This is a genomic window from Streptomyces sp. NPDC055815 (assembly GCF_053616475.1).
In genome coordinates, this window is record NZ_JBSHDU010000019.1 from 56,150 (window position 1) to 111,542 (window position 55,393).

The window sequence follows — 55,393 nt, forward strand, 5'->3', positions numbered from 1 at the left end:
CACCCCCTACGTGAACAAGACCGTTCGCGAGAAGCTCATCCCGCGCTCGCGCCGCCAGGCCGACCGCAACGCCGCCAGCCCCGTCTACGCGCAGATCCAGAAGATCGTCGCCGAGGACGTCCCCGTCCTGCCGCTGTGGCAGGGCAAGCAGTACGTCGCCGCCCGCGACGACCTCAACGGAGTCGAGTACGCGCTCAACACCTCCTCCGACCTGCTCCTGTGGGAACTGGGCCGCGGCACCGCCTGACCCCTTCGTTGTCCCGGCCGCGCGCCCCGCGCGGCCGGCCTGACAAGAGATCAAGAGGCAAGTTCTGTGAAGGCAACCAACAAGTGGCTGACGGCCCCGCTCGCCGCCGGCCTGTCCGCCGCCCTCCTCAGCGGCTGCGGCACCGAGCAGGGAAGCGGCGCCGGAGGCCCCGGAGGCGGAGTGCGCGTCGGCATGTCCGACGAGATCCTCGCCACCGACCCCGCGGCCGGCTACGACCCCGGCTCCTGGCTGCTGTTCAACAACGTCTTCCAGTCCCTCCTCGCCTTCCCCAAGGGCGGCTCCGAGCCCGAGCCCGAGGCCGCCGACAAGTGCGACTTCTCCGCCGGCAGCAAGGTCTACACCTGCACCCTGCGCGACGGCCTCACCTTCTCCAACGGCAACAAGCTGACCTCGGAGGACGTCAAGTTCTCCTTCGAGCGGGCCCTCAAGATCGCGGACCCCTCCGGCCCGGCGCCGCTGCTCTCCACCATCGACACCATCGAGACCCCCGACGAGCGGACCGTCGTCTTCCGCCTCAAGGTCCCGGACGCCACCTTCCCCAGCAAGATCGCCTCCGGCGCCGGCTCGATCGTCGACCACCGCGACTACCCCGCCGACGCCCTGCGCACCGACGGCAAGGCCACCGGCTCCGGCCCGTACAAGCTGGACTCCTTCAGCGACAGCGAGGCCACCTTCTCCGCCAACCCCGGCTACAAGGGCAACGCCAAGGCGAAGAACAGCGCGGTCACCCTCAAGCTCTACCGCGGCGACCGCGCCGCGCTCTCCAAGGCCTTCGCCGACGGCGACATAGACGTCGCCTACCGAGGCCTCTCCGCCGACGACATCGCCACCCTCGAGAACTCCGCCACCACGTCGGACAAGGGCGTCGAGGTCGTCCAGGGCAGCAGCGCCGAGGTCCAGCACCTCGTCTTCAACGTGAAGGACCCGGTCGTCGGCAAGCTCGGCGTCCGCAAGGCCATCGCCCACCTCGTCGACCGCGAAGCCCTCGTCGAGAACGTCTACAAGTCGACGGCCACCCCGCTCTACTCGATCGTCCCGGCCGGCATCGCCGGACACAACACCGCCTTCTTCGACACCTACGGCACCCCCGACAAGGCCAAGGCGAAGAAGGCCCTCCGCGCCGCCGGCATCACCGGCAAGGTGAAGCTCACCCTCTGGTCCACGCCCAGCCGCTACGGCCCGGCCACCGACCAGGAGCTCAAGGCGATCGCCGAACAGCTCAACGCGAGCGGCCTCTTCGACGCCGACGTCAAGTCCGTCGCCTTCGAGCAGTACGAGAAGGACATCGCCGCCGGCAAGTACGGCGTCTACGTCAAGGGCTGGGTCCCCGACTACCCCGACGCCGACAACTTCACCAGCCCCTTCTTCGGCGAGGGCAACGTCCTCGGCAACCACTACGAGAACAGCGCCATCACCGGCACCCTCATCCCGAAGACCGCCGGCATCGCCGACCGCGCCGCCACCGCCGACGAGTACGGGAAGCTCCAGGACCTCGTCGCCGAGGAACTCCCGGTGCTCCCGCTCTGGCAGGGCAAGCAGTACGCCGTCGCCCGCGACGACGTCACCGGCCTCGAATGGACCCTCGACGCCTCGACCGTCTTCCGCTTCTGGGAGATCCGCAAGGGCTGACCCCCCGCTCCACACACGAGGGCCCGGTGCGCACCCCGCGCACCGGGCCCTCGTCCGTCCACGCCGCGCCTACTGGCCGCCGGCCCCCGGCCGCACCAGACCGCTCTCGTACGCGTACACCGCGGCCTGCACCCGGTCCCGCAGGCCCAGCTTCGTCAGCACGTGCCCCACGTGCGTCTTCACCGTCGTCTCGCTGACGAACAGGTCCGCCGCGATCTCCGCGTTCGACAGACCACGCGCCACCAGCTTCAGGACCTCCACCTCACGGTCGGTCAAGGTGTTCAGCGTGTCCGGCACCTGCTCCTCGCCCGTCGGCAGATGCGCCGAGTACTTGTCGAGCAGCCGCCGCGTGATCGACGGAGCCAGCATCGCCTCGCCCGCCGCCACCACCCGGATCGCCTGCACCAGCTCGTTCGCCGGAGCGTCCTTCAGGAGGAAGCCGCTCGCCCCCGCCCGCAGCGCCTCCACCACGTACTCGTCGAGATCGAAGGTCGTCAGGACCAGCACCTTCGCCGGACCGTCCCGCCCCGGACCCGTGATCTGCCGGGTCGCCTCCACCCCGTCCATCCGCGGCATCCGGATGTCCATGAGCACCACGTCCGGCTGCAGCGCCCGCACCTGCTCCTGCGCCTGCAGACCGTCCCCGGCCTCACCCACCACCGCGATGTCCTGCTCCGCCTCCAGAATCATCCGGAAGCCGGTCCGCAGCAGCGGCTGATCGTCGACCAACAGGACGCGGATCGTCACAAGGGCTCCTTCACGGGGCTGGGCTCAGCCCTTCCACGGGGGCTGGGCTCAGGAAGACGGCTGGGCCGGGTCCATTCTGCCCTGCCCCGATTCACCCGACTCCGGCGGGCGCGCGGAAACGATCTTCAACGGATACACCGGGGGAGTCCCGCCGAACTCGGGACAGACCGCCTGATGGTCGCACCAGCCGCACAGCTTCGTCGGCCTCGGCCGCCAGTCACCCGACTCCGTCGCCAGCCGGATCGCGTCCCACAGCGCGTGCAGCTTCCGCTCCGCCCGCAGCAGATCCGCCTCCACCGGGTCGTACGTCAGCACCTCCCCGCTGCCCAGGTACACCAGCTGCAGCCGCCGCGGGATCACCCGCTTCAGCCGCCACACCACCAGCGCGTAGAACGTCATCTGGAACAGCGCGCCGTCCCGGTACTCCGGCCGAGGCGCCTTCCCCGTCTTGTAGTCGACGATCCGCACCTCGCCCGAGGGCGCCACATCGACCCGGTCGATCACCCCGCGCAGCCGCAGCCCCGACTCCAGCTCCGTCTCCACGAACAGCTCACGCTCGGCCGGCTCCAGACGCGTCGGATCCTCCAGCGTGAACCACCGCTCGACCAGCTGCTCCGCCTCGGCCAGCCAGCCCGCCAGCCGCTCCCCGTCCGCGTCCTCCGCGAACAGCTCACCCAGCTCCGGCTTCGACTCCAGAAGACGGTCCCACTGGCCCGGCACCATCGACTTCGCCCGCGGCGCCGTCCGCTCCGCCGCCGGATCGTCGAAGAGCCGCTCCAGGACCGCGTGCACCAGCGTGCCCCGCGTCGCCGCCGCACTCGGCTTCTCCGGCAGCCGGTCGATCACCCGGAACCGGTACAGCAGCGGACACTGCATGAAATCGCTCGCCCGCGAGGGCGACAACGACATGGGCGCCCGCGGCTCCGCCGGCACCTGCTCGCTCGTACTCATGACGAAGACCCTACGACCCGCCACCGACAACCTGGTGCCGTCCGGCGCATCACGGCGGGCCCGCCCCTGATCCACCGGACAGGACCCGGCGGCATACCATCGACCTGGGACCCCGTCGCACTGCATGATCGAACCGTGACGCACCGACGCGGGGTCACACCACGCGACGAAAGGAACCCGTGAACCAGGACGAGCCCAAGCCGCAGCGGACCGAGGAGCCCGGCGGCGGGATCCTCATGGGACGGCCCTTCGGCGTGCCCGTCTACGTCGCCCCCAGCTGGTTCGTCGTCGCCGCCCTCATCACCTGGGTCTTCGGCGACCAGATCGACCGCGTCCTGCCCGAGCTCGGCGCCGCCCGCTACCTCGTCTCCCTCTTCTTCGCCGTCGCCTTCTACGCCTCCGTACTCGTCCACGAACTGGCCCACACCATCGCCGCGCTCCGCTTCAAACTCCCGGTGCGCCGCATCCAGCTCCAGTTCTTCGGCGGCGTCTCCGAGATCGAGAAGGAGACCGAGACCCCCGGCCGCGAATTCGTCCTCGCCTTCGTCGGCCCGCTCCTCTCCCTCGTCCTCGCCGGCGTGTTCTACCTCTCCCTGTACGCCGTCGAGCCCGGCACCGTCCCCGGCGTCCTCCTCGCCGGCCTGATGATCTCCAACCTGATCGTCGCGATCTTCAACCTGCTCCCCGGCCTGCCCCTCGACGGCGGCCGGATGCTCCGCGCCGTCGTCTGGAAGATCACCGGCAAGCCCATGAGCGGCACCATCGCCGCCGCCTGGGTCGGCCGCGCCCTCGCCGTCCTCGTCCTCGTCGGCCTGCCCCTGCTCACCCGCACCGGCCTCCTCGGCAACTCCACCGACGACATCAGCGGCTTCGAGACCGTCACCGACGCCCTCCTCGCCGCGATCCTCGCCGCCATCATCTGGACCGGCGCCGGCAACAGCCTCCGCATGGCCCGACTCCGCGAGCACCTCCCCGAGCTCCGCGCCCGCGCCCTCACCCGCCGCGCCATCCCCGTCGAACCCACCACCCCGCTCTCCGAGGCCCTCCGCCGCGCCAACGAGGCCGGCGCCCGCGCCCTCGTCGTCGTCGACGGCGCCGGCGAACCCACCGGCATCGTCCGGGAGGCCGCCATCGCCGCCGTACCCCAGCACCGCCGCCCCTGGGTCGCCGTCAGCACCCTCGCCCAGGACCTCACCGACGGCATGCGGGTCCCCGCCGAACTCACCGGCCAGCCCCTCCTCGACCACCTCCGCGCCAGCCCCGCCACCGAGTACCTCGTCATCGAGGAGACCGGCGAGATCTACGGCGTCCTCGCCACCACCGACGTCGAGCGCGCCTTCGTCAAGGCCATGGCACGACCGTCCGCGTGAGGCCGGTATGGTTGTTCACATGTCCGAACCGACCGGTGCCGCCCGCCGACGCGGGCCCTTCAAGGTCGGGGACCAGGTTCAGCTGACCGACCCCAAGGGCCGTCACTACACGTTCACGCTCGAAGAGGGAAAGAACTTCCACACCCACAAGGGTTCTTTCCCGCACGACGAACTGATCGGCGCCCCCGAGGGCAGCGTTGTCCGTACCACCGGAAACGTCGCCTACCTCGCGCTGCGCCCCCTGCTCCCCGACTACGTCCTGTCCATGCCCCGCGGCGCCGCCGTGGTCTACCCCAAGGACGCGGGGCAGATCCTGGCCTTCGCCGACATCTTCCCCGGCGCGCGCGTCGTGGAAGCCGGAGTGGGCTCGGGATCGCTGAGCAGCTTCCTCCTGCGCGCCATCGGAGACAGCGGCATGCTGCACTCCTACGAGCGCCGCGAGGACTTCGCCGAGATCGCGAAGGGCAACGTCGAGCGCTACTTCGGCGGCCCCCACCCGGCCTGGCAGCTGACCGTCGGCGACCTCCAGGACAACCTGTCCGACACCGACGTCGACCGCGTCATCCTGGACATGCTCGCCCCCTGGGAGTGCCTGGAGGCCGTCTCCAAGGCCCTGGTCCCCGGCGGCATCCTCTGCTGCTACGTGGCCACCACCACCCAGCTCGCCCGCACCGTGGAGTCCATCCGCGAGTTCGGCTGCTACGCCGAGCCGCAGCCCTGGGAGTCCATGATCCGCAACTGGCACGTCGAGGGCCTCGCCGTCCGCCCCGATCACCGCATGATCGGCCACACCGGCTTCCTCGTCACCGCCCGTCGCCTCGCGGACGGGGTCGAGCCCCCGATGCGTCGCCGCCGCCCCGCCAAGGGCGCCTACGGCGAGGACTACGAGGGCCCCAACAAGGGCTAGTCCCGAAACGCGGCCCGGTCCCCGTACCGACGGCTGACGTTCCGACATTCACAGCACGCCGCTGTCGAGTTCCCCGCCCGCGGGAGGGAACTCGGCGGCGGCGTCCCCATGTTCACCGAGCTCCACCCCAGCTGTTCCGTCCCCCTGTGACGTGTGGCACGATGCCGGGAACCCCGTCGCACCACCCCACAGGAGACGTCTCGCGTGCAGCACTCCGCCGCCCCGGACCTCGCGGACCTCGCCCACACCGACGCCCGGCCGGCCCACTGGCTGGCCACCGCCACCGCGACCGCCGCGGTCGTCGCCCTCGCCGGACTGCTCCAGCCCGGCCCCGCCGGAGCCGCCGGCACCACGGCCGCCGCCCCGCGCCCGGCACCCGCCCCCGAGGCCGCCGGAGCCGACTACCCCCTGGAATGCGGCGGAGGCCCCCGTACGGTCGCGAAGCGGGCCACCGGAGACCTCGACGGCGACGGGAACCCCGAGACGATCGCGGTCGTGCACTGCGAAGCCGGCTCCGGCACCCCGCCGAGCGGCGTCTACGTCCTCACCCGCGGCAAGGAGAACGGCAGCCCCGCGCGCGTGGTCGCCACGCTCGTCGCACCCGACCAGCACCGGAGCGTCACCGAGCTCGCCGTACGCGACGGGGCCGTGCGCGCCACCCTGCTCGGCTACTCGTCCCCCGAGGTGCCCAGCTGCTGCCCCGACGAGAAGGAGCAGGTCAGCTGGCGCTGGCAGGGCGGCGCCTTCGTCCGCGGCGACCAGACGGACGCCCGCAGCGTCTAGGGGGCGTCCTCGGGCCCCAGGGCCCGCCCGGGGCCCCGGGACCCGGCCGTCACTCGGCGTCGGGGCCGTACACCTCGACCTTGTCCGCGACCCGGCGCACATGGATGCAGTCGCCCGGGCACTCCTTCGCGGAGTCCACCACGTCCTGGAGCAGCGGCAGCGGCACCGGCGTCGTGGCACCCGCGTCCTGCAGCAGCTCGTCGTCCGCGCTCTTCACATACGCGAGCCCGTCGATGTCGAGCTCGAAGACCTCGGGAGCGTACTGCGCGCAGATCCCGTCCCCGGTGCACAGGTCCTGATCGATCCAGACCTCCAGCGCCTCCTCGGCGCCCGTCGCCGGGGCCTCGTGCTGCACGGTCATATCTCCTGCCGTTTCTGCTTCGCGCGATAAGTCGGGCCACCCCTGACGGGTGTTGACCAATGACGACCATACAACCGCCCGCTTTCAAGCGGTGAAGGGTGGGTATTCCCCTGGCGAGAGGGGAAGCGCAAGGGTGAAGATCGGACACACCCCGGAGTCTTTTTGATCTAGGGGTTTCAATCACCACCCACGCAGGTAGGGTCAGGAAGCGTCCAGCTCCCCTTGGAGGAGGTGAGGACCGTGGCAGCCCACGACGACGACATCAACCGCGGCATCCGGCCGGGGCGGGGGTCTGAAGACCCCGCCGGTCAGGTTGCCTATCTCGAGCAGGAAATCGCCGTCCTGCGCCGCAAGCTCGCCGACTCTCCGCGCCACACGAGGATTCTCGAAGAGCGGATCGTCGAGCTGCAGACCAACCTGGCCGGCGTGTCCGCGCAGAACGAACGTCTGGCGAACACGCTCCGTGAGGCCCGCGACCAGATCGTGGCCCTCAAGGAGGAGGTCGACCGGCTCGCGCAGCCGCCGGCCGGCTTCGGTGTCTTCCTGCAGGCGAACGAGGACGGCACGTGCGACATCTTCACCGGGGGCCGCAAGCTCCGGGTGAACGTCAGCCCGAGCATCGAGCTCGAAGAGCTCAAGCGCGGCCAGGAAGTCATGCTCAACGAAGCGCTCAACGTGGTCGAGGCCATGGAGTTCGAGCGCGCCGGGGACATCGTCACCCTCAAGGAGATCCTCGAGGACGGCGAGCGCGCCCTGGTGGTGGGGCACACCGACGAGGAGCGGGTGGTGAGGCTCGCCGAGCCTCTGCTGGACGTCACCATCCGCGCCGGCGACGCCCTGCTGCTCGACTCCAGGTCCGGCTACGTCTACGAGGTGGTCCCCAAGAGCGAGGTCGAAGAGCTCGTTCTGGAAGAGGTCCCGGACGTCGACTACGACAAGATCGGCGGTCTGGGCAACCAGATCGAGCTGATCCGCGACGCGGTCGAGCTCCCCTACCTCTACCCGGACCTCTTCAAGGAGCACGAACTGCGGCCGCCCAAGGGCATCCTGCTCTACGGCCCGCCCGGCTGCGGCAAGACGCTGATCGCGAAGGCCGTGGCCAACTCCCTGGCCAAGAAGGTCGCCGAGGTGACCGGCCAGCCCGCGGGGAAGTCCTACTTCCTCAACATCAAGGGCCCCGAGCTCCTCAACAAGTACGTCGGCGAGACCGAGCGGCACATCCGCCTCGTCTTCCAGCGTGCCCGGGAGAAGGCGAGCGAGGGCACCCCCGTCATCGTCTTCTTCGACGAGATGGAATCCCTCTTCCGCACCCGCGGCTCCGGTGTCAGCTCGGACGTGGAGAACACCATCGTCCCGCAGCTGCTCGCCGAGATCGACGGCGTGGAAGGCCTGGAGAACGTCATCGTCATCGGCGCCTCCAACCGCGAGGACATGATCGACCCCGCGATCCTGCGGCCCGGCCGGCTCGACGTCAAGATCAAGATCGAGCGTCCGGACGCGGAGGCCGCGAAGGACATCTTCGCGAAGTACCTCACGGCCAACCTGCCGCTGCACGCGGACGACATCTCCGAGCACAGCGGCTCGAAGGCCGCCGCCGCCCACGGAATGATCCAGTCAGTCGTCGAGCAGATGTACGCCGAATCCGAGGAGAACCGCTTCCTCGAAGTCACGTACGCCAACGGCGACAAGGAAGTCCTGTACTTCAAGGACTTCAACTCCGGCGCGATGATCCAGAACATCGTCGACCGGGCCAAGAAGATGGCCATCAAGGCCTTCCTCGACCACAACCAGAAGGGCATCCGGGTCTCCCACCTCCTCCAGGCGTGCGTGGACGAGTTCAAGGAGAACGAGGACCTGCCCAACACCACCAACCCCGACGACTGGGCCCGGATCTCCGGAAAGAAGGGCGAGCGGATCGTGTTCATCCGCACACTCGTCACCGGAAAGCAGGGCGCGGACACCGGACGCTCCATCGACACGGTGGCCAATACCGGTCAGTACCTGTAAAACGCCCACCGGCTGCGGATGTCCGGAAACCGGGCATCCGCAGCCGACGCATTCCATCCAGCATTTCCCCCGGCATCACAGGGAAACAGGAAATACTGCAACTGATCTCCCCACCAGCGCGGAGCCGCTCTAGGCTCATCGGTACCGCCGAGTCGCGCACAGTGAGCGCCGCCGGGCAAGGAGGGCCGCATGACCGTACGGCGAGTAATGGGCATCGAGACGGAGTACGGGATCTCCGTCCCGGGACACCCGAACGCCAATGCCATGCTCACCTCGTCCCAGATCGTCAACGCCTACGCGGCGGCGATGCACCGGGCGCGCCGCGCCCGCTGGGACTTCGAGGAGGAGAACCCGCTGCGGGACGCCCGCGGCTTCGACCTCGCCCGCGAGGCCGCCGACTCCAGCCAGCTCACCGACGAGGACATCGGCCTCGCCAACGTGATCCTCACCAACGGAGCCCGGCTCTACGTGGACCACGCCCACCCCGAGTACAGCGCGCCCGAGGTCACCAACCCGCGCGACGCCGTCCTCTGGGACAAGGCCGGCGAACGGATCATGGCGGAGGCGGCCGAGCGCGCCGCCCAGCTCCCCGGGGCCCAGCCCATCCACCTCTACAAGAACAACACCGACAACAAGGGCGCCTCCTACGGCACGCACGAGAACTACCTGATGAAGCGGGAGACCCCCTTCTCGGACATCGTGCGCCACCTGACCCCCTTCTTCGTCTCCCGCCAGGTCGTGACCGGCGCGGGACGGGTCGGCATCGGCCAGGACGGTCGGGAGAACGGCTTCCAGCTCAGCCAGCGCGCCGACTACTTCGAGGTCGAGGTCGGCCTGGAGACGACGCTCAAGCGGCCCATCATCAACACCCGGGACGAGCCGCACGCCGACGCCGAGAAGTACCGCCGCCTGCACGTGATCATCGGCGACGCGAACCTCTCGGAGATCTCCACCTACCTCAAGCTCGGCACCACCGCCCTCGTGCTCTCGATGATCGAGGACGGCTTCATCACCGTCGACCTCGCCGTCGACCAGCCGGTCCGCACCCTGCACCAGGTCTCCCACGACCCGACGCTCCAGTACCTGATCACGCTCCGCAGCGGCCGGACGCTCACCGCGGTCCAGCTTCAGATGGAGTACTTCGAGCTGGCCAGGAAGTACGTGGAGGAGCGGTACGGCGACGACGCGGACGAGCAGACCAAGGACGTCCTGTCCCGCTGGGAGGACACCCTGGGCCGCCTGGAGACCGACCCCATGAGCCTCGCCGGCGAGCTGGACTGGGTCGCCAAGCGGGAGCTCATGGAGGGCTACCGGCGCCGCGACGGCCTGGACTGGGACGCGGCACGGCTGCACCTGGTGGACCTCCAGTACGCGGACGTACGCCCCGACAAGGGCCTCTACAACCGCCTGGTGGCGCGTGGGCGCATGAAGCGGCTCCTGGACGAGACCGAGGTCGAACGGGCCGAGACGGCGCCTCCGGAGGACACCAGGGCCTACTTCCGGGGCCGCTGCCTGGAGCAGTACGCCGACGACGTCGCCGCGGCCTCCTGGGACTCGGTGATCTTCGACCTGCCCGGCCGGGACTCCCTCCAGCGCGTCCCGACCCTGGAGCCGCTGCGCGGCACCAAGGCGCACGTGAAATCGCTCCTGGACCGCTGCCGGACGGCGGAGGAACTGGTGCGGGTGCTTTCCGGCGGCTGAACCGGGGGCTGAACCAGGGGCCGAAACGGGGCCTCGGCGGGGGCCTGAAATACCCCGGCACTGGGAATCATGGAATCAGTGCCCGGGCGTTGTGGAAACTGCGGGGCCGAAGTCAGACCCGACCTATAGGGTCTGATCTTGTACGGACTCAACCGAGCGGGCCGATTCGAGCGGGGTGAGGGATATGGCGACCAAGGACACCGGCGGCGGACAGCAGAAGGCGACGCGATCCACGGAGGAGGTCGAGGAGACCACCACGGAGGCGAGCTCCGACCTCAAGGAACGCCAGGAGAAGCTGAGCGACGACGTGGACTCCGTCCTGGACGAGATCGACGACGTACTCGAGGAGAACGCTGAGGATTTCGTCAGGTCATTCGTGCAAAAAGGTGGCGAGTGACCGCCCCTGGGGTCGCCTGACCTTCGAATCGAAGGTGGCGGTAAGGGGGGAGTGTGGCCGAAGCGGTCAAGCATTGTCGGGGTTGCGGTCGGGATCTGCCGGTCGGCGGTTTCGCGAACGACCGCAACCGTGGCGATGGTTTACAGCCGCGCTGCCGGGAGTGCGTCGCTGCGTACAGCGCGGAGCACTACCGGCGGAAGCGGGCGGTCTTGGGCAAGACCGTTCGGAAGCGAGGTGACGTGCCGCGCGGCCACAAGCGGTGTCCCCCATGCGAGGAGACGAAGCCGCACTCCGAGTGGGAGCGGAACAAGACCAGCTCGGACGGATGGGCGAGCTAATGCCGGGAGCGCCGGGCGCAGCGCAATCGCGCCTCGTACTTCAAACGCAAGTACGGCATCACCGAAGCCGAACGCGACCAGATGATCGCCGACCAGGGCGGTGTCTGCGTGATCTGCCAGGAAGGTCCGGCGGAGCATGTGGATCACGATCATCAGACGGGTAAGGTCCGAGGCGTGCTGTGCTTCAGCTGCAACGCGGCGCTGGGGCAGTTCAAGGATCGGCCGGATGTCATGAGGCGTGCGGCCGCATACGTGGAAGGAAACCTGTGGAACCCAACACTCGTAGCACAGGGCGTCTACCGGCAGCCTTCCTGACGCCGGGGTCCTCGTCCTTCATGGACTTCCTGGCCGATCACTCGCCGGAGATGCTCCCGGGCAACCGGAAGCTCCCCGAGGGGATCGTCGAGGCGCCGCACGGCACGACCATTGTGGCCGCCACGTTCCCCGGCGGGGTCGTGCTCGCCGGTGACCGGCGGGCGACCATGGGGAACATGATCGCGCAGCGGGACATCGAGAAGGTGTTCCCCGCCGACGAGTACTCCGCCGTCGGCATCGCCGGCACCGCCGGCCTCGCCGTGGAGATGGTCAAGCTGTTCCAGCTGGAGCTGGAGCACTTCGAGAAGGTGGAGGGCGCGACGCTCTCCCTGGAGGGCAAGGCGAACCGTCTCTCCACCATGATCCGGGGCAACCTGGGCATGGCCATGCAGGGGCTCGCCGTCGTGCCGCTCTTCGCGGGCTGGGACGAGGGCAAGGAGAAGGGCCGGATCTTCTCGTACGACGTGACCGGCGGCCGCTCCGAGGAGCACGGCTTCGCCGCCACCGGCTCCGGCTCGATCTTCGCGCGCGGTTCGATGAAGAAGCTGTACCGCGCCGACCTGACCGAGGAGCAGGCCACCACTCTGGTGGTGCAGGCGCTGTACGACGCGGCGGACGACGACTCGGCGACCGGCGGTCCCGACATGGCCCGCCGGATCTTCCCGATCGTCACCGTCATCACCGACGAGGGCTTCCGCAGGCTCAGCGAGGCGGAGTCCTCCGAGCTCGCCCGGTCGGTCACCGAGCGGCGTCTCGAGCAGCCCGACGGGCCGCGCGCCGCCCTGCTCTGACCGTCCCTCGCCCGTAGAAGCCCTTCAGACCGGAAGAAAGGGACGGTAGCCGGTGTCCACGCCGTTCTATGTCTCACCCCAGCAGGCCATGGCCGACCGGGCCGAGTACGCCCGCAAGGGCATCGCCCGCGGCCGCAGCCTCGTCGTCCTCCAGTACACCGACGGCATCGTCTTCGTCGGCGAGAACCCGTCCCGTGCCCTGCACAAGTTCAGCGAGATCTACGACCGGATCGGCTTCGCGGCCGCCGGCAAGTACAACGAGTACGAGAACCTCCGCATCGGCGGCGTCCGCTACGCCGACCTGCGGGGCTACACCTACGACCGGGACGACGTCACCGCGCGCGGCCTGGCCAACGTCTACGCCCAGACGCTCGGCACGATCTTCTCCAGCGCGGGGGAGAAGCCGTACGAGGTGGAGCTGGTCGTCGCCGAGGTCGGCTCCGAGCCCGAGGGCGACCAGATCTACCGGCTGCCGCACGACGGCTCGATCGTGGACGAGCACGGCTCGGTCGCGGTCGGCGGGAACGCGGAGCAGATCAGCTCGTTCCTCGACCAGCGGCACCGGGACGGCATGACGCTCGCCGAGGCCCTCAAGCTGGCCGTGCAGGCGCTGTCGCGGGACACCAACGGCACCGAGCGGGAGATCCCCGCGGAGCGCCTGGAGGTGGCGGTCCTGGACCGGACGCGTCCGCAGCAGCGCAAGTTCAAGCGGATCGTCGGCCGTCAGCTGTCCCGTCTCCTGGAGGCGGACAACGCGGCGGCGGCGAAGACGGACGAGCCCTCGGACGAGGCTCCCGAGGAGTAGCCGAGCATCGCCCCGAGGGGCCCGGTCCATCTGGACCGGGCCCCTCGGGCGTTTTCCGGGCTCAGGAGGCCGGTGCCGGGCCCGAGGAGCCGCGGGCGACGAGGGAGACGGGCAGGGCGACCGGTTCGGGCCGTTCGCCCGCGAGAACGGCGAGGAGCGCCTCCATGCCCCGCCGGCCGAACTCCTCGGCGGGGAGCCGGACCGTGGTGAGCTCGGGTTCGACGGCGGTGGCCAGGGTCATGTCGTCGAAGCCGGTGACCGAGAGGTCCTCGGGGACGCGCAGTCCGAGCCGGCGGGCGACCTTGAGGACGCCGACCGCGAGGATGTCGTCGTCGCAGATCACCGCCGTGGGCCGGGGGCCGGGGCTGCCGAGCGCGAGGTTGGCGGCCGACCACGCGTCGGCGGCGTTGAGGGGCGACCGTACGGTGCGGAGCTCCGTCCCCCGTAGGGCGTCGGCGAGGACGGCGGCGCGGACGTCGAAGGTCCAGGACGGGACGGCGGACGCCAGGTGCAGGAAGCTGCGGTGGCCGAGGGCGAGCAGGTGGTCGGTGACCCGCCGCATGCCGTCGGCGACGTCGAGGTTCACATGGGCGGCGGCCGCGGGGTCGGTGGGGTCGCTGTCGAGCATGACGAGGGGCAGGTCGGTGCCGCGCAGGGCCTTGAGGGTGTCGGCGGCCATGGAGGAGGCGATGACGCCGTCCAGGGCGGCCTGGGCCGACGCGAAGGGGTCGCGGGCGGGGCCGACGCCGTCGGGGGAGGGGTAGAGGACGACGCCGAAGCCGTGCCGTGCCGCGGCGAGGGCCGCGCCCGTGTAGACGTGGGCGAAGAACTCGTTGGTGAGGGCCGGGACGACGAGCATGGCCGTGCGGGTGCGGCCGAGGCGCAGGTTCCGGGCGGCGACGTTGGGCCGGTAGCCCAGCTCGTGGGCGGCGGCGCGGACCGACTCGGCGGTGCGCTCGGAGACCCGGCCGCGCCACTTCTCGCCGAGGACGAGGGAGACGGTGGCCTGCGAGACGCCCGCCACCCGGGCCACGTCCCTGCTGGTCGGGCGGGTGCCGCCGAGGGGGTCGGGGGACTGCACGAGGGGCCTCCGCATGGGACGGTGGTCGGGGGGAGTGGGCGCGGGGTGGACCCGGTTCACGCCGACATGGTACGTATGACCCTGGACGTTATACGTAAAACCCCGGCTGGGTTCCGGGGTGACGGGAGGGTGACATGGCCACCGAGGCCCCCGCGCACGGCGGCTATCTCGACATACTCCGGGCGCCGCACGCCGCCCGGCTGCTCGCCGGAACGCTCGTCGGGCGCCTGCCCAACGGCACCGGCCCCATCGCGATGACCCTGTTCGTCCGGGACCTGGGCGGCAGCTACACCCTGGCCGGCGGCCTGATCGCGGCCTACGGCCTCTCCAACGCCATCGGGCAGCCGCTCCTCGGCCGCGCCGTCGACCTCAAGGGCCAGCCCCGCGTCCAGCTGCCCGCCGCCGTCCTCTCCGCGCTCGGCATGGCCCTGTTCGCCCTCACCGGCATCGGCCACCTCGCGCTCGCGTACGCGGCCGTCATCGTCGCCGGGCTCTTCACCCCGCCCCTGGAGGGCGGCCTGCGCGCCCTGTGGCCGAGCGTCCTCGGCCGCGAGGACCGGGTCCACCGGGCGTACGCGCTGGACGCCGTCGCCCAGGAGGTCATGTTCACCGTCGGCCCGCTCCTGGTGACCCTCCTGGTCGCCCTGCGCTCGCCCGCCGCCGCCCTCCTCGTCATCAACGTCCTGGGGGTGCTCGGCGCCCTCGCCGTCGTGCTCTCCGAGCCGTCCCGCGCCTGGCGCTCCGCCGCCCGCGAGGCACACTGGCTGGGGGCGCTGCGTTCGCCCGGCCTCCTCGCCCTCCTCGGCTCGTTCTTCTTCGTCGGCCTCGCCCTCGGCTCCATCACGGTCGCCGCCGTCGCCTACGCCGACGACCGGGGCACGCCCTCGGTGTACGGCTGGCTGATGGCCGCCCTGGGCCTCGGCGCGCTCGCCGGCGGTGTCCTGTACGGCGCCCGGCAGTGGTCCGGGGCGCCCGAGCGGCGGCTGCGGGTCCTCGTGGGCCTCCTGGCGGTCTGCTACCTGCCGCTCATGCTCACCCCCGGCCCCGTCGCCATGACCGGCCTCTCGGTGCTCTCCGGGGTCTTCCTCGCCCCCGCCCTCGCCTGCGCCTTCATCGTGGTCGACCGGCACGCCCCGAGCGGCACCGTCACCGAGGCCTTCTCCTGGCTCGTCACCACCTTCGGCGTCGGCGCGGCCCTGGGCTCCGCCGTCGCGGGACCCGCGATCGAACTGGCCGGAACGGTGGCCGGGTTCGCCGTGGCCGGCGCGGGCGGCCTGGTCGCGCTGCTCGTCCTGCTGGCCACCGGGCGTGTCCTCACGGTCCCCGCGGTGACCGGCACCGCCGCGCGACACGCCGACGGAGAGACGGTCCCCAGCGCCGTACACGCCGAAAAGAACACGCACTGATCGGAAAATGATCGAAACGGGAACGTCCAACCCGGTTTCAGCGCACGCCGTCAGGCGTAATGTTCAGACATGGACCGCCGCATTTTCGGGCTGGAGAACGAGTACGGCGTCACGTGCACGTTCAGGGGACAGCGCCGACTGTCTCCTGACGAAGTGGCGCGCTACCTCTTCCGCCGTGTCGTGTCATGGGGCCGCAGCAGCAATGTCTTCCTGCGGAACGGCGCCCGCCTGTACCTCGACGTGGGTTCGCATCCGGAATACGCCACACCGGAATGCGACAACGTGACCGAACTGGTCACCCACGACAAGGCCGGCGAGCGCATTCTCGAGGGCCTGCTCGTCGACGCCGAACGCCGCCTGCACGAGGAGGGAATCGCGGGCGACGTCTACCTCTTCAAGAACAACACCGACTCGGCCGGAAACTCGTACGGCTGCCACGAGAACTATCTCGTCGCCCGCCACGGGGAGTTCTCCCGGCTCGCGGACATCCTCATTCCGTTCCTCGTGACGCGGCAGCTCATCTGCGGCGCGGGAAAGGTCCTCCAGACCCCGCGTGGCGCGGTCTACTGCGTCTCCCAGCGTGCCGAGCACATCTGGGAGGGCGTCAGCTCGGCCACCACCCGCTCGCGGCCCATCATCAACACCCGGGACGAGCCGCACGCGGACGCCGAGCGCTACCGCCGGCTGCACGTCATCGTCGGCGACTCGAACATGTCCGAGACGACCATGCTGCTCAAGGTCGGCGCCACCGACCTCGTGCTCCGCATGATCGAGGCGGGCACGGTGATGCGCGACCTGACGCTGGAGAACCCGATCCGGGCGATCCGCGAGGTCAGTCACGACATCACGGGCCAGCGCAAGGTCCGGCTCGCCAGCGGCCGCGAGGCCTCCGCCCTCGAGGTCCAGCGCGAGTACTACGAGAAGGCCGTGGACTTCGTCGACCGCAGGGGCATCCGCTCCGGCACCGTCGCCCAGGTCCTCGAACTGTGGGGCCGCACGCTCGACGCGATCGAGAGCGAGCAGCTCGACCGGATCGAGACCGAGATCGACTGGGTCATGAAGCACCGGCTCATCGAGCGGTACCGGGCCAAGCACAACATGACCATGTCGAACCCGAGGGTCGCGCAGATAGACCTCGCCTACCACGACATCCACCGTCGTCGCGGGCTGTACTACCTGCTCCAGAAGAACGGGCAGGCGGCCCGGATCTGCAACGACCTGAAGATCTTCGAGGGCAAGTCGGTGCCCCCGCAGACCACTCGGGCCCGGCTGCGCGGCGACTTCATCCGCCGTGCCCAGGAGCAGCGGCGGGACTTCACCGTCGACTGGGTCCACCTCAAGCTCAACGACCAGGCGCAGCGCACGGTGTTGTGCAAGGACCCGTTCCGGTCCGTCGACGACCGGGTCGAAAAGCTGATCGCCGGAATGTAGGCAGGTCGGATCGACCGGCAGGGCCCCGCACGTTCGGCGTGCGGGGCCCTCGACGTGACAGGAGGAACGCCTAGAGTGTCGGCACCACTACTGTGCCGTCTGAGATCTGAGGAACACGTGCGCCGACTTGCCGGCCTTCTCGTCGTCCCGCTGCTGCTGCTCACCACAGCGGCGTGCGGCAGCGACGACAAGGGCTCCGATTCCGCCTCGATGACGAACGGGCTGCCCACCATCACCGCGGGGCAGAAGTTCGGGGAGAAGCCGACCCTCGCCAAGGGCGAGGGCGACCCGCCCAAGGAACTCAAGGTCAACGTCATCAGCGAGGGCAAGGGCCCGGTGACGAAGAAGGGCGACGCGCTCCAGGTGAACTACCTGGGCCAGGCCTGGGACTCCACCACCCCCTTCGACAACAGCTTCGACCGCGGTCAGCCCTTCGACCTCACGCTGGGCGCCGGTCAGGTCATCAAGGGCTGGGACCAGGGTCTTGAGGGCCAGAAGGTCGGCAGCCGCATCGAGATCGGCATCCCGCCGGAGCTCGGTTACGGCGCGCAGGGCCAGGGCGACATCAAGCCCAACGCCACGCTGGTCTTCGTCGTGGACATCCTGAAGTCCGTGACGATCCCGAAGTCCGCCACGGGCACCCCGGTCGCCCAGGACAACAAGGACCTCCCGAAGGTCGGGACGAACACCGACGGCAAGCAGCCCTCGCTGACGGTCCCGAAGACGGACCCGCCGACCAAGCTCGTCTCGAACTACGTGCTCGAGGCCAACGGCGAGGCCGTCAAGGCCACCGACACGGTCGTCGTGAACTACGTCGCCGCCCTGTGGAAGGACGGCAAGGTCTTCGACTCGACCTACACGACCGGCAAGCCCGCGAACTTCCCGCTCCCGCAGCTGACGCTGAAGGGCCTCAAGGACGGTCTCGTCGGCAAGAAGATCGGCAGCCGTGTCCTGATCGTCGCCCCGCCGTCGGAGGCGTTCGGCAACGAGGAGAAGCAGGGGATTCCCAAGAACTCGACCCTGGTCTTCGCCGTGGACATCCTGACGAAGATGTAAGACTGTCCCGATCGCGCAGTTCATCATCGCGACGTTCATCAGTTTGAGGAGCAGTTCAGTGAGCATCGAGAAGCCCGAGGTCGACTTCCCGGGCGGCGAGCCGCCGAAGGACCTGGAGATCAAGGACATCTGGGAGGGCGACGGCGAGGTCGCCCAGGCCGGTGACTTCGTGAAGGTCCACTACGTGGGCGTGTCCTTCGACTCCGGCGAGGAGTTCGACGCCTCCTGGAACCGCGGCACCCCGCTCGACTTCCACCTCGGTGCCGGTCAGGTCATCCAGGGCTGGGACCAGGGCGTGCAGGGCATGAAGGTCGGCGGCCGCCGCCAGCTGGTCATCCCCGCGCACCTCGCCTACGGCGACCGCGGCGCGGGCGGCAAGATCGCCCCGGGCGAGACGCTGATCTTCGTCTGCGACCTCGTGGGCGTGACGAAGCGCTGACCTCGTTCAGGTCGTTCCGAGGGCCCCCGCCGTCCATGGCGGGGGCCCTCGGCTTTTGTCCCGACACCCCGGGGCGGTACGGTCGGACGTCCGAGAAGTGAATCCGGCGGAAGGGTCCAGGGCGTCGATGGCGATTGCCAAGTCCGAGCGGCTGATGAATCTCGCGCTGTGCCTGCTCGGGACGCGCCGGCCGCTGAGCAAGCGGGAGCTCCGCGGCTCCATCGAGGCGTATCTCGAAGCGAGCGGCGACGACGCCTTCAACCGCATGTTCGAGCGGGACAAGGACGATCTCCGGGAGCTCGGTCTGGTCATCGAGACCGTCGAGAACCTGGACGGTGAGACCGGCTACCTGGCCCGCCGCGACTCCAACCGGCTGCCGCCGATCACCCTCGACGCCGAGGAGGCCGCCGCGCTCGGCCTCGCCGCCAAGGTGTGGCAGCAGGCCCGCCTCGCCGGGGCCGCCAGCGGCGCCCTCCAGAAGCTCCGCGCCGCCGGCATGCCCGAGGCGGGGGACTCGTACGACACCCAGCCCAGCGCCCTCGAACCGCGCATCCCGGTCCACGAGGCCGCCTTCGAGCCGCTCATGCTGGCCTGCCGGGACCGCCGGCCCGTCGTCTTCGACTACCGCAAGGCCAACGCCGCCCGCCCCGAGACCCGCCAGGTCGAGCCCTGGACCCTCGAGTGCTGGCGCGGTCACTGGTACCTGGCCGGCTGGGACCGCGACCGCGGTGCCGAGCGCGTCTTCCGGCTCTCCCGCATCACCGGAAAGGTCCGCTCGCGGGCCGGCGCCTTCACCGCGCCGGTGCCCGACGTCGTGACCGTCCGCGAGACCGTCGAGAGCTGGGCCGGCGAGACCGCCACCCGCTCCGCCCGGATCCGGCTGCGGGCCGGCTGCGGCTACCCGCTGCGGGCCCGCGCCCAGGCCGTGACCGAGGGCGGCGACGGCTGGGACGAGCTGGAGATCCCGTACGGGCACGGGCTTGACGCCTGGCTCGTCGAGTTCGGCCCCGACGTCGTCGTACTGGAACCGGCCGATCTGCGGGCCGATGTGGTGGAGCGGCTGCGCGCCGTGGCCAAGGGCTGAGGGGGAGACGTACCGCATGGCTGCCAACGCGATCGACCAGACGAGGCGGATGCTGTCCCTCGTCACCTATCTCCGTGAGCGCCCCGGCGCGCACGTCGCCGACGTGGCGCGCGCCTTCGGGATCACCGAGGACGAGCTGATCTCCGACCTGGACGTGCTGCCCATGTGCGGCACCAGCTTCCGGGGCGGCGACCTCCTCGACATCGACACCGACGGCGACCGGATCTGGTGGCACAACCCCGACGACGTGGCCGCGCCGCTGCGGCTCGCGGCCGACGAGGCCACCGCGCTGCTCGTCGCCGCCCGGGCCGTCGCCACCCTGCCGGGGCTGCGCGAGAGCGACCGGGACGCCCTGCTGCGCGCCACCGCCAAGCTGGAGGCGGCGGCCGGCGAGGCCGCCGGGGCCAGCGCCCGGCTCTCGGTGACCTTCGAGTCCGAGGGCGGGGTCTTCGCCGAGGTCGACCGGGCCATCTCGGAGCGCAAGCGGCTGTGGGTGCGGTACTACTCGCCGGCGCGCGACGAGCTCACCGAGCGCGAGGTCGACCCGATCCGGCTCTTCGCCGTCGGCCACACCTATATGGAGGCGTGGTGCCGGCTCTCCGAGGCGCGCCGCACCTTCCGGCTCGACCGGGTCGTCGAGATCCGGATCCTCGACGAGCACGCGGCGCCGCCGGAGCTGGAGCTGCGCGACCTCTCCGAGGGCCTGGTCCAGCCGTCGGCCGACGACCCGGAGGTCGTGGTCGAGGTGGGGCCCGGCGGTCGCTGGGTCGCCGAGTACTACCCGCACGACCGGGCCGAGGAGCTGCCGGACGGCGGGCTGCGGATCACGCTGCGGACGCCGGACCCGGCCTCGCTGCGCCGGCTGGCGCTGCGTCTCGGCAGCGACGGGCGGATCGTCGCGCCGGCGGAGCTGGCCGACAGCGCGCGGACGGCGGCGGCCGCCGCGCTCGCCGCGTACGAGGGTGTGTGACGTTCCCCGGGTCCGGGACGCTGTTACTGACGTGACCGCGCCCAGGCCGTGGTGACCGTGCGACAGGGCGCTGTTGCCGATGTGATGCCAGAGTCGAGAGAGATGAGGGAGATGTCCGTGATGCACGGTTTTGCGGCGTCCATGGCCCCGGTCCTCTTCAAGGCCGCCTGCCCCGACTGCCGCGCGCGCTTCGAACTCTCCGCGAGCGCCCTGCGCCTCGCCATCGGGGCGAGCCGGCGCACCACCTTCTACTCCTTCACCTGCCCCGAGTGCGGCAGCTCCGTCCGCAAGCCCGCGGGCGAGCGCATCGTCGAACTCCTCACCGGCGGCGGCGTGCGCACCCTGCGCCTCCACACCACCGTCTGAACGATCCGTACGCGCCCAACGTCTAGGCTCGGCACATGTTCTGGCCCATGCTCGCCATCGCCCTCGGCTTCCTCGGCCTCGCCGTGCTCGGCGTCCTCGCCGTCAGGGTCTTCCTTGAGGTCCAGCGCCTCGGCCGCCAAGTGGCCCACACCACACAGCGGATCCAGCAGGCCGCCGAAGAGCTCGAAAGCGCCGCCGTCGGACTCGCCAGGACCGGCGAGACGCTCCGCTGAGCCCGTGCCGTACGCTGCAGGAAGCGGCCCCGGCCAGGGCCGGTGGGCCGCAATCCGGAGTATGCACGGGCATTGCCCCGCGTTTACTCCTGCGGGTTACGATCGCAGGCAGCGCGGTGGCCGGACGCATGTCCGATCCGCCGGGCACGCACTCCATGTCGCCTCGGTGAAGAAGGTAAACAGCTATGGGTAGGCTCGGCCCCACCGAGATCATTCTGATCCTCGTCGTCGTGATCCTCCTGTTCGGCGCCAAGAAGCTCCCGGACATGGCCCGCTCGCTGGGCAAGTCGGCCCGCATCCTCAAGAGCGAGGCCAAGGCGATGAAGGCGGACGACCAGCAGAGCGCCCCCGCCGACCCGCCGCACGCCGGGACGCAGGAGCCCGCCCCGCGCACCATCCAGGCCGCTCCCGGCGACGTGACCAGCGCGCGTCCCGTGACCGAGCCCTCGGACACCACCAAGCGCTGACCCGGTCCGCCGCGGCCGCCGCACCGGGCGGCGGCCTGCCGCACGAGATGAGGACGTGGGTTGCCCAAGTCTGCCCGCAAGCAGGAGAAGGATCCCGAGGGCCGGATGCCCCTCGTGGAGCACCTGCGTGAACTCCGCAACCGACTGGCGAAGGGCCTCCTCGCCATCACGGCGGTGACGATCGTCGCCCTCGTGTACAGCGAGGAGCTCCTGGTCTTCCTGTCGCAGTCGGTGCCCAAGTGCCCACCGGGCGTCACCAGTGACGGCGGAAACTGCGCGAGGGTCACCTTCAACACGCTGACGGCCCCCTTCAGCACGACGATCCAGGTCTCCCTGACCGCGGGTCTCGTCGTCGCGAGTCCGGTCTGGCTGTACCAGCTGTGGGCGTTCGTCGCGCCCGGACTGCACACGAAGGAGAAGAAGTACACGTACGCGTTCGTCGGCGCGGCCGTTCCGCTGTTCTCCGCCGGTGCCTACCTCGCGTACCTGATCCTGCCCATCAGCGTGAAGGTCCTCATCAGCCTCACGCCCAGTGGCGCCGAGAACCTCCTTTCGCTCGGTGACGTCCTCGACTTCACCCTGCGCATGGTGCTCGTCTTCGGCCTCGCCTTCGAGCTCCCGCTGATCCTGGTGATGCTCAACCTCACCGGCATCCTCACCGGTCGCCGCATGGCCGGCTGGTGGCGCGGCGTGATCATGGGCGTCTTCGTCTTCGGCGCGGTGATCACCCCGACCACCGACCCGGTCGGCATGCTCGCCCTCGCCGGGCCCATCACCATCCTGTACTTCGGGGCCGTCGGCTTCTCGCTCCTGAACGACCGGCGGCGCAGGCGCGCCAACCCGGACGCCGAGCTCGACGACGACGAGGCCTCCTCGCTCGACCTCACCCCCGAGGCCGTCGGCGCCGTCGAGCCCGTGAGCGCCGCCCGTGCCCTGCCCGAGCAGGCCACCGGGGAGCACAGCGGAGCGAGCGCGCAGCGGCTCAACGGTTACGACGACATCACCTGATCCCCGCGACGCGGCGCCCAGGATCACGGAAGGCCCTCCGGAACGCTCCGGGGGGCCTTCTCCGTGCCCCCGGAAGCGAGCCCTCCGCATCCCCTCGATAAAGATCGCGTCACTGTCAGAGGTGGCGGGTAGGCTCGACAACAAGATGACAGAGGACCTCACACCAGCCGAGGCGTACGCGGCCGCCCTCGCCCGCAACGCCGAGCAGCGCACCGCACTGGCCCCCTTCCGCGAGCTGTACGACTTCGGTCTGGACCCCTTCCAGATCGAGGCCTGCCAGGCACTCGAAGCGGGGAAGGGCGTACTCGTCGCCGCGCCCACGGGCTCCGGCAAGACCATCGTCGGCGAGTTCGCCGTCCACCTCGCCCTCACCCAGGGCCGCAAGTGCTTCTACACGACGCCCATCAAGGCACTGTCGAACCAGAAGTACGCCGACCTCGTCAAGCGGTACGGCTCCGACAAGGTCGGCCTGCTCACCGGTGACAACAGCGTCAACGGCGACGCCCCGATCGTCGTCATGACCACCGAAGTCCTCCGCAACATGCTCTACGCGGGATCCCAGGCCCTCTCCGGCCTCGGATACGTCGTGATGGACGAGGTCCACTACCTCTCGGACCGCTTCCGCGGCGCCGTCTGGGAGGAAGTGATCATCCACCTCCCCGAATCCGTCACCCTCGTCTCACTCTCCGCGACCGTGTCCAACGCCGAGGAGTTCGGCGACTGGCTCGACACCGTCCGCGGCGACACCGAGGTCATCGTCTCGGAGAGCCGCCCCGTCCCCCTCTGGCAGCACGTCCTCGCCGGACGCCGGATGTACGACCTCTTCGAGGAGGAGACCGACCACGGCGGCCGCGGCGCCTCCCGCCGCGAGGTCAACCCCGACCTCCTCCGCCTCGCCCGCACCGAGAACACGCGCACGTACAACCCGCGCGACCGGCGGCGCGGCAAGATGGTCCGCGAGGCCGACCGCGAGCGCGAGCGCCGCCAGCGCTCCCGGATCTGGACCCCAGGCCGCCCCGAGGTCATCGAGCGCCTCGACGCCGAAGGGCTCCTGCCCGCCATCACCTTCATCTTCAGCCGCGCCGGCTGCGAGGCCGCCGTCCAGCAGTGCCTCTACGCCGGACTCCGGCTCAACGACGACGAGGCGCGGCAGCGCGTCCGCGAGATCGTCGAGGCGCGCACGGCCGCGATCCCCAGCGAGGACCTCCACGTCCTCGGCTACTACGAGTGGCTCGAAGCCCTGGAGCGGGGCATCGCCGCCCACCACGCCGGCATGCTCCCGACCTTCAAGGAGGTCGTCGAGGAGCTCTTCGTCCGCGGCCTCGTCAAGGCCGTCTTCGCCACCGAGACCCTCGCCCTCGGCATCAACATGCCCGCGCGCACCGTCATCCTCGAGAAGCTCGTCAAGTGGAACGGCGAGCAGCACGCGGACATCACCCCCGGCGAGTACACCCAGCTCACCGGCCGCGCCGGCCGCCGCGGCATCGACGTCGAGGGCCACGCCGTCGTGCTCTGGCAGCGCGGACTCGACCCCGGCCACCTCGCCGGACTCGCCGGCACGCGCACGTACCCGCTGCGCTCCAGCTTCAAGCCCTCGTACAACATGGCGGTCAACCTCGTCGACCAGTTCGGCCGGCACCGCTCCCGCGAGCTGCTCGAAACCTCCTTCGCCCAGTTCCAGGCCGACCGCTCCGTCGTGGGCATCTCGCGCCAGGTCCAGCGGAACGAGGAGGGACTCGAGGGCTACCGCGAGGGCATGACCTGCCACCTCGGGGACTTCGAGGAGTACGCGCTGCTCCGCCGCGACCTCAAGGACCGCGAGACCGAACTGGCCCGGCAGGGCGCCGCCCAGCGCCGCGCCCAGGCCGCCAGCTCCCTGGAGAAGCTCAAGCCCGGTGACGTCATCCACGTCCCCACCGGCAAGTTCGCGGGCCTCGCCCTCGTCCTCGACCCGGGCATCCCGGCCGGCCGCACCAACGGCCACCGCGGCTTCGAGCACCACGACGGGCCGCGCCCCCTCGTCCTCACCGCCGAGCGGCAGGTCAAGAGGCTCGCCTCGATCGACTTCCCGGTCCCGGTCGAGGCGCTGGAGCGCATGAGGATCCCCAAGTCCTTCAACCCGCGCTCCCCGCAGTCCCGCCGCGACCTGGCCTCCGCCCTGCGGAGCAAGGCCGGGCACATCAACCCCGAGCGCCACCGGCGGCAGCGCGCCGCCGCGGCCGACGACCGCGAGATCGCACGGCTGCGCACCGAGATCCGCGCGCACCCCTGCCACGGCTGCGACGAGCGCGAGGACCACGCCCGCTGGGCCGAGCGCTACCACCGACTCCAGCGCGACACCCAGCAGCTGGAGCGGCGCATCGAGGGCCGTACGAACACGATCGCCCGCACCTTCGACCGGATCGTCGCGCTCCTCACCGAGCTCGACTACCTGCGCGGCGACGAGGTCACCGACAACGGCAAGCGGCTCGCCCGGCTCTACGGCGAGCTCGACCTGCTGGCGAGCGAATGCCTCCGCGACCGGGTCTGGGAGGGCCTCACCCCGGCCGAACTCGCCGCCTGCGTCTCGGCGTTGGTGTTCGAGGCGCGGCAGGCCGACGACGCCGTCCCGCCCAAGCTGCCCACGGGCAACGCCAAGGCGGCGCTCGGCGAGATGGTCCGGATCTGGGGCCGCCTGGACGCCCTCGAGGAGGAGTTCAAGATCAACCAGGCGGAGGGCGTCGGCCAGCGCGAGCCGGACCTCGGCTTCGCCTGGGCCGCCTACCAGTGGGCGTCCGACAAGAGCCTCGACGAGGTGCTCCGCGAGGCGGAGATGCCCGCGGGCGACTTCGTCCGCTGGTGCAAGCAGGTGATCGACGTCCTCGGGCAGATCGCCGCGGCGGCGCCCAAGGAGAACAGCACGGTCGCCAAGAACGCCCGCAAGGCGGTGGACGCGCTGCTGCGCGGCGTCGTCGCCTACAGCTCGGTCGGCTGACGGCCAGGCAGAACCCGGAGGGGCCCGTGGCGGGTGCGCCACGGGCCCCTTGGCATTGCTGCTGTGGGCGGGCCGCCTTTGGCATGTCGGTGACAGGGGTTGTCCACAGGTCGTCGTCCACAGGGGTGGCGCGGGGGACGGGGCTTCCGCTTGCATGGACTCGCAAGCAGGGGCAGTCAGTTGGGGAGGGGAGCACGGATGACCACGCAGGCCGGTCCGGACGCCGGGACACGAGACGAAGGACAGCCGGGGAAGGCGCCGGAGAGCGCGGGCACGGGCACGGGCCCCGCACCGACCGCGACGTCGGCGGGCCCCGAGCGGGGCTCGGGCCCCGTGTTCGTCGACGGGCCGCGAGGTGTGCCGCTCCTCGGCAACCTCCCCGCCTTCGGCAAGGACCCCCTCGCCTTCTTCGAACAGCTCCGGGAGCGCGGGGACTTCGTCCGCTGGCGCTTCGGCCGCGGCCCCGCCCTCTTCATCGCCCACCCGGAGAACATCGGCGAGCTGCTCACCGAGGTCGAGCGCACCTTCGACCAGCCAGACCTGGGCATCGCCTTCCGCACGCTGCTCGGCAACGGCGTGGTGGTCGCGAAGGGCGCGGACTGGCGGCGCAAGCGGTCCCTCGTCCAGCCGTCCGTACGCCCCAAGCAGGTGAAGTCCTACGCGGCGACGATGGCGGAGTGCGCCGTGGCCCTCGCCGACCGCTGGACCGACGGGCAGCAGGTCGACATCAAGAAGGAGATGGCCGCCCTCACCCAACTCATCGCCGTCCGCACCATCTTCGGCGTCGACACCGCCGCCGACGCCGAATCCATCGGCCGCGCGATGGACATCGCGCAGAAGGAGATCGGTGCCGAGTTCAGCGGCATCGGCGCCCTGCTGCCCGACTGGGTCCCCACCCCCGGACGTGCCCGGATCAAGCGGGCCACCGCCGTCATCGACGCCGAGGTCTCCCGGGTCGTCTCCCGCCACCGGGACGGCGACACCGACCGCCCGGACCTCCTCAGCCGGCTCCTCGCCGCCCGCGACGAGACCGGGGCCAGCCTCTCCGACCAGGAGATCCGCGACGAGACGGTCACCCTCTACATCGGCGGCCACGAGACGACGAGCTCCACCCTCGTCTGGGCCTGGTACCTGCTCTCCCACAACCCCCGGGTCCGCGAGGCGCTCACCGAGGAACTCGACCGGGTCCTCGCCGATCACGAGCCGGGGTACGACGACTACGCCTCCCTCACCTACACGCAGGCCGTCATCAAGGAGACCCTCCGCCTCTACCCCACCATCTGGCTCCTCACCGGCATCGCCAAGGAGGGCGCCACCCTCGGCGGCACGCCCGTCCCCGCCGGTACGCGCGTCTGGTCCAGCCAGTGGGCCACCCACCGGGACCCCCGCTGGTACGGCGATCCGGAGACCTTCCGCCCCGAGCGCTGGCTCACGGGAGAGGACGGCGAACCGGCCGAGCAGATATCGGAGTACGCCTGGTACCCCTTCGGCGGCGGGCCCCGCGTCTGCCTGGGCACCCGCTTCGCCCTCGTCGAGGCGGTCCTCGTCCTCGCGGTCCTCGCCCGCCGCTACCACCTGGACCTCACGACCGAGGGGATACGCCCGGTCCCGAGCCTGACCCTCCAGCCGGACCGCGACGTCCTGGCCACGGTCCGCGCCCGGAACTGAGAGGCGGTGGGGTGGGCGGCTATTGTCGCGGAATGGCTCAAGATCCCGAGAAGTTCGACTCCGCGATGGCCACCTGGCAGGAATGGCAGGAGGCCCCCTGGGGCCGCCTCCGCTACACGCTCGCCGAGGCGAACCTCATGCGACACCTCGACGACGGGCCCGGGGGCGGGCCGCTGCGGATCCTCGACCTCGCGGGCGGCGACGGCGGCGACGCGATACGGCTCGCCGCGCGGGGCCACCACGTCACCGTCGTCGACCTCGCACCGGCCATGCTGGCCGCCGCCGAGGCGCGCGCGGTGGAGAGGGGGCTTGCGGACCGGGTGACCTGTGTCCTGTCGGACGTACACGCACTGCCGGCGGAGATCGCCGACGGCGGCTTCGACGTGGTGCTGTGCCACAACCTCCTGCAGTACGTGGACGACGTGCCCGGCACCCTCGCGACGGCGCTCGCCCCGCTGAAGGAGGGAGGGCTGTTCTCCGTGATGGCGATCAACCGGCACTCGGCGCCCCTGAACGTCGCCGTCCGGCAGCTGGACCCCGCCGCGGCCCTGGCCGCCCTCGACGGCGACCGGCTGCGGAACGAGATGTTCGACTCCGAGCTGACCCTCCACACGGCGGAGGAGATCATCCCGGTCCTCGGCGATCTCGGCTGCGGGGACGTGCGGCACTACGGCATCCGCAGCTTCTGCGACTACCTGACGGACGACGCGCGCAAGTACGACCCCCCGTACTACGCGGACCTGGAACGCCTGGAACTCGCCACGACGGCGCGGGCGCCCTACATGCACACGGCACGTCTCTTCCAGCTCACGGCCCGCAAGACGCCCGCGTCCTGACGGGACGTCTCGTGACGGCCCCGGAAGGTGCCTGCCTCCCGACGGCACGTTTCGTGACGGCCCGTCCACGGCGACCCGCCTCCTGACGGGACGCCGGCTCCGGGTCCGTCAGTGCCCGGAGGCCAGGTCGTTGTGGGCATGCGTTCCGCCGGGGCGGAACGGGTGGGCACAACGGACGGCGCCCTTGCCGGCGCCAGAGGCTTCCGCGCCCTGACCCGCAATCGGATGTGCGCCGCCCCGATGGGTGCGGGTCCAGGCTCGGAAGGCGGAGGCGCCGCTGGGCGCGCCGTCCCGTGTGCCCACCCGTCCCGCCCTGCGGGACGATTGCCCACACGGGCGTGGGCCGGGGCACCGCGCGGCGCGGGCGCGGGACCCGCGCTGGTGGCGGGCGGCGGTCATCGTTTCCGTGCGGCCTTGCGTCGCGAAGTGGACGGCTGAGGTCGAGGCTCGCATCAGGGAGCCGTTTCCGGCGGCGCGTCCGTTGACCTGGAAGTGCACCGCTGCCGCGACGTCCCAGGCGTCGCCGCCCAGGAGGACCTGTTCGGTCTGGAGGCCGATGTCCTTGGGGTCGGCGGCCGCCCAGCGGCGGAAGCGGGCGAAGACGTCGGGCAGGTCGAGGCCGCCCCGTTCGAGGAGCGATTCCCCGAGCAGGACGGCCATCTGGGTGTCGTCCGTCGCCTCGCCCGGGTCCCAGCCGCCGCCCCCGCACAACTCCCCGACGCCGTCAGGGAACCGCTCCCGGAACACGCCGGGCAACCCGAACTCGAAGGGGGCGCCCAGCGCGTCGCCCACGGCGGAACCCAGTACGGCGCCCACGGCCCGGTCGGTGTCTGGCATTCCGTCAGGGTAGAGCGGCCGGCGCGGTCATGCCCGTGCGGTGACCGGCTGTTGCTGCCTCCGGTTCGTCCGGATCGCGCGGACCAGGAGGAACAGCGGCAGGCCGATGGGGGAGAGGAGGATCGTCAGGAGGAGGAGCGGGGCCATCAGGAAGGGGGAGATCGAGAGGCGGCGCGACTCGCGGTACATCCACTGGCCGAGGAGGAGGTCCCAGGCGATGACCTGGGCCCAGAGGGCACCGGCGCCGTTCGCGAGGGCCGTGAGGTCGCGGAAGGTGTCGATGTCCGGGCTGCTGACCGCCGCCCACAGTTCGGGCAGGACCGGGGCGGCGAGGACGGCCCAGACGGCCAGGATCGGCAGGACGGTCAGGGGTGAGGCGGCCAGTCGCTCGGTCACCCGCCGGCCCGGCGCGAAGATCATGAGCAGCCAGACCGGCGCCGCGAGGAAGAACGTCAGCTCGAAGAGGAAGCCGGTCATGCCGTGGCCTCCTTCGTGCGGGCCGCCGTGGTGGTGCGGAGGGACAGTGCCGCGGCCACTCCGCCCGCCAGCACGATCGCTCCCGCGGCGGCCAGCGTCGCGCCGTCCGGGGCGAAGAGCGCCTGCCCGCGCAGCGCCTGCCAGGTCAGCAGGACGAAGGTCGCCGCGTACGCCGCCGAGGCCGTGAGCGTGAGCCGCAGCCGAACCCCCTCGTCCGCCAGGCGTGCGAGGGCCGGGAAGCGGGCGGAGCGCGCGGCGAGCGCGGCCAGGACGAGCAGCAGCAGAGGGAGCAGCTGGAGCGCGTGCATGCCGAAGAAGTGCGGGATGCGCAGGTCGCCGCCGGTCGTGGCCCAGCCGGTGACGGGCATCGACGGGCCGCCGTCCGGGACGCCGACGCTGTGGGCGCCGGTGATCGGCACCCCGTCGACGGCGAGCTGCTCCGGTGTCGGACGGACCATCAGGAAGCCGACGGCGGCGCCCGCCAGGGCCAGCAGGGAGGACAGCCGGACGGCCCAGGCCATGGCCCGGTCGAGGATCCGGGCGCGGAGCAGGAGCACCGCGATGAGGAGGGCGCTCAGCCACAGCACGGCGACGGTGGCGCCCATGATCTGGAAGACGGCGGCGTCGAAGGGGGTCTGCTGGTTGAAGTGGCTCCGGGTGCCCCGGATCACCTGGAGGGTGATCAGCACCATCTCGACGAGGCTGGCGACCGTGAGCACCGTCCCGGCCCACCAGCCGGCCCGTCGGCCGCGGGGGAGCAGCGAGAGCATCCAGGCCAGCGACAGCCCGTACGCGACGAACGAGACCGAGAACTTGAACGGCTTGGTCCAGATCGGGACGCCCATGAGCACGCGGTCGTCGACGAAGATGCCGACGGCGGAGACGAGGGCCAGGACGACCATCGCGCCGGAGAACCAGACCAGCGGGCGGTGCAGCCGGGGCGGCGCGGCGGGCGGCCGGATCTGCGGGGCCGACAGAGTGGACGAAGACATACGAATCCCCCCGTGGGAAGTATGGATAGTGGCACTTGCCGCTATCTGATAGCGCCACTATCTATGATGGAGGTGTCGGTCGGCAAGGTCGGAGAAAGACCGGGAAGGTGAACGAGCGGTGCGCATCGGAGAGTTGAGTCGCAGGACCGGGGTGTCGGTGCCGACGATCAAGTTCTACGTACGGGAGGGGCTGCTGCCCGCCGGAGAGCTGACGAGCCCGAACCAGGCCTCGTACGGGGAGGCGCATGTGCGGCGGCTCCGGCTGATCCGGGCGCTCATCGACGTGGGCGGGCTGTCGGTGGCGGGGATCCGCGGCGTGGTGACGGCGGTCGACGACGCGGAGCGGCCGGTGCACGACGTCCTGGGCGCGGCGACCAAGCCCCTGGTGCCGCCGCGCTACGAGCGCGAGGCCGTGGAGGGCATCGAGGAGGCGCGGAAGACGGTCGCCGGGCTGATCGCGGCGCGAGGCTGGCACGCCGACCCTTCCGGCCCGGCGTCGGAGGCCCTCGCGACGGCCCTCGTGGCGCTCGACGAACTCGGGCACGCCCGGTTCGTCGACGTCCTGGACACGTACGCGGACGCGGCGGAGCAGGTGGCGCGGACCGATCTGGACTACGTGGCGCGTTACGTGGCGCGGGAGGAGCTCGTGGAGAGCGCGGTCGTCGGCACGGTCCTCGGTGACGTGATCTTCTCCGCGCTGCGCCGCCTGGCCCACATGGACGCCTCGGAGGCCACCTTCGGCCAGGCACGGGACGCGGCGGCACGGGACGGGGGCGCGCCGGACGGGGCAGCGTAGGGCGGCATCACGCCGGACGGGGCGTCGGACGGAGGAGCGCCGGACGGGGGCGTCGGACGGAGGAGCGAAGGGTGGGGGAGTGTAGGACTGGGCGGCGTAGGGCGGGGCGCGCCGGACCGGGCGCCCGAGTCGCGAAGGGGCCCGGGGCTCCTGTCGCCCCGGGCCCCTCGGCTCAGTTCTCCTGCTCGCGCTCCACCTGGTCGTTCCACTCGCGCTTCATCGCGCGCCAGCCCTCGTCCGACTTGCCCAGGCGCCAGTAGCCCGAGATCGACAGGCGCTCGCGCGCCACGCCCCGGTCCAGCCGCAGGTGCCGGCGCAGCTCCTTCACGAAGCCCGCCTCGCCGTGGACGAAGGCGTGCACGTCACCCGCGGGGAAGTCGAGGGCGGTGACCGCCTCGACCAGCGCCTCGCCCGTGGGACGGTCGCCCCGGTGCAGCCAGGTGACCTCGATGCCCGTCGCCGTCGCCAGCTTCTGCTCCTCGGCCGCGTCCGAGACCTCGATGAGCGCGTGCGCCTTCGCCCCCTCGGGCAGTTGCTCAAGCGCCGCCGCGATCGCGGGGAGGGCGCTCTCGTCGCCCGCGAGCAGGTGCCAGTCCGCCGCCGGGTCCGGCGCGTAGCCGCCGCCGGGTCCGAGGAAGCGAACCGTTTCGCCGGCCTGGGCGCGCGCCGCCCAGGGCCCCGCCAGGCCCTCGTCGCCGTGGACCACGAAGTCGATGGTCAGCTCGCGGTGGACCGGGTCCCAGGTCCGCACGGTGTACGTCCGCGTCGTCGGCCACTGCTCCCGGGGGAACTCCGCCCGGATCCGCTCCATGTCGAAGGGCTCCGGGTAGGAGACGCCCTCCGGGGCGAAGAGGAGCTTCACGTAGTGGTCGGTGAACGTGTCCGCCGCGAAGCCGTCCAGCCCGGGACCGCCCAGCACGACGCGCACCATGTGCGGAGTGATCCGCTCGGTGTGCACCACACGCGCTTCGGTGGCCTTCGGTGCCTTGCGGGCCGGCTGCTCTGCCACGGGCTCTCCTGACTCTGCGTACTTAGGTATGCCTAAGCTAGCATCCCGCGCCGAGAAAGGCCCGAGGGTCTACGGATCGCCCGGGATTCGACGCGCTCCGTCAGCGCTCCAGGACCGGCAGCAGGCGCGCCACCGCGCCCCCCAGGTTCCACCGCTTCACCAGCGCCTCCAGGGCCGCGGGGTCGCGAGGAGCGGCCGGCAGGGCCGCGTCGAACTCCGGCAGGGGTACGTCGGCGGCGACCCGCACCACCGTCGGCGCCACGTCCAGGTACGCCGCCGCCTCCACGATCCCGCGCCGCTTCGCCGCCGTCAGCTTCGACGTCCGGTCCTCCGCCGCGGCCCGGACGCCCGCCAGGTCCCCGTACTCCGTGATCAGCTGCGCCGCCGTCTTCTCGCCGATGCCCTTCACCCCGGGCAGGCCGTCGCTCGCGTCGCCGCGCAGCGCCGCGAAGTCCGCGTACTGCTCGGGCAGCACCCCGTACTTCGTGCGGATCAGCTCCGCGTCCACCAGGTCGCAGTCGCCGACGCCCTTGCGCGGGTACAGCACGCGGACGCCCCGCGCGTCGTCGACCAGCTGGAACAGGTCGCGGTCGCCGGTGACGATGTCCACCGGCCCGGCGGCGCGGCCGGCCAGCGTCCCGATCACGTCGTCCGCCTCGTACCCCGCCGCCCCGACCCGCGCGATGCCCAGCGCCGCGAGGACCTCCTCGATCACCGGCACCTGCGGGGACAGCGTGTCCGGGATCTCCTCCACGTCCGGGCCCGTCGCCGTCTCCACGGCCACCCGGTGCGCCTTGTACGAGGGGATCAGGTCCACCCGCCACTGCGGCCGCCAGTCCTCGTCCCAGCAGGCCACCAGCTCGTCGGGGCGGTGGTCCTGGACGAGCCGGGTGATGAAGTCGAGCAGCCCGCGCACGGCGTTCACCGGGGTGCCGTCGGGCGCCCGGACGGAGTCCGGCACGCCGAAGTACGCGCGGAAGTAGAGGCTGGCGGTGTCGAGGAGCATCAGGCGTCGCGTCACACCCCGATCATGCCGCACGCCACCGACAGGACCCCCGCTGCGCGCGCCGAACCCCCGGCGGCACCCCTCGCGTGACCCCCGTCACCTTTGCGTTTGCACCCTGTGAAGCCGGGAAGGCGCGAGCCCGGAGCGGAACCCGGTACGGGATTCAACGAAAAGGATCCCCGTACGCGACGGGCCCGCGGGCCGATCCCGCCCGCTCCACGGCCGGCCACGCGGGGGTGGTGGGGCCGTTCTTCATTTCTACCCGTGAGGTGTATGTGTCCAGGCTCCAGGCCGACCATCTGTACAAGGTGTTCGGCAGACGACCCGACGAAGCCGTCCGCAGGCTCGCCGACGGCGCCGACCGCGACGAGCTGCGCGCCGAGGGGACGACCGCCGCGGTCGTCGACGCCGGCTTCACCGTCGAACCGGGCCAGATCTTCGTCGTGATGGGTCTGTCCGGCTCCGGGAAGTCCACCCTCCTCCGCATGCTCAACGGCCTGCTCGAACCCACCGCGGGCCGGGTCCTCTACGACGGCAACGACCTCACCGCGCTCTCCCCCCGCGAGCTGCGCGAGGTCCGCTCCAAGAAGATCAGCATGGTCTTCCAGCACTTCGCGCTGTTCCCGCACCGAAACGTTCTGGAGAACGCCGCCTACGGTCTCGAGGTCCAGGGCGTGCCCCGCGCCGAGCGCGAGACCCGCGCCGCCGAGGCCCTCGAACTGTGCGGCCTCGCCGGCTGGGAGAAGTCCTGGCCCGACGAGCTCTCCGGCGGCATGCAGCAGCGCGTCGGCCTCGCCCGCGCCCTCGCCACCGACGCCGACCTGCTCCTGATGGACGAGTCCTTCAGCGCGCTCGACCCGCTGATCCGCCGCGACATGCAGGACCAGCTCCTGGTGCTCCAGCAGCGGCTGAAGAAGACCATCGTCTTCATCACCCACGACCTCAACGAGGCCATGCGCCTCGGCGACCGGATCGCCGTCATGCGCGACGGCAGGATCGTCCAGCTCGGCACCGCCGAGGACATCCTCGTCCGCCCCGCCGACGACTACGTCGCCTCCTTCATCCAGGACGTCGACCGCTCCCGGGTGCTCACCGCCGCCGCCGTCATGACGGACGCCGCGCCGGCCGACTGCCCCGAGGACTGCGCCTGCCGCGCCGTCGGACCCGACACGCTCGTCGCCGACCTGTGCGCCGTGGCCGCCCTGGCCCCGCACCCGGTGACCGTCGAGGACACCGACGGCTCCGTCCTCGGAGTCGTACCGACCGAACGTCTCCTCGCCGTCATGGGCGGTGTCGCCGCGCCGCATGCCCCGATCACCGAGGCCCAGGAGGTGACCGCCGGTGCCTAGGCTTCCCCTCGGCCAGTGGGTCGACAGCTCCGTCGACTGGCTCCAGGCCCAGTTCTCCTGGCTGTTCGACGCCGTCAGCACCGGTGTCACCGGCCTGTACGACGGCATCGACGCCGTCCTGTCCGCGCCCCAGCCGCTGCTCTTCGCCGGCATCCTCGCCGTCGTCGCCTGGTGGCTGCGCGGCTTCGCCGCCGGCGTCCTCGCCTTCGCGGGCTTCGCGCTCGTCGACTCGGTCCAGCTGTGGGACGAGGCCATGGCGACGCTGTCGCTCGTCCTCGTCGCCACGCTCGTCACCCTGGTGATCGCCGTCCCGCTCGGCATCTGGGCGGCCCGCTCGAAGACCGTCAGCGCCGTCCTGCGGCCCGTCCTCGACTTCATGCAGACCATGCCGGCGATGGTCTACCTCATCCCCGGCATCATCTTCTTCGGCGTCGGCGTCGTCCCCGGCATCATCGCCACCATCGTCTTCGCGCTGCCGCCGGGCGTGCGCATGACCGAGCTCGGCATCCGCCAGGTCGACGGCGAACTCGTCGAGGCCGCCGAGGCGTTCGGCACCACCCCGCGCAACACGCTGCTGCGCGTGCAGCTGCCGCTCGCCCTGCCGACCATCATGGCCGGTGTCAACCAGGTCATCATGCTCGGCCTCTCCATGGTCGTCATCGCCGGCATGGTCGGCGGCGGCGGGCTCGGCGGCGCCGTCTACCGCGCCATCGGCAACGTCGACATCGGCCTCGGCTTCGAGGCCGGCGTCTCCATCGTCGTCCTCGCCATGTACCTGGACCGGATGACCGGCGCCCTCGGCCGCCAGGTCTCCCCGCTGGGCCGCCGCGCCGCCGCCAAGGCCCGCGCCGCGCTCGGCGCCAAGCGGGCCGGGGCGAAGCTCTGGGCCCACCGCCCGCAGCCCGTCACCGCCCTCGTCGGCGTCGTCGTCCTCGCCCTCGCGGCCGGCGGCATGGGCTTCCTCGGCGGCAACGGCGGCGCGAGCTCCACCAGCGCCTCCGGGCCCAACGGCGGCCACGGCAAGAAGGTCAGCATCGGCTACATCCCCTGGGACGAGGGCATCGCCTCCACGTACCTGTGGAAGGAGCTCCTGGAGCGCCGCGGCTACGAGGTCGAGACCAAGCAGCTGGAGGCCGGCGCCCTCTACACCGGCCTGGCCGGCGGGCAGCTCGACTTCCAGACCGACGCCTGGCTCCCCGTCACGCACCAGCAGTACTGGGACAAGTACAAGAACAAGCTGGAGGACCTCGGCTCCTGGTACGGCCCCACCTCCCTGGAGCTCTCCGTCCCCTCGTACGTGAAGGGCGTCGACTCCCTCGCCGACCTCAAGGGGAAGGCCGGACAGTTCAAGGGCCGGATCGTCGGCATCGAGCCCAGCGCCGGAATGATGGGCATCCTCAAGGACAAGGTCCTCAAGGACTACGGCCTGGAGGGCGAGTACCAGGTCGTCGACGGCTCCACGCCCGGCATGCTCGCCGAGCTGAAGCGCGCGTACGAGCGCAAGGAACCCGTCGTCGTCACCCTCTGGTCCCCGCACTGGGCCTACTCCGCCCATGACCTGAAGAAGCTCGACGACCCCAAGGGCTCCTGGGGCAAGGGCGACGGCGTCCACACCCTCGCCCGCAAGGGCTTCGCCGCCGAGAACCCCGAGGTCGGCGCCTGGCTGAAGAACTTCTCGCTGACCGAGAAGCAGCTCACGGACCTCGAAGCCGTCATCCAGGAGACCGGCAAGGGCAAGGAGCAGGAGGCCGTCCGCACCTGGCTGGACCGGAACCCGGGCCTCGCGGAGAAGCTCGCCCCGCAGTAGGTCCTTCGCTCACTGGCCGAAAAGGGGTGGTCGCCGATCGTGTTCGGCGACCACCCCTTTTCGTCACGACGCGAAACCCCGCCCCAAAGCTGCGTAAGGTTCAGGTAACCGACCGGTACGAGCAGAGGGAGGGAGCCGACATGGACGAGAAGGAAGCACCCCGCGTGGGCGCGGCCGTCAAGAGGCGCCGCAGAGCGCTCCAGCTGACCCTGGCCGTCGTCGCCTCCCGCAGCGGCCTCTCCGTGCCCTTCCTCAGCCAGGTCGAGAACGAGCGCGCCCGCCCCAGCCGCCGCTCCCTCGAACTCGTCGCCGAGGCCCTGGAGACCACGGCCGGCGAACTCCTCGCCGCCGCCGAGGCCTCCCGCACCGTCGACGTCGTACGGGCCGGGGACCGCACCCCGGGGATGCCGGCGGGCGTACGGTCGCTGGTCCGCGGCCGTCACCAGCTGCACGCCCTGGAGTTCACCGGCGAGCAGGACGCGGGACGCGAGTTCCAGCACCGGAACGACGAGCTGCTCTACGTGGCCGACGGCGCCGCCGAGGTCGAGGCCGAGGGCCGCGCCCACCGGCTCGGCCGCGGCGACACGCTCTATCTCTCCGGCGGCGTACGGCACCGCTGGCGCGCCACCGAGCCCGGCACCCGGCTCCTGGTCGTCGCCGTCGCCGAGCACGTCGAGGCCGAGGAGGAGTAGGCGGGGTGCGTGTCGTCTCGCTCGTGCCGTCCCTGACGGAGGCGGTCGCTGTGACCGCGCCCGGCCTGGTCGTCGGCGCGACGGACTGGTGCACCCACCCCGTCGTTCTCGACGTCGCCCGTATCGGCGGCACCAAGAACCCCGACACCGCCGCGATCGCCGCGCTCCGGCCCGACCTCGTCCTCGCCAACGAGGAGGAGAACCGCGCCCCCGACCTCGCCGCCCTCAGGGCCGCAGGCCTCGACGTCCTCGTCACCGAGATCCGCACCCTCGACCAGGGGTTTCGGGAGCTGGAGCGGGTCCTCGCCGCCTGCGGCGCGCCCCGCCGACCCCAATGGCTCGTGGCGGCCGAGGCCGCCTGGGAGGCCGTTTCCCCGCTGGAGCCGTGCACCGCCGTCGTACCGATCTGGCGGCGGCCCTGGATGGTCCTCGGCTCCGACACCTTCGCCGGCGACCTGCTCGCCCGCCTCGGCGTCCGGAACCTCTACGCGGACCATCCCGACCGCTATCCGAGGATCCCCCTGGACGCACTCCGCGCCGCCGCGCCCGAGCTCGTCGTCCTGCCCGACGAGCCCTACCGCTTCACACGGGACGACGGCCCCGAGGCCTTCCCCGGGACCGCCGCCGCCCTCGTCGACGGACGCATGCTCACCTGGTACGGGCCGTCACTGGCCGAGGCCCCGCGGGTACTGGCCCGGGCCCTGCGAGCAGCGCACCGCTGACCAGCCCGCGCACGGTGTGGAAGCCCGCCACCAGCCAGGCCGCCACGAGGAACACGTACAGGCCGATCGCGAGCCACCGGAACGCGTCCAGACCGGTGTGCTGCGCCAGTCCCTCCGCGCCGGTCACACAGGTGCCGACCGGGAAGGTGAAGGCCCAGAAGGTCATCGCGAAGCCCATGCCCCGCCGCCGCGCCCGCAGCACCATCGCCCCGGCGAGCGCCAGCCACAGCAGCGCGAAGCCCATCACGGGGACGCCGTAGAGGACGGCGAAGGCGGCGAAACCGTGGGCGTACGGGGCGGGCAGCACGCCCGTGGCCGTGTCGGCGAACTTGTTCGCGGCGGTCGTCGACTGGCCCAGCGGGCCGAGGACCAGGAACAGGGTGGGGGTCAGCGCGAGGGGCAGCGGGCCGCCGGTGACGAGTCGTCCGAAGACCAGCGGCAGCATGACCAGGGTGGCGAGCAGGCTGACGCCGAACAGCGCGTAGCAGCCGATGAGGAGCGTCTGCTGAGCCTGCCCGGCGGGCAGGTGGGGCACGAGGAGGGGGCCGAGCGCGGCGGACACCATGGGGGCGACGACCGGCAGCAGCCACACCGGTGACGCGCTCTCGATCCGGTGGTGCACGACCATCAGGTACGGGACGGCCACCGCGGCCACCAGGCCGATCGCCGTGCCCGCGGTGAACAGGACCGTGTCGACGGCGACGGCCGCCGGGAGCCCGATCCAGTCCCGGCCCACGATCACCGCCCCGCCGCCGACCGCGAGCAGCGCCATCGACAGACAGCCGTAGAACGGCGCCATCGCCGGGTCCATGAGATGCGCCCGGGCCTGGTCCCGGTGCCGGGCCCAGTGCGCGGCCCGGGCGGCGACCAGGGCGAGCAGCATCCCGAGCGACAGGACCCAGACGGCCGCGCAGGCCGTACGGAGCCCGGGGACGTCCAGGGGGAGGGCGGCGCCCGCGTTGGCGACGATGGCCGTGCCCATCACGGAGGCGTACCAGTTCGGTCCGAGGTGACGGACGGAACGGGCCGCCGGGGCGCCGGGGGTGGTGGCGCGAAGGGCGGGAAGAGAAGGTGCGAGGCTTGCCATGCCCCGATCGTTTCGCGCCGGAATGGCCCCCACCAGGGACGTTGCGGCTATGAGGCCATAAGCTGACTTTATGAGCAGTTCCTTCGCGGGCAGCGAGCAGGGCGAGACGCCGAACCCCCTCCACCACCGGGTCCCCGACCTCGGGGCCCTGGAGCTGCTCCTCGCCGTCGCCCGGCACGGCAGCCTCGGCGCGGCCGCCCGCGAGCTCGGCATCACCCAGCCCGCCGCCAGCAGCCGGATGCGCTCGATGGAACGCCAGCTCGGCGTCGCCCTGCTCGACCGCTCGCCGCGCGGCTCCCGGCTCACCGACGCCGGCGCCCTCGTCACCGACTGGGCACGGCGGATCGTGGAGGCCGCAGAGGCCTTCGACGCGGGCGCGCAGGCGCTGCGGGGGCGGCGGGACTCGCGGCTGCGGGTCGCCGCGTCCATGACGATCGCCGAGTACCTGCTGCCGGGCTGGCTGATCGCGCTGCGCGCCGAGCGGCCCGACACGGCCGTGTCGCTCCAGGCCGGGAACTCGGCGGCCGTCGCGGAACGGCTCCTCGCCGGTGAGGCCGACGTCGGCTTCGTCGAGGGGCTCGCCGTGCCGGACGGCCTCGACGGGGTCGTCGTCGCGCACGACCGGCTCGCGCTCGTCGCCGCGCCCTCGCATCCGTGGGCCCGGCGCCGGGTCCCGCTCGACCCGGTCGAGCTGGCCGCGACCCCGCTCGTCCTGCGGGAACGCGGCTCGGGCACCCGGCAGGTCCTGGACGCGGCGCTCTCCGCGCACGGCGGGCTCGCGCAGCCGCTCCTCGAACTCGCCTCCACGACGGCGGTGAAGGCGGCGGCGGTGAGCGGGGCCGGGCCGGCGGTCCTCAGCGAGCTCGCGATCACGGAGGAGCTGGCGTCGCGGCGGCTGGTGGCGATCCCGGTGGAGGGGGTGCTGCTCCGCCGGGACCTCCGCGCGGTCTGGCCGACGGGGCACCGCCCGACGGGCCCGGCACGAGACTTGCTGTCGCTCACGCGGGCGTGACGCGCCGCGGGCCGCGGGCTGGTGCGGACGGCGCCCCGTGTGAGCCCGCGCCTCGGCTGAGCGGCGCCCCGGCCCACCGCCCCTGTGGGCCCGCGCCCGGCCTGGGCGGTGCCCACGCGCCGTGTGGGCCCGCGCCCGTGTGAACGTCGCCGACCGCCGTGTGGGCAATCGTCCCGCAGGGCGGGACGGGTGGGCACACGGGACGGCGCCCTCTCGCGGCGCCTCCGCGTTCCGCGCCTGGACCCGCACCCCGATGCGCGGCGCACGACGGGTGCGGGTCAGGGCGCGGGAGCCTCTGGCGCCGGCAGGGGCGCCGTTCCGTTGTGCCCACCCGTTCCGCCCCGGCGGAACGCATGCCCACAACGGGGGGTGGGCACCGCCCCTTGCGGAACGCATGCCCACAACGGGGCGTGGGCACCGCCCCGGCGGAACGCATGCCCACAACGGGGCGGAAGCGCGCGGGGCGTCAGATCTCTGTCGCGCGGAACGTGACCCGGCCCGACACCGTCGTCAAGTGGACCGGGACCTCCGGGAGCTCCGTCGACGGCGTCGTCAGGGGATCCGCCGCCAGAACCGTCAGGTCGCCGCGGTAGCCGACCGCAAGCCGCCCGGCCACGCGCTCCTCGCCCGCCGCATACGCCGCCGCCGTCGTCATCCCCCGCAGCGCCTCCAACGGCGTGAGCGCCTGCTCCGGCCCGTGCGGCGCCTGCCCCAGGTCCCGGCTCGGCCGCCGGTGCCGGGCCCCGGCCATCACGCCGAGCGGCGGGAACGGCGCGATCGGCCAGTCCGAGCCGAGCACCACCGTGGCACCCGAATCCGACAGGTCCCGGCAGCGCCACGCGCGCGAGGCGCGCTCCTCGCCGAGGCGCCGCGACCAGTTGTCCGTGTGGTCGGCGCGCGTGAAGTCGCAGCAGTGCGTGGGCTGCATGGACGCCAGGACGCCCAGCTCCGCGAACCGCCGCAGCGTGTCGTCCGGCACCGTCTCGATGTGCTCCACCCGGTGCCGCACCCCGGCGCCCCCGCCGGTCCGCGCCTTCTCGACGGCGTCGAGCACGTGCCGTACCGCCGCGTCACCGATCGCGTGCGTCGCCGTCGCCACCCCCGCCCGGTGCAGCTCCCCGATGATCCGGGTGTACGCCTCCGGGTCCGGCCAGAACGCGTGCGTCGACTCGCCGTGGCAGTCCGGCCGCTCCAGCCACGCCGTCCCGTTGTCGATCGTCCCGTCCATGAACAGCTTCACGCCCGCGACCCGCCACAGCTCGCCGCCCGTGCCCTGGAGCGCGATCAGCTCCCGTACCCCGGCCTCGTCCGTCCCCGGCTGGCACCACGGCGCGACCCGGAGCCGCAACGGCAGCTCACCGGCCTCGTCGAGCTCCCCGTACAGGGCGAGGCTGTCCCCGTTGGCGTCCATGGCGTGACCGCCCGTGAGGCCCGCCGCCGCCATCGACCGCAGCGCCGTCGCGAGCCGCTCCCGGCTCTCCTCGCGCGTCGGCCGCGGCGCGACCCGCTCGACCAGCTCACAGGCCGCGTCCTCCTGGAGCAGACCGGTCGGCCGACCGTCGGCATCGCAGACGACCTCCGCCGACGCCTGGTCGAAGGTGCGGGGGCCGTCGACCCCGGCGAGTTCGAGGGCCCGGCGGCTGGCCAGGGCCGAGTGCGCGTCGAAGAGCAGCAGGAAGGCCGGCACCCCGTCGAGCACGGCGTCGAACGGCGCCTTCCCGACGGGGCGGTCGCCGAAGACGTTCGGGTCGAGCCCCCAGCCGAACAGCCACTCACCGCGGTCCAGGCTCCGCACCTCGCGGGCCAGCGCCTCCCGTACGTCGTCGACGTCGGAGCAGTACGACAGGTCGAGGCCGTGGGTGAGTTCGGCGCCGGACACCGGGTGCAGGTGGCCGTCGACGAGGCCCGGGGTGACCACGGCCCCCTTGAGGTCCACGACGGTGGTCGCCGGACCGGCCAGCGCCCGGATCTCGCGGTCGTCGCCCAGGGCGGAGATCCGGCCGTCCTCGGAGACGGCGAGCGCGCTCTCCGGCAGGAACGCCCCCGTGCCGGGGTCGAGCAGTCGGGCGGAGAGCAGGGCGAGTCGGGTGCGCACGATGACTCCAGGATGAGTGCGGGAGAGAGAGGGGGGTGGGGGTGGGCTGAGGTGGGGTGGCCTACGCCGGATCGGTCGGATCGGTCGGACCAGTCGGACCGGTCGCACCGGCCAGACCCGCCGCCCCGCCCGCCCTCGCCCCTTCCCCCGGCAGCGTCACCTCCGTCAGCGCCCCCCGCGCCAGCCCCAGTTCCCGTTCCGCTGTCGTCACCGCCATCCGCGTCACCGCCTCCGGGCGGTTGCTCCGGTCCGTGTTGGCGTGGGCGCCGAGGCCGTCGAGGACCACCAGGATCTGGATGGCCGTCGCGCGCGGGTCGTCCGTCCGGAACTCGCCCCGTTCGACGCCCTCGCGGATGAGTCCTTCGAGGCGGTCGTCGGAGGCGAGCTCCTGCTCGGCGACCCGGTCGCGGAGCACCGGTCGGTAGCGGCTGAGGTGGCGGGCGTTGATCCACAGGCGGCTGATGTCGTCGTACGCCTCTCCGGCCGAGAGGGCGAAGTAGCGCGCGAGGTACTGCGTCGGGGTCCCGTCGGGGCGGTCCGCGGGCAGCAGGGCGTCGAGCTCACCGGTGGACGCGACGCTGAACGCCTCGGCCACCAGATCCTCCGCCGACGGGAAGTAGTGGCTGATCAGACCGGGTCTTACGGCGAGCTCATCGGCGATGCGGCGGAGCGTGACGCACTCCAGGCCCTCGGTCAGGGCGACCCGGGCCGCGGTCTCCACGATCTCCGCCCTACGGGCTTCGGGAGTTTTCCGGATTCTCTTGCGCTGGACGCTTGACGGCATACCGGCGATGCTATTGAGTGTGCGACCAATAAGCAAACAGGTGGGCACGACAGCACCGGAGGGCCGCATGGCTTCCACGATCCCCGACCCCGGCGCGGCCCGCGCCGAGGTCACCCCGCCGGCCACCGACAGGCCGGGCCGCATCGAAGCCCACGGCATCGATCACATCCCCGACACCGAGCGCCACGGGCATCCCCGCGAGCTCTTCTCCGTCTGGGCCGCCGCCAACGTCAACTACCTCAGCCTCGTCATCGGCGGCGCGCTCGTCCTGATGGGCCTGAGCCTGTGGCAGGCCGTGGCCGTGACCGTCGTGGGCAATCTCTTCTGGATGCTGACCGGGCTCCTCGCCACCTCGGGACCGGCCGCGGGCGCGCCCAGCGAGGTGATCACCCGCGCGCTGTACGGCGTCATCGGCAACCGTGTGAACAACGCGATCGGCGGCTGGCTGGTCTCCGTCTGCTACTTCGCGCTCAACCTCGCCGCCGCCGCGACCGCCGCGTTCGCACTCGTCGAGAAGGCCGGCATCACCGCGAACACCCCGGTCAAGGTGGCCGTCATCGTGGTGATCGCCGCCCTCACGCTGGCCATCAGCGTCTACGGCCACGCCCTGATCATCAAGCTGTACCTGCCGATCACCCTGGCCCTGGCCGGCGCGTTCACCGTCGTCGCGCTCGCGGTCTTCCGGCACGCCGACTTCTCGTACACCCCGGCCGAGCCGCTGACCGGTGTCGACCTCTGGGCGGTGCTCATCGCGGGCACCACGATGGTCGCCTCGGGCCCGCTCTCGTACACGACGAGCGCCGACTTCTCCCGCTACCTGCCCCGTACGGCCTCGCCGAAGGCGATCGCCGGCTGGACCGCGCTCGGCGCCTTCGTCCCCAGCGTCATCGTCGGCTCGCTCGGCGCCTTCGCCGCGACCGCCGTCGACATGACCGACCCTCAGAACGCGCTCCAGGAGATCCTGCCGGGCTGGTTCGTGCCCGTCTTCCTGCTCGCCCTCGTCCTCGGCACGATCTCCATCAACGCCCTGACCGCGTACAGCGCGGGCCTCGCCCTCCAGGCCGTCGGACTGCGCATCCGACGCACCGTCAGCGTCCTGTTCGACGGCACCGTCGCCGTCGCCGCCACCCTCTACGGCCTGCTGGTCTCCAACTTCCTGGACACCGTCAGCAACGCCCTCCAGGTGATCGTGGTCCTGATCGGCCCCCTCATGGCGGTGTACGCCACCGACATCGTGCTGCGCCGGAACCGCTACGACGGCCGCGCGCTCTCGGACGAGACCCCCGGCAGCCCCTTCTGGTTCACCGGTGGCGTCAACTGGGCGGGCGCGCTCTCCCTGGTCGTGGGCGTGGCCTCGGCGGCCCTCTGTGTCAACACGATCTACACCGGCCCGGTCGCCACGGCACTCGGCGGGATCGACCTCTCCATGCCGGTCGGCATGATCGTCGCCTCGGGCCTGTACGTGCTCCTCGGTCGCCGCGCGGTGGCCGCGACGAGCTGAGCCCCCTCATACCGCGGGACGGCCGGAGCCCACCCCGGCCGTTCCGCATCCTTTCCGGCGGCGCTACCGACCCGCCGCCTCCACCAGGCCCCGCATGACCCGCAGGTCCTCGCCCATCTCCGGGTGCCACTGCACACCGAGGACCCATCCCGGGCCGTCCGTCTCCACCGCCTCCACCGTGCCGTCCTCCGCGTGGGCCGAGGCCGTCAGGCCCGTGCCCAGCCGGTCCACGGCCTGGTGGTGGTAGGTCGGGACCTCGGCGAGCTCGGGTACGAGCGAGGCGTACCGGGTGCCCGGCACCGGCTTCACCGCGTGCCGGCCGATCACCCCGACCGCCTCCACGTGCCCGTCCAGGTGCTGGATCAGCGTGCCGCCGAGCGCCACGTTCAGGAGCTGCATGCCCCGGCAGATGCCGAGCAGCGGGGTGCCGGAGGCCAGGGCCGCGTCGATCAGGGCCAGCTCCCAGGTGTCCCGGGCCCGGGCCGGCGGGCCGGTACGGGGGTCGGGCTCGGCCCCGTACCGTACGGGCTCGACGTCCGCCCCGCCCGCGACGACCAGGCCGTCGAGCCGGGCCACCACCGCGGCCGCGTCCTCGGGCCCGCCGGGCGGGAGCATCACCGGGAGCCCGCCGCTGTCCCGTACGAGACGGGGGTACTGCGCGGGAAGCAGCGCGGCGGTCATGTCCCAGACGCCCCAGCGCGCCTGGTCCAGATAGGTGGTCACGCCGATCAGCGGCTTGGTCACGGGACTTCCTCCAGGAAGGGAAGGGGCATCAGTCGCGTTCGAGCTCGGCCTCGGCCGCGGCGAGCGCCGCGAACTCCTCCTCGGGCGCACTGGCCACCAGGTGGTGCCGACTGTAGAACGCGAAGTAGGCGAGGGCGATCACGTACACCCCGAGCGCCATGAACGCCGCCGCCCGGTCCACCAGGAAGGTCGCGACCAGCGCCGAGAGGGCCAGGACGAAGGCCACCGACGAGGTCACGGTCCCGCCGGGCGTGCGGTACGGCCGGTGCAGGCCCGGCTCCCTGCGGCGCAGCACGATGTGGGAGAGCGCCATCAGGGCGTACGAGATGGTGGCGCCGAAGACCGCGATGTTCAGCATCCGGGCCCCGTTCCCGGTCCCGGCGGCGAGCGCGAAGCCGATGGCGCCCGGGATGAGGAGTCCCAGGTAGGGCGACTTGCGGCGGCTCGTGAGGGAGAGGAAGCGGGGCAGGTAGCCGGCCCGGGAGAGGGCGAACAGCTGGCGCGAGCCGGCGTAGATGAGGGAGAAGAAGGAGGCGACCAGGCCCGCGAGGCCCGCGTAGTTCACGAAGCGGCTGAGCGCGGTCGGCTCCCCGTCGCCCTGGAGCGCCACGACCAGCGGATTTCCGGCCTCCTGCACGGCGGCCGCACCGCGCGCGCCGGTGGCGGCGAAGAAGGTCATGACGGCGAGCAGCACCAGGATCCCCATGGAGATCGCGAGCGCCTTCGGCATCGACCTGACCGGGTCCTTCGCCTCCTCGGCGGCGAGCGGCACGCCCTCGACGCCGAGGAAGAACCACATCCCGAAGGGGAACGCGGCCCAGATGCCGAGGAGCCCGAAGGGCAGCCAGGAGTTCGACCCGAGGGCCTCGCCGTCGACCGGGATGTCGTTCAGGCCGTCGACGTGGAAGTCGGTGAACGCGCCGAGCGCGAAGACGACCAGGGCCGCGACCGCGATCGCCGTCACGATCAGGCTGAAACGCAGCGCTTCGCCCACGCCCCACAGGTGGATGCCGATGAAGAGCGCGAAGCAGACCAGATAGACCGGCCAGCCGGACTCCAGGCCGAAGAGCCCGAGGGACTCCACGTAGTCGCCGATGAAGATGGAGATGGCGGCGGGGGCCAGGATGTACTCGATGAGGATCGCGGTGCCGGTGAGGAAGCCGCCCCAGGTGCCGAGCGCCCGGCGCGCGAAGCCGTAGCCGCCGCCCGCGGTCGGCAGGATCGCGGAGAGTTCGGCGAGCGCGAAGACCAGACAGGCGTACATCGCGCCCATCAGGACGGTGGCGACGGCGAGCCCGCCGAAGCCGCCCTTCGACAGACCGATGTTCCAGCCGGAGAAGTCCCCCGACACGACGTACGCCACGCCGAGGCCGGTCAGCAGCAGCCAGCCCGCGCTGCCGCGGCGCAAGGCCCGGCGCTCCAGATAGTCGTCCTTCGTCGGCGTGGTGTCTTCGAGCGTCATGGCAGCGTCAGCTCCCCGCAACGGGCCCAATGGATTGGATCCATACCTTTGCGGTGGCCGACGGGGGAGCGCAACCCCCGTGCGTTACTTTCGGGTTACGCCGCCGTCCGCTGTGCGCCGGGCCGGGAGGGCCCGAACCGGGCCGCCCCGGCTCACGTCAGGAAGCCCCGCAGCAGCGCCGCCGTGCCCGCGCAGTGCTCCCGCATCACCTCGCGCGCCGCGTCCGCGTCCCCGTCCAGGACCGCCTCCACCAGGGCGGTGTGCTGGTGCTGGGAGTGCTCCAGATTGCGTACGAGCAGGGGGATGCAGTCCAGGAGGTCGTTCACCGTCGCGCGGACGGCGGCGTACTGCGCGGTCAGCGTCGGCGAGCCGGAGAGCTCCGCGAGCGTGAGGTGGAGCAGGGTGTCCTGGCGGCGGTAATCGGCCAGCGGGGCGTCATGGGTCGCCGCCACGGCCGTCCGCAGCCGCTCCTCGCCCGCCGCGTCGAGGCCGTGGGCCGCGCACAGCCCGGCGGCCCCCACCTCCAGGACCTCACGGAAGCGCAGGGTGTCCTCCATGTCGACCGTGGCGATCCGGCGGCGCAGCTCGTCCTCGTCCGCCGTCTGCGTCCTGGGCAGCACGAACGTCCCGCCGTACCGGCCGCGCCGGCTCTCCACGAGCCCCTGCTCCTGGAGGACCTTGAGGACCTCGCGCAGGGTCACCCGGCTGATCCCCATCCGGTCGGCGAGCTCCCGCTCGGCGGGCAGCCGCTCCCCGCCGGGCACCAGACCGAGCCGTACCACCTGGAGGATCTGCTCCAGGGCCTCCTCGAATCCGTTGCCCGCCCGCACCGGCCGCAGCACGGGCGTCAGCCGGTCCGCCGATTCACTCGTACTGGCCACGTTCTCGTTTCCCTTCCTCCAGGACTTCCCAAGCAATGGTCTTCCGCAATACCTTATGGCTCCCGGCACGCCGAAGGAGGAGCAATCCCGTGGCAGACCGCACACCCCCGCTCACCGTCGAGGAGCTCCGCGCCCTCGTCGCGAGCGGCGAGATCGACACCGTCGTCCTGGCCTTCCCCGACATGCAGGGAAGACTCCAGGGCAAGCGGTTCGCCGCACCGTTCTTCCTGGACGAGGTCCTCGGTCACGGCACCGAGGGCTGCAACTACCTCCTCGCCGTCGACACCGAGATGAACACCGTCGACGGCTACGAGATGTCCTCCTGGGACCGCGGCTACGGCGACTTCGCGATGCACCCCGACCTCACCACCCTCCGCCGCCTCCCCTGGAACGACGCCACCGCCATGGTGACGGCCGACCTCGCCTGGGCCGACGGCACCCCCGTGGTCGCAGCGCCCCGCCAGATCCTCCGCCGCCAGCTGGAGCGCCTCGCGGAACTCGGCCTCACCGCCCACGTCGGCACCGAGCTCGAGTTCATCGTCTTCAAGGACAGCTACGAACAGGCCTGGGACGCCAACTACCGCGGCCTCACCCCCGCCAACCAGTACAACATCGACTACTCCGTCCTCGGTACCGGACGCATCGAACCCCTCCTGCGCCGCATCCGCAACGAGATGACCGGCGCCGGACTCACCGTCGAGTCCGCCAAGGGCGAGTGCAACCCCGGCCAGCACGAGATCGCCTTCAAGTACGACGAGGCCCTCGTCACCTGCGACCAGCACGCCGTCTACAAGACGGGCGCCAAGGAGATCGCCGCCCAGGAGGGCTGCTCGCTCACCTTCATGGCGAAGTACAACGAGCGCGAGGGCAACTCCTGCCACATCCACCTCTCCCTCCAGGACGCCGAGGGACACAACGTGATGGCCGGGGACGACGCCCACGGCATGTCCGAGACCATGCGCCACTTCCTCGCCGGACAGCTCGCCGCCCTCCGCGACTTCTCCCTCCTCTACGCCCCCAACATCAACTCCTACAAGCGGTTCCAGCCCGGCTCCTTCGCGCCCACCGCCGTCGCCTGGGGCCACGACAACCGCACCTGCTCGCTCCGGGTCGTCGGCCACGGCCGCTCCACCCGCTTCGAGAACCGCCTCCCCGGCGGCGACGTCAACCCCTACCTCGCCGTCGCCGGCCTGGTCGCCGCCGGCCTGTACGGCATCGAGCAGCGCCTCGAACTGCCCCCGCCCTGCACCGGCAACGCGTACACCGCCGAGTACGCGCACGTCCCCACCACCCTGCGCGAGGCCGCCGAACTCTGGGAGACCAGCGAGATCGCCAAGGCCGCCTTCGGCGCCGAGGTCGTCGCCCACTACCGCAACATGGCCCGCGTCGAACTCGACGCCTTCGACGCGGCGGTGACCGACTGGGAGCTGCGCCGCTCCTTCGAACGCCTCTAGAAACGCACCTGTGAAGTGAGAGGAACGAGTTGCTCCAGGTACTGAACCCGGCGACCGAAGAGCTGGTCGCCACCGTCCCGGCCGCCACCCCCGCCGACGTCGACGCCGCCGTCGCCCGCGCCACCGCCGCCCAGCGCGGCTGGGCCGCCGCCGCGCCCGCCGACCGGGCCCGGCTGCTCCGCCGCTTCGCCGCCGTCGTCGACGACCACATCGAGGAACTGGCCCGCCTGGAGGTCACCGAGGCCGGCCACACCATCGGCAACGCCCGCTGGGAGGCCGGCAACGTCCGGGACCTGCTCGACTTCGCCGCCGGGGGAGTGGAGCGGCTCAACGGCCGCCAGATCCCGGTGGCCGGCGGCCTCGACATCACGATCCTCGAACCGCTCGGGGTCGTCGGCGTCATCGCCCCCTGGAACTTCCCCATGCCGATCGCCGCCTGGGCCACCGCGCCCGCCCTCGCCGCCGGCAACGCCGTCCTCCTCAAGCCGGCCGAGACCACCCCCCTCACCGCGCTCCGCCTCGCCGAACTCGCCCTGGAGGCGGGCCTCCCCGAAGGCCTCTTCCAGGTCCTTCCCGGCACCGGCCCCGTCGCCGGGAACGCCCTCGTCGAACACCCCGGCATCGCCAAGATCGTCTTCACCGGCTCCACCAGGGTCGGCAAGTCGATCATGGCGAAGTGCGCCGACCAGGTGAAGCGGGTCACCCTCGAACTCGGCGGCAAGAGCCCCAACATCGTCTTCGCCGACGCGGACCTGGAGGCCGCGGCGGCCGCGGCCCCGATGTCCTTCCTCGACAACAGCGGCCAGGACTGCTGCGCCCGCACCCGCATCCTCGTCCAGCGCAGCGCGTACGACCGCTTCCTGGAACTCCTCACCCCCGCCATCGAGGAGATCGTCGTCGGCGACCCCGCCGATGAGCGCACCCAGATGGGCCCGCTCATCTCCCGCGCCCAGCTCGACCGCGTCCGCTCCTACGTCACCGACGATCTCGAAGGGATCCGGGGCAAGGCGCCCGAGGGCCCCGGCTTCTGGTTCCCGCCGACCGTCCTCACCGGCGTCGCCGAGACCGCCCCCTGTGCCGTCGAGGAGATCTTCGGACCCGTCGCCGTCGTCCTCCCCTTCGAGGACGAGGCCGACGCGATCCGCCTCGCCAATGCCACCGAGTACGGCCTCTCCGGCTCGATCTGGACCCGCGACGTCGGCCGCGCCCTGCGCGCCTCCCGCGCCGTCCGGGCCGGCAACCTCTCCGTCAACTCCCACTCCAGCGTCCGCTACTGGACCCCGTTCGGCGGCTACCAGCAGTCCGGCCTCGGCCGCGAACTCGGCCCCGACGCCCTGACCGCCTTCACCGAAACCAAGAACGTCTTCCTCAGCACGGAGGCCTGAACCGCATGACCACCGAAGAGATCGTCTGCCGCCGCCTCGTCGGCCGCACCGCCGTCATCACCGGAGCCGGCAGCGGCATCGGCCTCGCCACCGCCCGCCGCCTCGCCTCCGAAGGCGCCAACGTCGTCTGCGCCGACATCGACGAGACCGCCGGCAAGGCCGCCGCCGAGGCGGTCGGCGGCACCTTCGTGAAGGTCGACGTCACCGACCCGGAGGAGGTCGAGGCCCTGTTCAAGACCGCCTTCGACACCTACGGCTCCGTCGACATCGCCTTCAACAACGCCGGCATCTCGCCCCCCGACGACGACTCCATCCTGGAGACCGGCCTGGAGGCCTGGAAGCGCGTCCAGGACGTCAACCTCACCTCCGTGTACCTCTGCTGCAAGGCCGCCCTGCCCTACATGCGCCGCCAGGGCAAGGGCTCCATCATCAACACCGCCTCCTTCGTCGCCATCATGGGCGCGGCCACCAGCCAGATCTCGTACACCGCGTCCAAGGGCGGCGTCCTCGCCATGTCCCGCGAGCTCGGCGTGCAGTTCGCCCGCGAGGGCATCCGCGTCAACGCCCTCTGCCCCGGGCCGGTCAACACCCCGCTGCTCCAGGAGCTGTTCGCCAAGGACCCCGAGCGGGCCGCGCGCCGCCTCGTCCACATCCCCGTCGGCCGTTTCGCCGAGGCCGAGGAGATCGCCGCCGCCGTCGCCTTCCTCGCGAGCGACGACTCCTCCTTCGTCAACGCCAGCGACTTCCTCGTCGACGGCGGAATCTCCGGGGCGTACGTGACCCCCCTCTAGACCCTCGCCGCCGCCACCCTCTCCCCCCCCACCCGACAGCCGGGCGTCGCAAGGCGCCCGGCTGTCCCGCGTACCGACAGGAGTGCGTCCATGAACCACAAGCTCCGCACGTCCGCCGCGGCGGCCGCCCTCGCCCTCGCCGCCCTCGTCCCCGCGACGGGCGCCGCCGCGCACACCGAGGCCGGGACCGCCGCCTGCCCCACCCTGAAGAGCTCCGAGGGCTGGTACGGGGACAACAAGGCCCGCATCGACGCCCTGATCGCCGACCACTGCCACGACCGGGGCAGGAAGCCGGTCGCGGTCTTCGACTGGGACAACACCGTCATCAAGAACGACGTCGGCGACGCCACCTTCTTCTGGCTGCTCCGCAACGACCGCGTCCGGCCCCCGAAGGACGGCGACTGGTCCACCACCAGCCGCTACCTCACCCCCGAGGCCGCGACCGCCCTGGGCGAGGCCTGTCCCACCGGCGTACGGACCCTCCCCACCGCCACCGACACCCGCTGCGCCGACGAACTCCTCTCCGTGTACGCGAACGGCGCCACGACCGCGGGCCGGACCGCCTTCGCCGGCCACGACCACCGCCGCATGGAACCCCAGTACGCCTGGCTCGCCCAGCTCCTGCACGGCTGGACCACCCGCGACGCGGCCTCCTTCGCGGCTGCCGCCCGCGCCGAGAACCTCGCCGCACCGCAGGGCGCCACCCAGCAGGTCGGCACGTCCCGGGTCACCGGCTGGGTCCGGTACTACGACCAGCAGCGGGATCTGATCCGCACCCTCCAGGACGGCGGCTTCGACGTCTGGATCGTCTCCGCCTCGCCCGAACCCGTCGTCGACGTCTGGGCCGAGGGCGTCGGCATCGACCCCTCCCACGCGGTCGGCATCCGCAACACGACTTCCTACGGGCGCCTCACCAGCCACCTCAAGGGCTGCGGCGGCGTCCGGGACGGCGAGGACGCGATGATCACCTACATCGACGGCAAGCGCTGCTGGATCAACCAGGAGATCCTCGGCGTCCGGGGCCCCGCCGCCGAGCGCCTCCAGCCCGCCGCCCGCCGGCAGGTCTTCGCCGCCGGCGACTCCGACACCGACGTCTCGTTCCTGAGGGACGCCACCGGGCTGCGCCTGGTCCTCAACCGCAACAAGAACGAACTCATGTGCCGGGCGTACGAGAACGGCGACGGGCGCTGGCTGGTGAACCCCATGTTCATCGAGCCGAAGAAGCGGAAGCCGAGCCCGTACCCCTGCGCGACGACCGGCTACACGGCGAGCGACGGCACGGCGCAGCCGGTCCGGCGCACGGACGGCAGCGTTGTGCCGGACCAGCTGGACACGGTGTACTGACGCGGCCACGGGCCGGCGGAGGGGGAGAGACGCCATGGGGGAGCACGGGACCATCGACCTCGGAGGGATGCGGCTGCCGCGCCGACCGATCGCGGAACTCCGGTTCGAGCGGGCACGCGGCTCCTCCGACCCGGTCGCCGTCACCGTCGTACGGGACCGCCGACTCGCCGTCCAGCTCCAGGCCTTCCACGCGTCGGCCGCCGGGGAGGGCGCCGGCGCCAGGGACCGGTTCGCGCGGAACGTCCGGCACCTCGGCGGGACCGCCGAGGAACGCCCCGGCCCCTGCGGCACCGAGCTGATCTGCGTCGTGCCGAGCATCAGGCCGGACGGCACCTCGGTGGACCTGCCCGTCAGGGTCCTCTGGAGGGAAGCCCCGGGGTGGCTCCTGCGCGCCCTCGTCAGCGGCCCCGACCGCGAGCCGGTCCCCGGCGGGGACGGCGAGGACTGGGCGCACGCGTACGTCGCACACGTGGTGGTCGACCCGTCCTACGGCCCGAAGGGCCTCGACCCGTCACCCGTCGGCTTCGGTCCGCCGCGGCCCGTCGGACCGATCCCGCTGCGCCCGCCGACGACGTCCTAGAGAAAGGTCATCCCCTCACCCCGGTACGTGGGCACGGTCGCCGTGACGCGATCCCCCTCGACCAGGTGCAGGCTCTCGAACCGCTCGCACAGCTCCCCGGCCTTCGCGTGCCGGAACCAGACCTTGTCGCCGATCCGCAGATCGTCGGCGGGGGAGCCGAGCAGCGGGGTCTGCACCTCGCCGGGACCCTCCTGGGGGTCGTACCGGAGCCCCTCCGGCAGGTACGGGACGGGCAGCCGGTCCGGGCCGGCGGCACCGGAGGCCGGGTACCCGCCGCCGAGGACCGTCACCACGCCCACACCGGGGCGGCGGACGACCGGCTGCGCGAAGAGGGCGGCGGGGCGGCCGCTGAACGAGGTGTAGTTGTCGAAGAGACGCGGCAGGAAGAGGCCCGAACCGGCGGCGATCTCCGTCACCGCGTCCTCGGCGGCCGTGTGCTGCACGCTCCCGGTGCCGCCGCCGTTCACGAACTCCAGGTCCGGCGCGACCGCCCGGACGGCCCGCACCGCGGCGGCGCGGCGCTCGGCGAGCTCCTTGCGGGCGGCGGACTGCATGAGCCGGATCGCCCGCGAGCGCAGCGGACGGCCGGCGACCGCGTCCCCGACCCCGGCGACGTGCCCCTCGTACGCCATGATCCCCACGAGCCGGAAACCGGGCCGCCGCACGACCGAGCGCGCGACCTCGGCCAGGTCGGCCGGCGTCCGCAACGGGGACCGCCGGGCTCCGACCCGTATCCGTCCACCCAACAGCTGCAGCGCGGTGTCCAGCTCAAGACAGACCCGCACCTCTTCGGTCCCGCCCGCGCGGGCGGCGTCGATCAGATCGAGCTGCGCCACGTCGTCGACCATCACGGTGACGGCGGCGGCGAGCTTCGGATCCCGCGCGAGCTCGCCGAAGCCGGCGCGGTCCGCCGACGGATACGCGAGCAGGACGTCCTCGAACCCGGCCCGAGCCAGCCACAGCGACTCGTCGAGCGTGAACGACATGATCCCGGCGAAGCCCTCCCGCGCGAGGACCCGCTCCAGCAGCGCCCGGCACCGCACGGACTTGCTCGCCACCCGGACCGGCTTGCCCCCGGCCCGGCGCACGAGGTCCGCCGCGTTGGCGTCGAAGGCCTCCAGGTCGACGATCGCCACGGGCGCGTCGAGATGGGCGGTGGCCCGGTCGTATCGGGCCCGGTCGGCGGCACGGGGAGTCATGGCCCGAGCTTGCCAGACCGGTTTACGGGTGGGTAGCCCCTGGGTTCCCGCGCGCGGGGGAACAGCCCGTAGAGTGACGGGCATTGTCGACACGAGCGGGGGGACGGGGATGACGGTCGAGCACGGCCCCACGACCTCCCGCATCACGGACGCGCTACTCCCCCCACGGGACACCCCGGATGCCCCGGACCTCCCGAGGGCGGACGCCTCGGACCTCCCGCCGGTGGAGACGACGACCCGCCTGCGCCCGATCACCGCGACGACCCCACCGCCGACCGAGGCGCGGCCGACGACCCCGCCATCGGCCCAGGCGCGGCTGACGACCCCGGCGCCGGCCCCGGCGCGGCCGACGGCCACCCGCCCTGCCCCGGCTGCGCCGACGGCCACCCCGTCTCCCTCCGCGGCGCCCGCGCCGCCCGCGCCGACGGCCGCGCCGTCTCCTTCGGCCGCGCCTGCCCCGACGGCCGCATGGCCTGCCTCGGCTGCGCCCGCGCTGCCTGCGCCGACGGCCGCCCCGACGGCCGCCCCGACGGCCGCACGGCCTGCCTCTGCCGCGCCCGCGCCGGTCGTCCCAGCCGCACCCGCGCCGCCCGCGCCGACGGCCATGCCGTCCGAGCCGCCCCGGCCTGCGGCCGCCCCTGCCGGGCGCATGGGCGGCCCCGCCCGGCCCGCGGTTGCCGCTGTCGGCCCGACGACCGTGCCGCCCCGGCCCACGACCGCCCCCGGGGCGCCGGGGGCTCCGGCCGCCCCCGTAGAGCCCTTGGACAGCCCCACCCGGCCCACGGCTGCCCCCGCCTGGTCGGCAGCCGCCCCTGAGGAGCCCAGCGGTGGCCCTGGTGGGCCCACACCCGGGTCCGCTGGGCCGACGGGCATCGGCGCCCGGCCCGCGGCTGCCCCTGCCCAGCCAGCGGGCGGCCCCGGCGGGCCGGAGGCCGCTCCCGCCCGGCCCGTGGGCGGACCGACTGCGCCCGCAGCGGCCCCCGCCCGGCCCGTTGGCG

General features: G+C 72.0%; 51 protein-coding genes and 1 pseudogene (1 of these 52 only partly in view). 36 read left to right on the top strand and 16 right to left on the bottom strand.

The window, feature by feature from the left end:
• Both ACWGN5_RS15005 and ACWGN5_RS15010 read left to right on the top strand, forming a co-directional pair.
• Positions 1-247, top strand: the end of a protein-coding gene (locus tag ACWGN5_RS15005; RefSeq protein WP_453514943.1) for an ABC transporter substrate-binding protein. The gene continues 1,343 nt to the left of window position 1, outside the view; 247 of the gene's 1,590 nt are visible here — the last part of the coding sequence; the start codon falls outside the window, past its left edge; its stop codon occupies positions 245-247.
• 66 nt (positions 248-313) lie between these two features.
• Positions 314-1,897, top strand: a complete 1,584-nt coding sequence (locus ACWGN5_RS15010) for an ABC transporter substrate-binding protein (protein WP_453514946.1) — start codon at positions 314-316, stop codon at positions 1,895-1,897.
• Between the two features lie 69 nt (positions 1,898-1,966).
• Here ACWGN5_RS15010 and ACWGN5_RS15015 read toward each other — a convergent pair whose 3' ends face one another.
• Both ACWGN5_RS15015 and ACWGN5_RS15020 read right to left on the bottom strand, forming a co-directional pair.
• Positions 1,967-2,644 carry a response regulator gene (locus ACWGN5_RS15015; protein WP_030691890.1) on the bottom strand — a complete coding sequence of 226 codons (678 nt, stop codon included), beginning with the start codon at positions 2,642-2,644 and terminating at the stop codon, positions 1,967-1,969.
• A gap of 48 nt (positions 2,645-2,692) precedes the next feature.
• On the bottom strand, positions 2,693-3,595 hold the full coding sequence (locus tag ACWGN5_RS15020) for a RecB family exonuclease (protein ID WP_453514948.1): 903 nt from the start codon (positions 3,593-3,595) through the stop codon (positions 2,693-2,695).
• A gap of 236 nt (positions 3,596-3,831) precedes the next feature.
• Here ACWGN5_RS15020 and ACWGN5_RS15025 point away from each other — a divergent pair, with 236 nt between their 5' ends.
• From ACWGN5_RS15025 to ACWGN5_RS15035, 3 genes are all read left to right on the top strand, one after another.
• Positions 3,832-4,965, top strand: a complete 1,134-nt coding sequence (locus ACWGN5_RS15025) for a site-2 protease family protein (RefSeq protein WP_453515035.1) — start codon at positions 3,832-3,834, stop codon at positions 4,963-4,965.
• 19 nt (positions 4,966-4,984) lie between these two features.
• Positions 4,985-5,872: a tRNA (adenine-N1)-methyltransferase gene (locus ACWGN5_RS15030; protein ID WP_015032448.1), complete on the top strand. Its 888-nt coding sequence runs from the start codon at positions 4,985-4,987 to the stop codon at positions 5,870-5,872.
• Between the two features lie 204 nt (positions 5,873-6,076).
• Positions 6,077-6,655: a hypothetical protein gene (locus ACWGN5_RS15035; protein WP_453514951.1), complete on the top strand. Its 579-nt coding sequence runs from the start codon at positions 6,077-6,079 to the stop codon at positions 6,653-6,655.
• 49 nt (positions 6,656-6,704) lie between these two features.
• Here the strand turns inward: ACWGN5_RS15035 and ACWGN5_RS15040 are convergent, their stop codons facing one another.
• Positions 6,705-7,016 carry a ferredoxin gene (locus tag ACWGN5_RS15040; protein WP_086831784.1) on the bottom strand — a complete coding sequence of 104 codons (312 nt, stop codon included), beginning with the start codon at positions 7,014-7,016 and terminating at the stop codon, positions 6,705-6,707.
• A 240-nt stretch (positions 7,017-7,256) separates the two neighbouring features.
• On the opposite strand from ACWGN5_RS15040, the gene arc reads away from it, so the two are divergent.
• From arc to prcA, 6 genes are all read left to right on the top strand, one after another.
• A complete protein-coding gene (arc, locus tag ACWGN5_RS15045) occupies positions 7,257-9,023 on the top strand; it encodes a proteasome ATPase (RefSeq protein WP_369143290.1) in 1,767 nt (588 codons plus the stop codon).
• Positions 9,024-9,212: 189 nt separating this feature from the next.
• The gene (gene dop, locus ACWGN5_RS15050; RefSeq protein WP_453514953.1) at positions 9,213-10,724 is read left to right on the top strand and encodes a depupylase/deamidase Dop; all 1,512 of its coding nucleotides are present in this window, start codon (positions 9,213-9,215) and stop codon (positions 10,722-10,724) included.
• A gap of 184 nt (positions 10,725-10,908) precedes the next feature.
• Positions 10,909-11,121 (top strand): ubiquitin-like protein Pup, encoded by a 213-nt coding sequence (locus tag ACWGN5_RS15055; protein ID WP_015032443.1) that lies wholly within the window; start codon positions 10,909-10,911, stop codon positions 11,119-11,121.
• Between the two features lie 419 nt (positions 11,122-11,540).
• A complete protein-coding gene (locus tag ACWGN5_RS15060; RefSeq protein WP_453514955.1) occupies positions 11,541-11,774 on the top strand; it encodes an endonuclease VII domain-containing protein in 234 nt (77 codons plus the stop codon).
• The gene (prcB, locus tag ACWGN5_RS15065) at positions 11,726-12,565 is read left to right on the top strand and encodes a proteasome subunit beta (RefSeq protein ID WP_453514958.1); all 840 of its coding nucleotides are present in this window, start codon (positions 11,726-11,728) and stop codon (positions 12,563-12,565) included. The genes ACWGN5_RS15060 and prcB overlap by 49 nt, the downstream gene beginning before the upstream one ends.
• A gap of 52 nt (positions 12,566-12,617) precedes the next feature.
• A complete protein-coding gene (gene prcA / locus ACWGN5_RS15070) occupies positions 12,618-13,370 on the top strand; it encodes a proteasome subunit alpha (protein ID WP_093876954.1) in 753 nt (250 codons plus the stop codon).
• Between the two features lie 61 nt (positions 13,371-13,431).
• Here the strand turns inward: prcA and ACWGN5_RS15075 are convergent, their stop codons facing one another.
• Positions 13,432-14,451, bottom strand: coding sequence for a LacI family DNA-binding transcriptional regulator (locus ACWGN5_RS15075; RefSeq protein ID WP_453515038.1), 1,020 nt, complete (start codon positions 14,449-14,451; stop codon positions 13,432-13,434).
• A gap of 134 nt (positions 14,452-14,585) precedes the next feature.
• Here ACWGN5_RS15075 and ACWGN5_RS15080 point away from each other — a divergent pair, with 134 nt between their 5' ends.
• The 13 genes from ACWGN5_RS15080 to ACWGN5_RS15140 all read left to right on the top strand — a co-directional run bounded on the left by ACWGN5_RS15080 (position 14,586) and on the right by ACWGN5_RS15140 (position 28,389).
• Positions 14,586-15,857 carry an MFS transporter gene (locus ACWGN5_RS15080; protein ID WP_453514960.1) on the top strand — a complete coding sequence of 424 codons (1,272 nt, stop codon included), beginning with the start codon at positions 14,586-14,588 and terminating at the stop codon, positions 15,855-15,857.
• Between the two features lie 69 nt (positions 15,858-15,926).
• Entirely contained in the window at positions 15,927-17,288 is a 1,362-nt protein-coding gene (gene pafA, locus ACWGN5_RS15085; RefSeq protein WP_116161892.1) for a Pup--protein ligase, read from the top strand.
• Positions 17,289-17,405: 117 nt separating this feature from the next.
• Positions 17,406-18,344, top strand: coding sequence for an FKBP-type peptidyl-prolyl cis-trans isomerase (locus ACWGN5_RS15090; RefSeq protein WP_453514962.1), 939 nt, complete (start codon positions 17,406-17,408; stop codon positions 18,342-18,344).
• Between the two features lie 58 nt (positions 18,345-18,402).
• Entirely contained in the window at positions 18,403-18,783 is a 381-nt protein-coding gene (locus tag ACWGN5_RS15095) for an FKBP-type peptidyl-prolyl cis-trans isomerase (RefSeq protein WP_369143282.1), read from the top strand.
• Positions 18,784-18,910: 127 nt separating this feature from the next.
• Positions 18,911-19,867 carry a helix-turn-helix transcriptional regulator gene (locus ACWGN5_RS15100; RefSeq protein WP_453514965.1) on the top strand — a complete coding sequence of 319 codons (957 nt, stop codon included), beginning with the start codon at positions 18,911-18,913 and terminating at the stop codon, positions 19,865-19,867.
• A gap of 16 nt (positions 19,868-19,883) precedes the next feature.
• A complete protein-coding gene (locus ACWGN5_RS15105) occupies positions 19,884-20,837 on the top strand; it encodes a helix-turn-helix transcriptional regulator (protein WP_369143280.1) in 954 nt (317 codons plus the stop codon).
• 102 nt (positions 20,838-20,939) lie between these two features.
• Positions 20,940-21,203: a CpXC domain-containing protein gene (locus ACWGN5_RS15110; RefSeq protein WP_369143279.1), complete on the top strand. Its 264-nt coding sequence runs from the start codon at positions 20,940-20,942 to the stop codon at positions 21,201-21,203.
• A 35-nt stretch (positions 21,204-21,238) separates the two neighbouring features.
• Positions 21,239-21,436 carry a hypothetical protein gene (locus tag ACWGN5_RS15115; RefSeq protein ID WP_453514969.1) on the top strand — a complete coding sequence of 66 codons (198 nt, stop codon included), beginning with the start codon at positions 21,239-21,241 and terminating at the stop codon, positions 21,434-21,436.
• Between the two features lie 185 nt (positions 21,437-21,621).
• Positions 21,622-21,903 carry a Sec-independent protein translocase subunit TatA gene (tatA, locus tag ACWGN5_RS15120; RefSeq protein ID WP_041128368.1) on the top strand — a complete coding sequence of 94 codons (282 nt, stop codon included), beginning with the start codon at positions 21,622-21,624 and terminating at the stop codon, positions 21,901-21,903.
• A 105-nt stretch (positions 21,904-22,008) separates the two neighbouring features.
• Positions 22,009-22,911: a twin-arginine translocase subunit TatC gene (tatC, locus tag ACWGN5_RS15125; RefSeq protein WP_453515040.1), complete on the top strand. Its 903-nt coding sequence runs from the start codon at positions 22,009-22,011 to the stop codon at positions 22,909-22,911.
• A gap of 145 nt (positions 22,912-23,056) precedes the next feature.
• Positions 23,057-25,885, top strand: a complete 2,829-nt coding sequence (locus tag ACWGN5_RS15130) for a DEAD/DEAH box helicase (RefSeq protein ID WP_453514972.1) — start codon at positions 23,057-23,059, stop codon at positions 25,883-25,885.
• 198 nt (positions 25,886-26,083) lie between these two features.
• Positions 26,084-27,553 (top strand): cytochrome P450, encoded by a 1,470-nt coding sequence (locus tag ACWGN5_RS15135; protein WP_453514974.1) that lies wholly within the window; start codon positions 26,084-26,086, stop codon positions 27,551-27,553.
• 32 nt (positions 27,554-27,585) lie between these two features.
• Positions 27,586-28,389, top strand: coding sequence for a class I SAM-dependent methyltransferase (locus ACWGN5_RS15140; RefSeq protein ID WP_453514976.1), 804 nt, complete (start codon positions 27,586-27,588; stop codon positions 28,387-28,389).
• Between the two features lie 384 nt (positions 28,390-28,773).
• On the opposite strand, the pseudogene ACWGN5_RS15145 reads toward ACWGN5_RS15140, so the two are convergent.
• The 3 genes and pseudogenes from ACWGN5_RS15145 to ACWGN5_RS15155 all read right to left on the bottom strand — a co-directional run.
• Positions 28,774-29,226, bottom strand: a pseudogene (locus ACWGN5_RS15145) (ADP-ribosylglycohydrolase family protein); the annotation flags it as partial.
• Positions 29,227-29,253: 27 nt separating this feature from the next.
• Positions 29,254-29,703: an ABA4-like family protein gene (locus ACWGN5_RS15150; RefSeq protein ID WP_453514978.1), complete on the bottom strand. Its 450-nt coding sequence runs from the start codon at positions 29,701-29,703 to the stop codon at positions 29,254-29,256.
• On the bottom strand, positions 29,700-30,605 hold the full coding sequence (locus ACWGN5_RS15155; protein WP_453515042.1) for a hypothetical protein: 906 nt from the start codon (positions 30,603-30,605) through the stop codon (positions 29,700-29,702). Before ACWGN5_RS15155 ends, ACWGN5_RS15150 begins: the two co-directional genes overlap by 4 nt.
• A 208-nt stretch (positions 30,606-30,813) precedes the next feature.
• Between ACWGN5_RS15155 and ACWGN5_RS15160 the strand changes: the two genes are divergently transcribed.
• The gene (locus tag ACWGN5_RS15160) at positions 30,814-31,491 is read left to right on the top strand and encodes a MerR family transcriptional regulator (RefSeq protein ID WP_453514980.1); all 678 of its coding nucleotides are present in this window, start codon (positions 30,814-30,816) and stop codon (positions 31,489-31,491) included.
• A gap of 172 nt (positions 31,492-31,663) precedes the next feature.
• On the opposite strand, the gene ACWGN5_RS15165 is transcribed toward ACWGN5_RS15160, so the two are convergent.
• Both ACWGN5_RS15165 and ACWGN5_RS15170 read right to left on the bottom strand, forming a co-directional pair.
• Positions 31,664-32,500, bottom strand: coding sequence for a siderophore-interacting protein (locus ACWGN5_RS15165; RefSeq protein WP_453514983.1), 837 nt, complete (start codon positions 32,498-32,500; stop codon positions 31,664-31,666).
• Positions 32,501-32,600: 100 nt separating this feature from the next.
• A complete protein-coding gene (locus tag ACWGN5_RS15170) occupies positions 32,601-33,506 on the bottom strand; it encodes a 5'-3' exonuclease (protein ID WP_453515043.1) in 906 nt (301 codons plus the stop codon).
• Positions 33,507-33,781: 275 nt separating this feature from the next.
• Here ACWGN5_RS15170 and ACWGN5_RS15175 point away from each other — a divergent pair, with 275 nt between their 5' ends.
• The 4 genes from ACWGN5_RS15175 to ACWGN5_RS15190 all read left to right on the top strand — a co-directional run bounded on the left by ACWGN5_RS15175 (position 33,782) and on the right by ACWGN5_RS15190 (position 38,076).
• Positions 33,782-34,855, top strand: a complete 1,074-nt coding sequence (locus ACWGN5_RS15175; protein WP_453514985.1) for a quaternary amine ABC transporter ATP-binding protein — start codon at positions 33,782-33,784, stop codon at positions 34,853-34,855.
• Complete coding sequence (locus ACWGN5_RS15180) at positions 34,848-36,662, top strand: ABC transporter permease/substrate binding protein (protein WP_453514988.1); 1,815 nt, start codon at positions 34,848-34,850, stop codon at positions 36,660-36,662. Before ACWGN5_RS15175 ends, ACWGN5_RS15180 begins: the two co-directional genes overlap by 8 nt.
• A 140-nt stretch (positions 36,663-36,802) precedes the next feature.
• A complete protein-coding gene (locus tag ACWGN5_RS15185; protein ID WP_453514990.1) occupies positions 36,803-37,354 on the top strand; it encodes a helix-turn-helix domain-containing protein in 552 nt (183 codons plus the stop codon).
• Positions 37,355-37,359: 5 nt separating this feature from the next.
• Complete coding sequence (locus ACWGN5_RS15190; RefSeq protein WP_453514993.1) at positions 37,360-38,076, top strand: helical backbone metal receptor; 717 nt, start codon at positions 37,360-37,362, stop codon at positions 38,074-38,076.
• Here the strand turns inward: ACWGN5_RS15190 and ACWGN5_RS15195 are convergent.
• Positions 38,003-39,163 carry a TDT family transporter gene (locus ACWGN5_RS15195; protein ID WP_453514995.1) on the bottom strand — a complete coding sequence of 387 codons (1,161 nt, stop codon included), beginning with the start codon at positions 39,161-39,163 and terminating at the stop codon, positions 38,003-38,005. The two genes, ACWGN5_RS15190 and ACWGN5_RS15195, sit on opposite strands and share 74 nt — an antisense overlap.
• A 70-nt stretch (positions 39,164-39,233) precedes the next feature.
• Here ACWGN5_RS15195 and ACWGN5_RS15200 point away from each other — a divergent pair, with 70 nt between their 5' ends.
• The gene (locus tag ACWGN5_RS15200; protein WP_453514997.1) at positions 39,234-40,175 is read left to right on the top strand and encodes a LysR family transcriptional regulator; all 942 of its coding nucleotides are present in this window, start codon (positions 39,234-39,236) and stop codon (positions 40,173-40,175) included.
• 466 nt (positions 40,176-40,641) lie between these two features.
• Here the strand turns inward: ACWGN5_RS15200 and ACWGN5_RS15205 are convergent, their stop codons facing one another.
• Both ACWGN5_RS15205 and ACWGN5_RS15210 read right to left on the bottom strand, forming a co-directional pair.
• Positions 40,642-42,270, bottom strand: a complete 1,629-nt coding sequence (locus ACWGN5_RS15205) for an amidohydrolase (protein WP_453514999.1) — start codon at positions 42,268-42,270, stop codon at positions 40,642-40,644.
• A 61-nt stretch (positions 42,271-42,331) separates the two neighbouring features.
• Positions 42,332-43,054, bottom strand: a complete 723-nt coding sequence (locus ACWGN5_RS15210; protein WP_453515002.1) for a TetR/AcrR family transcriptional regulator — start codon at positions 43,052-43,054, stop codon at positions 42,332-42,334.
• A 67-nt stretch (positions 43,055-43,121) separates the two neighbouring features.
• Here ACWGN5_RS15210 and ACWGN5_RS15215 point away from each other — a divergent pair, with 67 nt between their 5' ends.
• Positions 43,122-44,555 carry a purine-cytosine permease family protein gene (locus ACWGN5_RS15215; protein WP_453515005.1) on the top strand — a complete coding sequence of 478 codons (1,434 nt, stop codon included), beginning with the start codon at positions 43,122-43,124 and terminating at the stop codon, positions 44,553-44,555.
• Between the two features lie 63 nt (positions 44,556-44,618).
• Here the strand turns inward: ACWGN5_RS15215 and ACWGN5_RS15220 are convergent, their stop codons facing one another.
• The 3 genes from ACWGN5_RS15220 to ACWGN5_RS15230 all read right to left on the bottom strand — a co-directional run bounded on the left by ACWGN5_RS15220 (position 44,619) and on the right by ACWGN5_RS15230 (position 47,642).
• Positions 44,619-45,299 (bottom strand): gamma-glutamyl-gamma-aminobutyrate hydrolase family protein, encoded by a 681-nt coding sequence (locus tag ACWGN5_RS15220; RefSeq protein WP_453515008.1) that lies wholly within the window; start codon positions 45,297-45,299, stop codon positions 44,619-44,621.
• A gap of 28 nt (positions 45,300-45,327) precedes the next feature.
• Complete coding sequence (gene eat / locus ACWGN5_RS15225; RefSeq protein ID WP_453515009.1) at positions 45,328-46,761, bottom strand: ethanolamine permease; 1,434 nt, start codon at positions 46,759-46,761, stop codon at positions 45,328-45,330.
• A gap of 152 nt (positions 46,762-46,913) precedes the next feature.
• Positions 46,914-47,642 (bottom strand): FadR/GntR family transcriptional regulator, encoded by a 729-nt coding sequence (locus tag ACWGN5_RS15230; protein WP_453515012.1) that lies wholly within the window; start codon positions 47,640-47,642, stop codon positions 46,914-46,916.
• Between the two features lie 89 nt (positions 47,643-47,731).
• On the opposite strand from ACWGN5_RS15230, the gene ACWGN5_RS15235 reads away from it, so the two are divergent.
• From ACWGN5_RS15235 to ACWGN5_RS15255, 5 genes are all read left to right on the top strand, one after another.
• Positions 47,732-49,096 carry a glutamine synthetase family protein gene (locus tag ACWGN5_RS15235; RefSeq protein ID WP_352020530.1) on the top strand — a complete coding sequence of 455 codons (1,365 nt, stop codon included), beginning with the start codon at positions 47,732-47,734 and terminating at the stop codon, positions 49,094-49,096.
• A gap of 29 nt (positions 49,097-49,125) precedes the next feature.
• Complete coding sequence (locus tag ACWGN5_RS15240) at positions 49,126-50,481, top strand: aldehyde dehydrogenase family protein (RefSeq protein WP_453515015.1); 1,356 nt, start codon at positions 49,126-49,128, stop codon at positions 50,479-50,481.
• A gap of 5 nt (positions 50,482-50,486) precedes the next feature.
• Positions 50,487-51,272, top strand: coding sequence for a 3-oxoacyl-ACP reductase (locus ACWGN5_RS15245; protein ID WP_453515017.1), 786 nt, complete (start codon positions 50,487-50,489; stop codon positions 51,270-51,272).
• Positions 51,273-51,362: 90 nt separating this feature from the next.
• Positions 51,363-52,616, top strand: a complete 1,254-nt coding sequence (locus tag ACWGN5_RS15250) for a haloacid dehalogenase-like hydrolase (protein ID WP_453515020.1) — start codon at positions 51,363-51,365, stop codon at positions 52,614-52,616.
• Positions 52,617-52,650: 34 nt separating this feature from the next.
• On the top strand, positions 52,651-53,196 hold the full coding sequence (locus ACWGN5_RS15255; RefSeq protein ID WP_453515023.1) for a DUF3710 domain-containing protein: 546 nt from the start codon (positions 52,651-52,653) through the stop codon (positions 53,194-53,196).
• Here the strand turns inward: ACWGN5_RS15255 and ACWGN5_RS15260 are convergent.
• Entirely contained in the window at positions 53,193-54,395 is a 1,203-nt protein-coding gene (locus tag ACWGN5_RS15260) for an amino acid deaminase/aldolase (protein WP_453515026.1), read from the bottom strand. The genes ACWGN5_RS15255 and ACWGN5_RS15260 overlap by 4 nt on opposite strands.
• Positions 54,396-55,393: the final 998 nt, after the last annotated feature.

Bases quoted from the DNA above. Each gene is read 5' to 3' on its own strand.
- ACWGN5_RS15020 (WP_453514948.1), bottom strand. From the start codon at position 3,595: ATGAGTACGAGCGAGCAGGTGCCGGCGGAGCCGCGGGCGCCCATGTCG.
- ACWGN5_RS15025 (WP_453515035.1), top strand. From the start codon at position 3,832: ATGGGACGGCCCTTCGGCGTGCCCGTCTACGTCGCCCCCAGCTGGTTC.
- ACWGN5_RS15030 (WP_015032448.1), top strand. From the start codon at position 4,985: ATGTCCGAACCGACCGGTGCCGCCCGCCGACGCGGGCCCTTCAAGGTC.
- ACWGN5_RS15040 (WP_086831784.1), bottom strand. From the start codon at position 7,016: ATGACCGTGCAGCACGAGGCCCCGGCGACGGGCGCCGAGGAGGCGCTG.
- dop (WP_453514953.1), top strand. From the start codon at position 9,213: ATGACCGTACGGCGAGTAATGGGCATCGAGACGGAGTACGGGATCTCC.
- ACWGN5_RS15055 (WP_015032443.1), top strand. From the start codon at position 10,909: ATGGCGACCAAGGACACCGGCGGCGGACAGCAGAAGGCGACGCGATCC.
- ACWGN5_RS15060 (WP_453514955.1), top strand. From the start codon at position 11,541: ATGATCGCCGACCAGGGCGGTGTCTGCGTGATCTGCCAGGAAGGTCCG.
- ACWGN5_RS15080 (WP_453514960.1), top strand. From the start codon at position 14,586: ATGGCCACCGAGGCCCCCGCGCACGGCGGCTATCTCGACATACTCCGG.
- pafA (WP_116161892.1), top strand. From the start codon at position 15,927: ATGGACCGCCGCATTTTCGGGCTGGAGAACGAGTACGGCGTCACGTGC.
- ACWGN5_RS15100 (WP_453514965.1), top strand. From the start codon at position 18,911: ATGGCGATTGCCAAGTCCGAGCGGCTGATGAATCTCGCGCTGTGCCTG.
- ACWGN5_RS15105 (WP_369143280.1), top strand. From the start codon at position 19,884: ATGGCTGCCAACGCGATCGACCAGACGAGGCGGATGCTGTCCCTCGTC.
- ACWGN5_RS15110 (WP_369143279.1), top strand. From the start codon at position 20,940: ATGAGGGAGATGTCCGTGATGCACGGTTTTGCGGCGTCCATGGCCCCG.
- ACWGN5_RS15115 (WP_453514969.1), top strand. From the start codon at position 21,239: ATGTTCTGGCCCATGCTCGCCATCGCCCTCGGCTTCCTCGGCCTCGCC.
- tatA (WP_041128368.1), top strand. From the start codon at position 21,622: ATGGGTAGGCTCGGCCCCACCGAGATCATTCTGATCCTCGTCGTCGTG.
- tatC (WP_453515040.1), top strand. From the start codon at position 22,009: ATGCCCCTCGTGGAGCACCTGCGTGAACTCCGCAACCGACTGGCGAAG.
- ACWGN5_RS15130 (WP_453514972.1), top strand. From the start codon at position 23,057: ATGACAGAGGACCTCACACCAGCCGAGGCGTACGCGGCCGCCCTCGCC.
- ACWGN5_RS15135 (WP_453514974.1), top strand. From the start codon at position 26,084: ATGACCACGCAGGCCGGTCCGGACGCCGGGACACGAGACGAAGGACAG.
- ACWGN5_RS15140 (WP_453514976.1), top strand. From the start codon at position 27,586: ATGGCTCAAGATCCCGAGAAGTTCGACTCCGCGATGGCCACCTGGCAG.
- ACWGN5_RS15150 (WP_453514978.1), bottom strand. From the start codon at position 29,703: ATGACCGGCTTCCTCTTCGAGCTGACGTTCTTCCTCGCGGCGCCGGTC.
- ACWGN5_RS15155 (WP_453515042.1), bottom strand. From the start codon at position 30,605: ATGGTCGTCCTGGCCCTCGTCTCCGCCGTCGGCATCTTCGTCGACGAC.
- ACWGN5_RS15170 (WP_453515043.1), bottom strand. From the start codon at position 33,506: ATGCTCCTCGACACCGCCAGCCTCTACTTCCGCGCGTACTTCGGCGTG.
- ACWGN5_RS15185 (WP_453514990.1), top strand. From the start codon at position 36,803: ATGGACGAGAAGGAAGCACCCCGCGTGGGCGCGGCCGTCAAGAGGCGC.
- ACWGN5_RS15195 (WP_453514995.1), bottom strand. From the start codon at position 39,163: ATGGCAAGCCTCGCACCTTCTCTTCCCGCCCTTCGCGCCACCACCCCC.
- ACWGN5_RS15200 (WP_453514997.1), top strand. From the start codon at position 39,234: ATGAGCAGTTCCTTCGCGGGCAGCGAGCAGGGCGAGACGCCGAACCCC.
- ACWGN5_RS15210 (WP_453515002.1), bottom strand. From the start codon at position 43,054: ATGCCGTCAAGCGTCCAGCGCAAGAGAATCCGGAAAACTCCCGAAGCC.
- ACWGN5_RS15215 (WP_453515005.1), top strand. From the start codon at position 43,122: ATGGCTTCCACGATCCCCGACCCCGGCGCGGCCCGCGCCGAGGTCACC.
- eat (WP_453515009.1), bottom strand. From the start codon at position 46,761: ATGACGCTCGAAGACACCACGCCGACGAAGGACGACTATCTGGAGCGC.
- ACWGN5_RS15245 (WP_453515017.1), top strand. From the start codon at position 50,487: ATGACCACCGAAGAGATCGTCTGCCGCCGCCTCGTCGGCCGCACCGCC.
- ACWGN5_RS15250 (WP_453515020.1), top strand. From the start codon at position 51,363: ATGAACCACAAGCTCCGCACGTCCGCCGCGGCGGCCGCCCTCGCCCTC.
- ACWGN5_RS15255 (WP_453515023.1), top strand. From the start codon at position 52,651: ATGGGGGAGCACGGGACCATCGACCTCGGAGGGATGCGGCTGCCGCGC.
- ACWGN5_RS15260 (WP_453515026.1), bottom strand. From the start codon at position 54,395: ATGACTCCCCGTGCCGCCGACCGGGCCCGATACGACCGGGCCACCGCC.